The organism is Clostridium sp. CM038, from assembly GCF_055081105.1.
In genome coordinates, this window is sequence record NZ_CM143651.1 from 985,414 (window position 1) to 1,043,084 (window position 57,671).

The 57,671-nt window shown below is 31.4% G+C and carries 44 protein-coding genes, 2 pseudogenes and 2 riboswitches; of the genes and pseudogenes, 27 read left to right on the top strand and 19 right to left on the bottom strand.

The features are described 5' to 3' along the window. The first annotated feature begins 48 nt into the window (after positions 1-48). Positions 49-148, top strand: a riboswitch (purine riboswitch). 92 nt (positions 149-240) lie between these two features. Continuing rightward, complete coding sequence (add, locus tag ACWJKS_RS04445; RefSeq protein ID WP_216302904.1) at positions 241-1,233, top strand: adenosine deaminase; 993 nt, start codon at positions 241-243, stop codon at positions 1,231-1,233. Between the two features lie 520 nt (positions 1,234-1,753). Beyond that, the gene (locus tag ACWJKS_RS04450; protein ID WP_462960514.1) at positions 1,754-3,532 is read left to right on the top strand and encodes a peptidoglycan D,D-transpeptidase FtsI family protein; all 1,779 of its coding nucleotides are present in this window, start codon (positions 1,754-1,756) and stop codon (positions 3,530-3,532) included. Positions 3,533-3,639: 107 nt separating this feature from the next. Here the strand turns inward: ACWJKS_RS04450 and ACWJKS_RS04455 are convergent, their stop codons facing one another. Then, a complete protein-coding gene (locus tag ACWJKS_RS04455) occupies positions 3,640-5,133 on the bottom strand; it encodes a DUF1538 domain-containing protein (protein ID WP_165413132.1) in 1,494 nt (497 codons plus the stop codon). 50 nt (positions 5,134-5,183) lie between these two features. Next, on the bottom strand, positions 5,184-5,510 hold the full coding sequence (locus tag ACWJKS_RS04460) for a helix-turn-helix domain-containing protein (RefSeq protein ID WP_165413131.1): 327 nt from the start codon (positions 5,508-5,510) through the stop codon (positions 5,184-5,186). A 520-nt stretch (positions 5,511-6,030) separates the two neighbouring features. Between ACWJKS_RS04460 and ACWJKS_RS04465 the strand changes: the two genes are divergently transcribed. The 7 genes from ACWJKS_RS04465 to ACWJKS_RS04495 all read left to right on the top strand — a co-directional run bounded on the left by ACWJKS_RS04465 (position 6,031) and on the right by ACWJKS_RS04495 (position 14,527). After that, positions 6,031-6,192: a hypothetical protein gene (locus ACWJKS_RS04465; RefSeq protein ID WP_165413130.1), complete on the top strand. Its 162-nt coding sequence runs from the start codon at positions 6,031-6,033 to the stop codon at positions 6,190-6,192. Between the two features lie 115 nt (positions 6,193-6,307). After that, positions 6,308-8,905: an ATP-dependent chaperone ClpB gene (clpB, locus tag ACWJKS_RS04470; RefSeq protein ID WP_462960516.1), complete on the top strand. Its 2,598-nt coding sequence runs from the start codon at positions 6,308-6,310 to the stop codon at positions 8,903-8,905. A gap of 271 nt (positions 8,906-9,176) precedes the next feature. Beyond that, positions 9,177-9,977 carry a hypothetical protein gene (locus ACWJKS_RS04475; RefSeq protein WP_220286494.1) on the top strand — a complete coding sequence of 267 codons (801 nt, stop codon included), beginning with the start codon at positions 9,177-9,179 and terminating at the stop codon, positions 9,975-9,977. Between the two features lie 96 nt (positions 9,978-10,073). Further along, on the top strand, positions 10,074-10,484 hold the full coding sequence (gene mntA / locus ACWJKS_RS04480) for a type VII toxin-antitoxin system MntA family adenylyltransferase antitoxin (protein WP_220286493.1): 411 nt from the start codon (positions 10,074-10,076) through the stop codon (positions 10,482-10,484). Between the two features lie 218 nt (positions 10,485-10,702). Then, positions 10,703-11,308: a TetR/AcrR family transcriptional regulator gene (locus ACWJKS_RS04485; RefSeq protein WP_216302898.1), complete on the top strand. Its 606-nt coding sequence runs from the start codon at positions 10,703-10,705 to the stop codon at positions 11,306-11,308. 10 nt (positions 11,309-11,318) lie between these two features. Then, complete coding sequence (locus tag ACWJKS_RS04490) at positions 11,319-12,023, top strand: ABC transporter ATP-binding protein (protein ID WP_220286492.1); 705 nt, start codon at positions 11,319-11,321, stop codon at positions 12,021-12,023. Positions 12,024-12,025: 2 nt separating this feature from the next. Continuing rightward, a complete protein-coding gene (locus tag ACWJKS_RS04495; RefSeq protein ID WP_462960517.1) occupies positions 12,026-14,527 on the top strand; it encodes an ABC transporter permease in 2,502 nt (833 codons plus the stop codon). Between the two features lie 241 nt (positions 14,528-14,768). Here ACWJKS_RS04495 and ACWJKS_RS04500 read toward each other — a convergent pair whose 3' ends face one another. The 6 genes and pseudogenes from ACWJKS_RS04500 to ACWJKS_RS04525 form a co-directional block, all read right to left on the bottom strand. Beyond that, positions 14,769-15,866 carry an ABC transporter permease gene (locus ACWJKS_RS04500; protein ID WP_462960518.1) on the bottom strand — a complete coding sequence of 366 codons (1,098 nt, stop codon included), beginning with the start codon at positions 15,864-15,866 and terminating at the stop codon, positions 14,769-14,771. 2 nt (positions 15,867-15,868) lie between these two features. Continuing rightward, complete coding sequence (locus ACWJKS_RS04505) at positions 15,869-17,023, bottom strand: ABC transporter permease (protein ID WP_462960519.1); 1,155 nt, start codon at positions 17,021-17,023, stop codon at positions 15,869-15,871. Between the two features lie 11 nt (positions 17,024-17,034). Further along, positions 17,035-17,973 carry an ABC transporter ATP-binding protein gene (locus tag ACWJKS_RS04510; protein ID WP_462960520.1) on the bottom strand — a complete coding sequence of 313 codons (939 nt, stop codon included), beginning with the start codon at positions 17,971-17,973 and terminating at the stop codon, positions 17,035-17,037. Positions 17,974-18,101: 128 nt separating this feature from the next. After that, positions 18,102-18,758, bottom strand: a complete 657-nt coding sequence (locus ACWJKS_RS04515) for a response regulator transcription factor (protein WP_462960521.1) — start codon at positions 18,756-18,758, stop codon at positions 18,102-18,104. Further along, a complete protein-coding gene (locus ACWJKS_RS04520; protein ID WP_462960523.1) occupies positions 18,745-19,929 on the bottom strand; it encodes a sensor histidine kinase in 1,185 nt (394 codons plus the stop codon). Before ACWJKS_RS04520 ends, ACWJKS_RS04515 begins: the two co-directional genes overlap by 14 nt. 126 nt (positions 19,930-20,055) lie before the next feature. After that, positions 20,056-20,139 (bottom strand): annotated as a pseudogene (locus ACWJKS_RS04525) (IS200/IS605 family transposase); the annotation flags it as partial. A gap of 167 nt (positions 20,140-20,306) precedes the next feature. Here ACWJKS_RS04525 and ACWJKS_RS04530 point away from each other — a divergent pair. Both ACWJKS_RS04530 and ACWJKS_RS04535 read left to right on the top strand, forming a co-directional pair. Then, positions 20,307-21,212, top strand: coding sequence for a helix-turn-helix transcriptional regulator (locus ACWJKS_RS04530; RefSeq protein ID WP_462960524.1), 906 nt, complete (start codon positions 20,307-20,309; stop codon positions 21,210-21,212). Positions 21,213-21,278: 66 nt separating this feature from the next. Beyond that, positions 21,279-21,737 (top strand): GyrI-like domain-containing protein, encoded by a 459-nt coding sequence (locus tag ACWJKS_RS04535; protein ID WP_462960525.1) that lies wholly within the window; start codon positions 21,279-21,281, stop codon positions 21,735-21,737. 151 nt (positions 21,738-21,888) lie between these two features. Here ACWJKS_RS04535 and ACWJKS_RS04540 read toward each other — a convergent pair. The 3 genes and pseudogenes from ACWJKS_RS04540 to ACWJKS_RS04550 all read right to left on the bottom strand — a co-directional run bounded on the left by ACWJKS_RS04540 (position 21,889) and on the right by ACWJKS_RS04550 (position 25,980). Further along, positions 21,889-22,637: pseudogene (locus ACWJKS_RS04540) on the bottom strand (MurR/RpiR family transcriptional regulator). Between the two features lie 328 nt (positions 22,638-22,965). Continuing rightward, positions 22,966-24,291: a 6-phospho-alpha-glucosidase gene (locus tag ACWJKS_RS04545; RefSeq protein ID WP_462960526.1), complete on the bottom strand. Its 1,326-nt coding sequence runs from the start codon at positions 24,289-24,291 to the stop codon at positions 22,966-22,968. A gap of 111 nt (positions 24,292-24,402) precedes the next feature. Then, positions 24,403-25,980, bottom strand: a complete 1,578-nt coding sequence (locus tag ACWJKS_RS04550; RefSeq protein ID WP_462960527.1) for a PTS transporter subunit EIIC — start codon at positions 25,978-25,980, stop codon at positions 24,403-24,405. A 393-nt stretch (positions 25,981-26,373) separates the two neighbouring features. Here ACWJKS_RS04550 and ACWJKS_RS04555 point away from each other — a divergent pair, with 393 nt between their 5' ends. From ACWJKS_RS04555 to ACWJKS_RS04565, 3 genes are all read left to right on the top strand, one after another. Beyond that, a complete protein-coding gene (locus ACWJKS_RS04555) occupies positions 26,374-27,009 on the top strand; it encodes a phosphoribosyltransferase (RefSeq protein ID WP_462960528.1) in 636 nt (211 codons plus the stop codon). A gap of 186 nt (positions 27,010-27,195) precedes the next feature. After that, the gene (gene gndA / locus ACWJKS_RS04560) at positions 27,196-28,611 is read left to right on the top strand and encodes an NADP-dependent phosphogluconate dehydrogenase (protein WP_462960529.1); all 1,416 of its coding nucleotides are present in this window, start codon (positions 27,196-27,198) and stop codon (positions 28,609-28,611) included. A 361-nt stretch (positions 28,612-28,972) separates the two neighbouring features. Next, positions 28,973-29,188: a hypothetical protein gene (locus tag ACWJKS_RS04565; RefSeq protein ID WP_462960530.1), complete on the top strand. Its 216-nt coding sequence runs from the start codon at positions 28,973-28,975 to the stop codon at positions 29,186-29,188. A 155-nt stretch (positions 29,189-29,343) separates the two neighbouring features. Here the strand turns inward: ACWJKS_RS04565 and ACWJKS_RS04570 are convergent, their stop codons facing one another. Continuing rightward, the gene (locus ACWJKS_RS04570; protein ID WP_462959674.1) at positions 29,344-30,837 is read right to left on the bottom strand and encodes a hypothetical protein; all 1,494 of its coding nucleotides are present in this window, start codon (positions 30,835-30,837) and stop codon (positions 29,344-29,346) included. Between the two features lie 180 nt (positions 30,838-31,017). On the opposite strand from ACWJKS_RS04570, the gene ACWJKS_RS04575 reads away from it, so the two are divergent. The 3 genes from ACWJKS_RS04575 to ACWJKS_RS04585 all read left to right on the top strand — a co-directional run bounded on the left by ACWJKS_RS04575 (position 31,018) and on the right by ACWJKS_RS04585 (position 37,489). Further along, positions 31,018-33,213, top strand: a complete 2,196-nt coding sequence (locus ACWJKS_RS04575; RefSeq protein WP_462960531.1) for a glycosyl hydrolase family 18 protein — start codon at positions 31,018-31,020, stop codon at positions 33,211-33,213. 203 nt (positions 33,214-33,416) lie between these two features. After that, positions 33,417-35,408: a glycosyl hydrolase family 18 protein gene (locus tag ACWJKS_RS04580; protein ID WP_462960532.1), complete on the top strand. Its 1,992-nt coding sequence runs from the start codon at positions 33,417-33,419 to the stop codon at positions 35,406-35,408. Positions 35,409-35,578: 170 nt separating this feature from the next. After that, complete coding sequence (locus ACWJKS_RS04585) at positions 35,579-37,489, top strand: family 20 glycosylhydrolase (RefSeq protein WP_462960533.1); 1,911 nt, start codon at positions 35,579-35,581, stop codon at positions 37,487-37,489. Between the two features lie 103 nt (positions 37,490-37,592). Here ACWJKS_RS04585 and ACWJKS_RS04590 read toward each other — a convergent pair whose 3' ends face one another. The 7 genes from ACWJKS_RS04590 to ACWJKS_RS04620 form a co-directional block, all read right to left on the bottom strand. Further along, a complete protein-coding gene (locus tag ACWJKS_RS04590) occupies positions 37,593-38,363 on the bottom strand; it encodes an ABC transporter permease (protein ID WP_462960534.1) in 771 nt (256 codons plus the stop codon). Positions 38,364-38,365: 2 nt separating this feature from the next. Further along, positions 38,366-38,995, bottom strand: a complete 630-nt coding sequence (locus tag ACWJKS_RS04595) for an ABC transporter ATP-binding protein (RefSeq protein ID WP_462960535.1) — start codon at positions 38,993-38,995, stop codon at positions 38,366-38,368. An 87-nt stretch (positions 38,996-39,082) separates the two neighbouring features. Next, complete coding sequence (locus ACWJKS_RS04600) at positions 39,083-39,985, bottom strand: ATP-binding cassette domain-containing protein (RefSeq protein WP_462960536.1); 903 nt, start codon at positions 39,983-39,985, stop codon at positions 39,083-39,085. Positions 39,986-39,991: 6 nt separating this feature from the next. Next, complete coding sequence (locus tag ACWJKS_RS04605) at positions 39,992-41,002, bottom strand: ABC transporter ATP-binding protein (RefSeq protein WP_462960537.1); 1,011 nt, start codon at positions 41,000-41,002, stop codon at positions 39,992-39,994. Between the two features lie 75 nt (positions 41,003-41,077). Continuing rightward, positions 41,078-42,637: an ABC transporter substrate-binding protein gene (locus ACWJKS_RS04610; protein WP_462960538.1), complete on the bottom strand. Its 1,560-nt coding sequence runs from the start codon at positions 42,635-42,637 to the stop codon at positions 41,078-41,080. A 75-nt stretch (positions 42,638-42,712) separates the two neighbouring features. After that, a complete protein-coding gene (locus tag ACWJKS_RS04615) occupies positions 42,713-43,618 on the bottom strand; it encodes an ABC transporter permease (protein ID WP_462960539.1) in 906 nt (301 codons plus the stop codon). Next, positions 43,588-44,631: an ABC transporter permease gene (locus tag ACWJKS_RS04620; RefSeq protein ID WP_462961044.1), complete on the bottom strand. Its 1,044-nt coding sequence runs from the start codon at positions 44,629-44,631 to the stop codon at positions 43,588-43,590. Before ACWJKS_RS04620 ends, ACWJKS_RS04615 begins: the two co-directional genes overlap by 31 nt. Before the next feature lie 339 nt (positions 44,632-44,970). Here ACWJKS_RS04620 and ACWJKS_RS04625 point away from each other — a divergent pair, with 339 nt between their 5' ends. The 10 genes from ACWJKS_RS04625 to ACWJKS_RS04670 all read left to right on the top strand — a co-directional run bounded on the left by ACWJKS_RS04625 (position 44,971) and on the right by ACWJKS_RS04670 (position 57,450). Next, on the top strand, positions 44,971-45,990 hold the full coding sequence (locus ACWJKS_RS04625; RefSeq protein ID WP_216302881.1) for an ABC transporter substrate-binding protein: 1,020 nt from the start codon (positions 44,971-44,973) through the stop codon (positions 45,988-45,990). 94 nt (positions 45,991-46,084) lie between these two features. Beyond that, positions 46,085-47,194, top strand: a complete 1,110-nt coding sequence (locus tag ACWJKS_RS04630; RefSeq protein WP_216302880.1) for an ABC transporter ATP-binding protein — start codon at positions 46,085-46,087, stop codon at positions 47,192-47,194. Then, complete coding sequence (locus tag ACWJKS_RS04635; RefSeq protein ID WP_216302879.1) at positions 47,184-48,848, top strand: ABC transporter permease; 1,665 nt, start codon at positions 47,184-47,186, stop codon at positions 48,846-48,848. Before ACWJKS_RS04630 ends, ACWJKS_RS04635 begins: the two co-directional genes overlap by 11 nt. Before the next feature lie 23 nt (positions 48,849-48,871). Continuing rightward, positions 48,872-50,557 (top strand): sensor histidine kinase, encoded by a 1,686-nt coding sequence (locus ACWJKS_RS04640; RefSeq protein ID WP_462960540.1) that lies wholly within the window; start codon positions 48,872-48,874, stop codon positions 50,555-50,557. Positions 50,558-50,560: 3 nt separating this feature from the next. Next, the gene (locus ACWJKS_RS04645; RefSeq protein WP_216302877.1) at positions 50,561-51,379 is read left to right on the top strand and encodes a response regulator transcription factor; all 819 of its coding nucleotides are present in this window, start codon (positions 50,561-50,563) and stop codon (positions 51,377-51,379) included. After that, complete coding sequence (locus tag ACWJKS_RS04650; protein ID WP_462960541.1) at positions 51,366-52,184, top strand: Cof-type HAD-IIB family hydrolase; 819 nt, start codon at positions 51,366-51,368, stop codon at positions 52,182-52,184. The genes ACWJKS_RS04645 and ACWJKS_RS04650 overlap by 14 nt, the downstream gene beginning before the upstream one ends. Positions 52,185-52,352: 168 nt before the next feature. Continuing rightward, positions 52,353-53,459 carry an alanine racemase gene (locus ACWJKS_RS04655; RefSeq protein ID WP_462960542.1) on the top strand — a complete coding sequence of 369 codons (1,107 nt, stop codon included), beginning with the start codon at positions 52,353-52,355 and terminating at the stop codon, positions 53,457-53,459. 84 nt (positions 53,460-53,543) lie between these two features. Then, a riboswitch (NiCo riboswitch) is annotated at positions 53,544-53,639 on the top strand. Between the two features lie 80 nt (positions 53,640-53,719). Beyond that, positions 53,720-54,883: an AI-2E family transporter gene (locus tag ACWJKS_RS04660; RefSeq protein ID WP_165414484.1), complete on the top strand. Its 1,164-nt coding sequence runs from the start codon at positions 53,720-53,722 to the stop codon at positions 54,881-54,883. A 146-nt stretch (positions 54,884-55,029) separates the two neighbouring features. Next, a complete protein-coding gene (locus ACWJKS_RS04665) occupies positions 55,030-55,785 on the top strand; it encodes an NYN domain-containing protein (protein ID WP_165414485.1) in 756 nt (251 codons plus the stop codon). A gap of 246 nt (positions 55,786-56,031) precedes the next feature. Further along, positions 56,032-57,450, top strand: a complete 1,419-nt coding sequence (locus ACWJKS_RS04670) for an IS1182 family transposase (RefSeq protein ID WP_268064117.1) — start codon at positions 56,032-56,034, stop codon at positions 57,448-57,450. The last annotated feature ends 221 nt before the right edge of the window (positions 57,451-57,671 follow it).

A 57,671-nucleotide genomic window follows, 5' to 3' on the forward strand; every position in this document is an offset into this window, starting at 1 on the left:
GTACCGGGGAATTTACAGCTTGACAATTTTTTTCTTTATGATAAAATATAAAAAATACAAATTTTAAATCGTATAACCCCAATAATATGGTTTGGGGGTTTCTACCAGGAACCTATAATTCCTGATTACGAAGAAGATACAATTATGTTTATCTTCTTTGTGGTCAGGATTTTTTATTTTTTGCTAATTAAATCATCTCCTGTGGAGCTGAAATGTCATTAAAATTAAAAGGAGGACAATATGGAATTTAAAAATTTACCTAAAATTGATTTACATTGTCATTTGGATGGAAGTGTAAGACCGGGAACAATAATTGATATAGCAAAAGAAGAGGGTATAAGTATTCCCTACTATGATATTGAAAATATTAGAAAAGAAGTTACAGCCCCAGCAGAATGTAAATCTCTTGATGAGTATTTAAAAAGGTTTGAAATTCCGAATTTAGTAATGCAATCAAAGGAGAGTTTAAGAAGAATTACATTTGAACTTCTTTGCGATTGTGCAAAAGAAAATGTAAAATATATTGAAGTTAGATTTGCACCACTACTTCATATAACAAAGGGTTTAAGTGTAGAAGACGTAATAGAGAGTGTAATATCTGGGATCAAATATGCAGAAGAGAAATATGATATAAAAGGAAATGTAATACTTTGCTGCATGAGATTTATGTCTATTGATAAAGCCTTTGAGGTTGTAAAAGCTGGCAGAAAGTACCTCTTGAAAGGTGTAGTTGCAATAGATTTATGTGGATCTGAAGGAGAAGGCTTTTGTGAAAAATTTATAGAACCTATATCCTTAGCTAAAGAATATGGATATAGAGTAACTATCCATGCAGGTGAAACGGGAATAGGAAAAAATGTCCTTGAAGCAGTGGAACTTTTGGGGGCAGAAAGGATAGGTCATGGAGTATTTATTAAAGACTGCATTGAAGCCTATAACATTGTAAAAGATAAAGGAATTACTCTTGAAATGTGTCCAACAAGTAACATCCAGACTAAAGCAATTGATACTTTTGAAAAACACCCAATTTATGATTTTTTTAATGATGGAATAAGGGTGAGCGTCAATACTGATAATAGAACTGTATCTGACACAAATATGACTAAGGAATGCGATGTATTATTAAGAGAATTTAACATTACGTTTGAGGAATATAAACAAATTTATCTTAATAGTGTTGATGCAGCATTTGCTGATTTAGAAACAAAGGAATGGTTAAGGAAATATATCTAAGTGATTAATACCCTAGTATATTAATCAAAAATTTGGTAGAATAATATTATTATAAGTGATATTATTTAAATAAGGTTAAATACATACCAAGTGATAATCTAAATTTAGTAGAACTTAATATATGGGCGGGCAATTTGATGTGTGGAACACTAGGATATGTCAATCCTATAGATTTATTAAAAAAAGAAATGAGCGAAATAGAAGACTAGATTACAAATTAAGTTTTTTAAATAAAGAGCAGATTTCATCCCATATTTAGGGATGAAATCTACTCTTTGTTTTTAAATAAGTTTCGAATATTAATTAACTTTCACACGTGTTAGAATTATTTTACATTTATTTTTATCCCTTAATTGTATATTATACAAAATATAATACTTGGGTATTTTCTATATACTTATGTTAAACTAAAATTCACGCGAATAAATGTTAGAATAAATTCTAATATATTGGTAACTTACAAAGAGGAGGGAAGTGCGTAAACGTCGGAAGAAATTATTTAAATAGGTTGGTGAGCAAATTGAAAAGAAAAAGGGTGAGAAGTAAAAGGATTTTTTTTGCAGGTATGTTATTTTCCATAGCATTTATGGGTCTTGTGAGTAGAATGGTTTATTTAATGGTTATTAATGGGCCAGATTATAAACAGCTGGCATTAAACAATTGGACAAAAACTATAAAAATAGCTCCCCAAAGGGGGGAGATTCTGAGCAGAAACGGTTCAAAATTGGCATTAAGTGCAGATGTTTACAGGGTTGATGTTGATTTAAATGTATTTAAAAGATACTTAGAAGTTAAAAAAATACCTGAAGAACAAGCCATTGAACAATTGTCGCAGAAACTGGATGTTAAAAAGAGCGAATTTGAAAAAATATTAGATAGCAAAGATGGCAATGGCAAGTTACTTAAATTTGTATCATTGAAGAGAAAGGTTGATAAGAAGGCTGTAGATGCGATTAAAGATTTGAAATATAATGGCATAATAATTTCAAACGATGTAGAGAGAATGTATCCAAATGATAGCGTTTTATCCCAGGTTATCGGACATACCAATTTGGAGGGAAATGGAATAAGTGGAGTAGAACAGAGTTATAATAATGAATTAGCAGGTATTCCCGGGGTAAAAGTGACAGAAGTGGATAGGAATAATAATGAATTGCCCTATAAAGAAGCAACCACGGTTCAACCTGTAAATGGAAAGGATTTAACATTAACTATAGATGAACAAATTCAAAATTTAGCTGAAAAAGTAGCAAAAGAAACATTGGATGAAAATAGTGCAAAGTCTGTAAGCATAATAATTATGAATCCGCAAAATGGTGAAATTTTGGCTATGGTTAATACACCGGGATATAATCTAAATAAGCCTTATGTAGAAGGGAAAACAGATAGTGAAGTACAGGAAATATGGAAGAATAGAGCTATCAGTAATGTGTTTGAGCCAGGATCAATTTTCAAGGTTATAACAGCTGCTGCTGCACTTGAAAATAACGTGGTGACGGACCAGGACCGATTTGTAAGTAATGGAAGCATTAAGGTTGGAAGTACAACATTGTATAATGATAATAAAGAAAATCATGGGGTTGAGACTTTTTCAGATATAATTAAAAATTCCGATAATGTTGGATTTGTTAAGCTGGGACAAAAAATTGGAGAGGAAAAATTTTATGAATTTTTAAAGGCGGCTAACTTTGGACAGAAAACCGGTATAGATTTGCCAGGTGAAAGTACTGGCTTAATAAAGGATTTAAATAGTATTAAACCTATTGATCTTGCTACAATGGCCTATGGGCAAGGTGTAGCGGTTAGCCAAGTGCAGTATATCGCTGCCTTCAATGCAATAGCTAATGGAGGTACATGGATAAGACCCCATGTTATGAAAGAGATATCACACATGGTGGAAGATAAAAAAGTTGTGGATAAAAAATATGATAATCTTGGTGAAAAGGTTATAACCAGCAAAGAAAAAGCAGCTGAATTAAGAATGTATTTGGAAAGAGCTGTTAAGGAGGGAACTGGAAAGGATACCTATATGGAGGGGTACCGCATAGCTGGAAAGACAGGAACTGCAAATAAGGTTAACAGTACCGCAGGGGGTTACGGTTCTGGTAAATATGTAGCATCCTTTGCAGGTATGGCTCCTGCTAATAATCCAGAGGTAACATTGATAGTTACAATAGAAGAGCCAAACCCGGAAAAATATTATGCTGCCCAGACAGCAGTACCGGCAGCACGTAAGTTATTTTCAGGGTTGTTTAGAATACTTAACATGTCTACGGAAAATGTGAGTGATACAAATTAATACTAAATGAAAATAAAGAGCAGATCTCATCCCATATTAGGGATGAGATCTGCTCTTTGTCTTTTGAATAAGTATCGAATATTAATTAACATTCACAGGTGTTAGAATTATTTTGCATTTATTTTTATTCCTTCTTTTTTAGCCTTATGCTGAAAGATCAAACCTAAAATTTGCAAAGCAATTAATGGAGTTAAAGCAACCATGGCAATTACGCCAAATCCATCGATTAATACATTCGCTCCTTCAATGGCCTCAGCGGCACCTTGTGCAAAGGCTAAAATAAAAGTTGCTGCCATTGGACCAGAAGCTACACCGCCAGAGTCAAATGCTATTCCTACGAATAGTTTCGGCACAAAATATGACATAATAATTGAAATTGCGTATCCTGGTAAAAGAAAATGCCACAACTGAATCCCGGGTACAACTATTCTTAACATTGATAATGCTACTGCAAAGGCAACTCCGATAGAAAGAGTAAAAATTACTGCCTTCTTTTTTATATATCCATGAGTAACAATTTCTATCTGATCTGTAAGTACATGCACAGCCGGCTCAGCTAATATTACCACTAATCCAAGTATGAACCCAACAATGACAAGAATCCAACTACTATGTAGGGAAGCAATACTGTGTCCGACTACAGTTCCAATCTCTATAAAACCAGCATTTACTCCTGTTAAAAATAATATCAGTCCAATAAAAGAATATAGAATACCTCTCAATATCTTTGAAAATTCCTTTTTTGAAAGCTTAAATGATATTTTATTGAATATAAAAAATAATAATAATAATGGAAGCAAGGTGAAAAAAACTTCACTTATCATAGTTGGAAATTTTTCAATAAATGGATTTATAATTGAGGTTGAGCTGACAGTACTAGTGCTTAGGTCGCCAACAATTTTATCAGACTTTGATATAAGGCTCATAATAATAACGGATAAAATAGCGCCTGTGGATGCTACTGCTACTAGTCCGAAACTATCTTCTTCCGAGGATATTCCATCTTTTTTTAGTGAAGACACTCCTAACGCAAGTGCTAATATAAATGGAACGGTCATTGCGCCCGTAGTAGCACCAGAAGCATCAAATGATATTGCTAAAAATTCAGAAGATGTAAATAAAGATAGAACAAAAATAACCAAATATATTGCAGTTAACATTTTCTTTAATGATTTATTATAAATTATTCTTAATAAACCTATAGATAGCATAATTGCAATACCAATAGATACAACAACTAAAATCGAAAGTTTAGTTATTGATCCTGATGTTACAGTACTAACTTGAGAAGCAAGAATTTGCAAATCTGGTTCAGCAATTGTAATAAAAAAACCGAGTATTAATCCCGAAAAAACTAAGACCAATACTTTACTGTTTTTAGCAAGAGAACTTCCCATTAAAGTACCAATAGGGGTAACTCCAGTGTCCACACCAAGTAAAAATATAGACAGTCCAAATATTATGAAAATTGCGCCTATTAAAAATCTAAGTATTAGATGTGTTTCAAGAGGGATGATTGTAAAATTCAATAGTAATACTATTAAAGTAATTGGGAGTACAGAAAATAAAACTTCTTTAAATTTTTTAATAATGATATTCAAATATAAGACACCTCCATTTAAAGTCTAAAAATTAGGATATATATTGTTATTTATTTGCGTTTAATATGTAAAAATTCAATGAAATTGTTCACTTGCTCGAGTTCTTGGTCGGTTAGATCATCAGTGCCAGTAAGGTGTACAGTGGTAATAGGAGAATGGGTGCTATCCATATATCCTGCCGCCTTCATAATATCATCGTAGGGCATCTCAAGAGCTCTTGCTATGCATTTTAATACCAGTGGTGATGGATTCTTTCTTTCTCCATTTTCAAGTCGATGTATCTCCGTATGACTTATGTCTGCAAGTGAAGCTAGCTTACGACTAGATAAATTTCTTGAAGTTCTATGTTCAAAAATAAATTTCCCAATATCGCTCACGATAATACCTCCATTAAAATAATATATTGTAAGTATAACATATTTGTAACCTAAAAGCAACAATATCATGCATTTCGGTTCTCATAGGTTCCGTAATTATTGAAGAATAGAGGGAATAAATGTTGAAATGGAAGGAAATAAATCATGAAGGATGTGGTTAATTATATATCCTTACTAACAAAGCACTGATTTACAATAAATTGGTGATTTGTTAGTGGTTTTCCAAAAAAAAACAGCGATTTGTATACGGATTGCTGTTTTTTTTATATAAAATATGGTATAATAGAAAGTGATTGGAAATTAAGCGTGGATGAAAAAACATACAAAAAACTTGTATTTTGTATGTTTCGTGGATGATTAAGAAGGAAGGAAAAGAAAGATGATAATGCTTCAGAAAATATATAATCTTTGTGAATGTTTTGAAAAGCAAGATAGAAAAGCATGTATTGTTAAATTAATAGATAAGGGCTACAGCGAAGGGTCTGCAACAATATATTATAACATTTGGAGGAGGCATTACATGGATTCGAGTAGTAAAGATTTAATGCTTTCAGGTATTTATATAGAAACTCATAGAGTAAGAAAACTTTTAGAAGAGTGTACTTTTATGGAACGTCAAAGGTATCTTGAAGCTTTAAGTAAAGAGCAACTTGTTAGAATAGCACAGGCAGTACTCAAATAAAATTACAAAACAAATTTGTTAAATAAAAGTAATTTATTTAAAGAGTTATGGGTGTTTTTTAGTTATAATTAAATAGTGGGTAATAATTTAAAAAACTAAAGGGAGGGTTATTTACATGGATGTAGAAAAATTAACGGTAAAGGTTCAACAATCCTTAAATGAGGCTCAATTATTAGCTGTAAAAAATAATCATCAACAGGTAGATACTGTGCATTTATTTGCAGCACTTATAGCTCAAGAGGACGGTCTTATTCCTAATATATTTAGTAAAATGGGAGTGAATACAGCAAAGCTTAATGAGGAGATTAACAAAGAAATAAATAGTATGCCAAAAGTTACAGGAAGTGGTGCAGATAGTGGATCAGTTTATGCTACTAGAAGGTTTGAAGAAGTTTTTGCACGGGCCGAAGATGAAGCTAAAAAGTTTAAAGATTCTTTTATAAGTGTAGAACATGTAATGCTTGGACTTATAGATGTGAATTCTAAAGACATTCGAGATATTTTAAAGAAATTTAATATAACTAAAGAAGCTTTTTTAAATGTGTTATCGACCGTTAGGGGAAATCAGAGAGTGGAAAATGCTGATCCAGAGGGCACTTATGAGGCATTAGTGAAATATGGAACAAACCTTGTGGAACAAGCTAAAAAACATAAACTAGATCCAGTGATAGGAAGAGATGAGGAAATAAGGCGGGTTATAAGAATACTTTCTAGAAGAACTAAAAATAATCCAGTGCTTATAGGAGAACCAGGAGTAGGTAAAACTGCTATAGTAGAAGGGCTAGCCCAAAGAATTGTAAAGGGAGACGTACCAGAAGGGCTTAAAAATAAAATAATATTTTCTTTAGATATGGGAGCACTTATTGCGGGGGCCAAATTTAAAGGTGAGTTTGAAGAAAGACTTAAAGCAGTGCTTAAAGAAGTAGAAAATAGTGAAGGTAGAATAATTTTATTTATAGATGAAATTCATAATATAGTGGGAGCAGGGAAATCAGAGGGTTCTATGGATGCTGGAAACATGATAAAGCCACTGCTAGCCAGAGGAAGCCTTCATTGCATTGGGGCGACCACTTTTGATGAGTATAGGAAATATTTGGAGAAGGATAAAGCCTTAGAGCGAAGGTTCCAACCAGTAACTGTCGAAGAACCTACAGTTGAAGATTCTGTGTCAATACTTAGAGGTCTTAAAGAAAAATTTGAAATATATCATGGTATAAGGATTCATGATTCAGCCATTATTGCTGCAGCAAAGCTTTCGAATAGATATATAACGGCGCGATTTCTTCCAGATAAGGCAATAGATCTTATAGATGAAGCTTGTGCTATGATAAGGACTGATATAGATAGTATGCCTACAGATATGGACATGGCTAAACGTAAGATATTTCAGTTAGAAATTGAAAAGAAGGCTTTATCTAAAGAAAAGGATGAGGCTTCAAAGAAAAGGCTCATAATACTCGAAAAAGAGCTAAGTAATTTAAAAGATAAAGATAATGAGATGACAGCAAAATATGAGAAAGAAAAGTCTAAGATAGTTGAAATTAGAAATTTGAAAGCAGAGCTCGATGCTTCAAGGGGGGACATAGAAAAATCAGAAAGAGAATATGATTTAAATAAAGTGGCAGAGCTTAAATATGGAGTAATTCCTAAGCTAGAAGCTCAGATAAAAGAAAAAGAAAAAGAAATTCATAAAAATAATGAAACAGCCATGCTTAAAGAAGAAGTAACCGAAAATGAAATTTCACAGATAGTATCAAAGTGGACTGGTATACCTGTAACAAATCTCCAAGAAAGCGAGAGGAAGAAGCTCCTAAGACTTGAAGATGAATTATCTGAGCGGGTAATTGGTCAAAAAGAAGCAGTAACTGCAGTGTCAAATGCAGTAATAAGGGCGAGGGCCGGTATGAAGGATCCAAGAAGACCTATTGGTTCATTTATATTCCTTGGGCCTACTGGTGTCGGAAAAACTGAACTTGCTAAAACTTTAGCTAAAATTTTATTTGAGAGTGGTGAAAACATAATAAGGATAGATATGTCGGAATATATGGATAAATATTCTGTGTCAAGACTTATAGGGGCACCACCAGGATATGTAGGTTATGAAGAGGGCGGTCAGCTTACAGAAGCTGTTAGGCGGAAACCTTATAGCGTAGTATTATTTGATGAAATAGAAAAAGCTCACGAGGATGTGTTTAACATATTTCTTCAAATACTAGACGAGGGACGCCTAACTGATAATCAGGGCAAGATTGTGAATTTCAAAAACTGCATAATAGTTATGACTTCAAATATCGGAAGCAACTACCTCTTGGAAAACAAAGAAAGTGGAGGCATAGAACAGCATATCCGTGATAGAGTTATGGGCGAGCTAAAATCCAAATTTAAACCGGAATTTTTAAATAGATTAGATGATATTATATTATTTAAACCATTAGAAACAAAAGAAATAGAAGGAATAGTTGATATATTCCTAGTAGATATTCAAAATAGGCTTAAAGATAAAAACATATCAATGAAAGTAACTACGGATGCTAAAGAACTTATGGCAGAAGAAGGCTACGATCCAATCTACGGTGCACGTCCGTTAAAGAGATATATTGAAAATGTTTTAGAAACATCTATTGCAAAGAAAATTATTAGGGGAGATATAAATGATGGTTCTATCATCGGTGTAGATGCAAAGGATAATCAAATTATAATAGAAAAAATTTAACTTAATAGAGCTATTAAAAGTCACTTTTCATTGAGGTGGATTTTGACAGATAACGGTAAAAGCAAGATAATCTAAAAGATAATAATAAAAGCACTTACTTAGGTAGGTGCTTTTATTATTATTTTTATATAAAATCACTAAATATTAGGTGTCATGGCTAACAAGTGGCGGTGATAACATCTAGCATTGAAAGTTTAGTTAGTGATATAATATAACTAAAGAAGCTGATTTGTATGGTGTAGATTGAGCCAAGATTTGTGAGGGTGATTAAATGAATTTCTTAGTAAACTTAATAATAAAGACATCGGTAGATACATTATATTTGACAGGGATGATAATTCTTGTAGGATTCATCCTTGGCTTTTTAAGGGAGCATTCAATAGAAAATTTGCAAAGGAGTTTTGGGTGGAAGGCAGTTGCTATTACCGCTATTGTAGGTGTTCCCATACATGAAATTTCTCATGCTATTTTTTGTTTTCTCTTTGGGCACAAAATTACAAAAGTGGTACTAATACAAAAGAGAGACGAAAATGGTGTACTTGGGTATGTAAAGCATGCCTATAATCCTAATAGTGTATATCAACAGATAGGTAATTTTTTCATAGGCACTGCACCTATATTCGGAGGAATCGCGTCTATAATAGCTTTAATGTACGTCATAATTCCTAAGACATATAATGAATTTATAACTATATCTATTAATAATTTAAATGTAACTAAATTAAACGGTATAGCTCTGAATGGAATAATGACTTCTTATGTTAATTTAATAAAAATAATCTTTTCAATTAAGAATTTTACTAATCCCTATTTTATATTGTTTTTATTTTTAGCTATATGTATTTCATCTCATATATCGTTAAGCTCTGCGGATATTAAAGGGGCCTCTAAGGGATTATTTATAATATTCCTAATAATATTAGGTCTCAATACCCTTGGCATTTCGAGATTTGTTATGGCTGAAGATATATTGAAATATAACATTGTATTAATAGGATTTCTCATAGTATCATTGATTTTTTCAAGTATAACTTACATTGTAAGTTTACTAATATCATTAATAAAAATATAATGAAATGAAAGCACTGTTTGTTATTTAGCTAGAGCCTAGTATATTAATTAAAAATTTGATACAATAAATATAATTGTTATAAAGGATGTGAAGGTTTTGGAACTAGAGGATAAAGATAAGGATATTATAAAAGAAGTTTTAATAAAAAAAATAAAACCATTTCTTATATATATATTTGGATCATATGCAAAAGGAACTTCACGCGCAAATAGTGATATAGACATAGCATTTTTAGGTGATGAAGCTTTTAGTGAATATGAAATATTTATGATTTCACAAGAGATTGCAAGTTTACTTAATAGAGAAATAGATCTTGTAGATTTAAGAAAATCATCTACAGTATTTAAATCACAAGTAGTAGGAACAGGTAAAACGATTTATTGTAATAATGATACGAGAAGAATGTATTTTGAAATGTATACATTTAAGGAATACGCTTTATTAAATGAAGAAAGAGCAGCTATATTGGAAAACATAAAGAAGAGAGGCAATGTGTATGGGGAATGATAGTGTAGGATGTATTTAAATGAAAATATAACCATAAAAATTCAAGAGAAAAAGGTAACAACAATGATTAAATTCATTGTTGTTACCTTTTTTCTTCTTAGTTATTTGTTTATAATTTTTGATTCACTGTATAAGAAAGATGCGACACCTTTGAATAACACAACAGTTGAGTTTTTTTAAAAATAGAGTATACTATAAAAGAGAACGGAGGTTTTCTAATGCAATATTTGAAGGAAGAGGTAAGAAATAATATAGTAGAAGAATCTCTAAAGGAATTTAAACAAAGGGGATACAAAGGCACATCAATAAGGGGGATAGCTAAGAACTCTGAAACATCAGTGGGGAATTTTTATAAATATTTTCATAGTAAAGATGATTTGTATGAAAAATTAATTGGACCTGTATATGATAGACTAATGGATTACATTAATCAGTTTAATGAAGTAGAAATAAACGAAGAAGCAGATGATATTTTTTATAAATTAATGGAAAAGATAATGGAGATATTTAAAGAAAATAGCATAGAAATTACAATATTACTTAATAAAAGCGAAGGATCGAAATATGGAAATTGTAAAAAGACCTTCGTTGAGTTCGTAACTAGAATAGTTTCAGAGAAAATGAAATATGAGCTGTCACTCCAGGGGAAAAGACTTAAAAATAATTTTATTATTTATCTTATATCATATAACCTTGTGGAGAGTATTTCTATCATTTTAAGAGAGAAAGACGACGGAGCTCAGGTGAGAAAACTTATTATTGATATAATAGATATATTTTATAAAAATATTATGAGCAAGTTAGATTGTGAAAATATAAGTTAGGAGATAAAAAATGAAGAATTTTATAGAACTAAAAAATGTGAAAAAAACTTATACCATGGGAGAAGTTATCATCAAAGCAGTAGATGATGTTTCATTTTCTATAGAAAAGGGTGAACTTGTTGTAGTTATTGGTGCTAGTGGTGCAGGTAAAACAACAATACTTAACCTTTTGGGAGGTATGGACCAGGTTACTACTGGAAATATTATAGTGGATGGCAATGATATAAGTGAATACAATAAAAAAATGCTCACAAAATATAGGCGTGACGAAATAGGATTTGTATTTCAGTTCTATAATTTAGTACAAAATTTAAATGCAATTGAGAATGTAGAGCTTGCAGTTGAAATTTGTAAAAACCCAATGAATCCTGAAGAAGTACTTAAAAATGTAGGCCTTGAAAATAGAATGCGGAATTTCCCGTCGCAGCTTTCGGGAGGAGAACAGCAAAGAGTTTCCATAGCGAGGGCCCTTGCAAAAAATCCTAAGTTACTTCTTTGTGATGAGCCTACAGGAGCACTGGATTATAATACTGGTAAGTCGATACTTAAGTTACTATCTGATACTTCAAAAAAGCATGGCATGACTGTCATAGTCATTACACATAATTCCGCTATAACCCCTATTGCTGACAAGATAATAACAGTTAAAAGTGGTAAAGTTGAAAGCGTAATGAAAAATGATAATCCAATGTCTATCGAAAGCTTGGAGTGGTAGAAGTGAAGAAAACATTTTTTAAAAATTTATTTAGAGACATAAAAAAGACACTTTCAAGGTTTTTATCTATAGTAATAATCATTGCAATGGGAGTAGCTTTTTATGCTGGAGTTCGAGCTACTAGTCCAGATATGAAAAAATCAGCGGATTTTTATTTTAATCAAACTGAGTTTATGGATTTTAAACTTATATCTACACTTGGACTTACAAAGGATGACTTAGCTGAGGTCCAAAAACTAAAAGGTGTAAAAAAGGCTGAGGGTTCATTTTCAATAGACGCAGTAGTTGAAAAAGATAAACATTCCCTGGTGATTAATGTTAATTCAATTCCTCCTGAAAGTGGCATAAATAAGATAAAAATCGTCACAGGAAGAATAGCAAAAGCTAACAATGAAGTTGTAGTGGAAGAAGGATTTTTAAAAGAAAATAAACTTAAAATAGGGGATGTTATAGAACTTAAATCAGGAAAAGATGCTTTAATAGATAATGACCTAAAAAATAGCAGATTTAAAATAGTAGGAACAGCGCTGTCACCTTTATACTTATCAGCTCAAAGACAGCTAAGTTCAGTTGGTAATGGAACTGTTCGGGGATTTATTTATATACTACCTGATGTATTTAAAAGCGATGTTTATACAGAAATATATGTAAAAGATGATAGTGAAGAATCAAAAGATAGTCTTATATTAAGTGAAGATTATAAAAAAACTTCTAACAATATGAAGCAAGATCTTAAGGACATTGGAGTTATAAGAAGTAAAGTAAGGTATTCGCAAATATTGAAAGCTACGCAAGGTAAAATAAACATAGCAGAAAATAATGATATTAAAAAACCAGAATGGTATGTTCTTGGAAGAGATGCTAATCTGGGATATGAAACATATAGACAAGATAGTGAAAGAATAGATAACATAGGCAAGGCCTTCCCACTTATATTTTTCTTAGTGGCAGCTTTAGTTAGCCTAACAACTATGACGAGAATGGTTCAAGAAAATAGAATTGAAATAGGAACTTTAAAAGCTTTAGGATATTCAAGAATGGCCATAACTACTCACTATTTAATATATGCACTTTTAGCTAGTATAACAGGTAGCATAGTAGGTGTGTCTTTCGGATTTAGACTTTTTCCTCCACTTATAATGAATGCTTATAGCTCGCTTTATTCTATTCCAAGTTCTTTAACTCCTTTTAACCCTAGTTTAGCGCTTCAATCTTCATTAATCGCTATACTATTTACAACTCTTGCAGCGGGAGCGGCGACACTTGAGGAATTAAGAGAAGCACCAGCATCTTTGATGAGACCAAAACCGCCAAAGGCTGGAAAGACTATATTACTCGAAAAAATAACTTTTATATGGAAAAAGTTGAGTTTTACAAGTAAAGTTACTGCAAGAAATATATTTAGATATAAACAAAGGTTTTTCATGACCGTAATAGGCATCGCGGTGTGTACAGGACTTATGATAACAGGATTTGGACTTAAATCAGGAATAATGGGTGCTGTGGAAAGTCAGTTTACAAATATATATAGATATGATATGCAGTCAACACTTAGGAAAGACATAGACGATAATCAAAAAGATATCACACAAAATAAAATAATGAAAGATGATAACGTAAAATCAGTTTTATTTTCATATACAAAAAATGGAACGGTGGATCTTTATAAATCTGGTAGAGAAGATGCATATTTAGTGGTTACAGAAGATAAGAAGGAACTTAATAAGTATATTAATCTTACAATGAAAGGTACAGATCTAAGCCTTAAAGAAGATGGTGTAATTATTACTGAAAAATTATCGAAACTTATGAATAAAAAAATTGGAGACATATTTGAGATAACCATAAATGATAAAGTGGTAAAAGCTAGAATCTCAGGCATAACAGAGCATTATCTGCAACATTATATTTACATAAGCTCTGATTATTATAAAAAAATAACTGGGGAAAATCTTAAATTTAACGGGTTTTATGGACTTTTAAAATCCACATCAGATAGTGCAGAAGATAACACCACAAAGGTACTAACACGGACTCAAAATATAGGATCTATAAATTACAAAAACAAAGCACATTTTGATTTTAATAAAACCACGAAGAGTATAAATTCAGTGGTGCTCGTTCTAATAGTATCCGCAGGAGTCCTTGCTTTTGTTGTAATATATAACCTTACAAATATAAATGTAAATGAAAGAAAAAGAGAGTTGTCTACAATAAAACTTTTAGGATTTTATGATAGTGAACTTGCACTATATATATACCGTGAAAATATTATATTAACGGTAATAGGAAGCCTAACTGGAATAGCTGTGGGAATACTCCTATGTGGGTTTGTAATTAACACTTCAGAGACTAATGTAATGATGTTTATGAGGAAAATTGACCCTATTTATTTTCTATATTCAGTGTTACTTACAATTTCATTTTCTATAATTGTAAATTTAGTTATGTACAGAGAATTTGGTAATATAGATATGATAGAATCACTTAAAAGTGCAGAATAACACTACTAATTCAAGTAAATGCGTTGTACTTTAGAGATATTGATATTATGAATGACATAGAAAATAATAGCTTTCTTTGTCATGGGAGGATCTGCAAATTATATTATAAAAGCTGTGAAATTAATTTCATAGCTTTTATAGATTTAGACTTCTACTGAAGTTTTATTTTTGCTAGGTCAGTTATCCTACCACTTGTAGAAGTGGGGGACTTTCCTTCTTAAATGTCGTTAAAGCTATAATGTTATTCCTTAGCAAAATTTGAGTACCGGATACTTCCAGCACTATAGAAGGTTAATGCTATTAGTATTAATACAAAAACATTAGGAAACAATACTGATTTTTCTATACTTCCAAGTGACCAATAAAATGGAGTAAACTTGCTTAATGTTACAATTATTTTTGGAACCTTAGTTGAAGTTTCTCCAAAAGTTGCTGCCATATATATGAAAAACATTGTCATTGATATTAAAGTTATAACTAAAGATCCAGCCCCTGGATTTTTAAAAATCCTATTGACCATTATGGCGAGGCTTATGGATACCATACTCATTAAAGAGATATTTAATAGTAAGATCCCAAAATTTACAAAACTAATTTTAAATAATAACTTCATTACCATAAAGGATGCTGTATACATTATAGTTTGTGTAATAATCATAGAAAGATAAATACTTCCTATTATTGCATAACCTTTATTAGCAGTAGATAAAAATCTTTCTAATATTCTTCCTTGCCTAAGTTTTAACAAATCTGTACTTATAATACTTGAAAATGAAACTAAAAAAAACATCATCATAACAATGGGCATAAACTCATCTGCTGAAACTATCTTTTTTTCCATATTATATTTAAGCTTTACAATATTTTTATTTAACTCCTTGTCATCATTTATAATATTACTATTTTTTAGTATTTGAACCTTAAATAATTCATTTACCTTCTGTTCTATCTGTATTTCAAATATTTGAGTACTATTTCCTTCTTCTAGTTTATAGGAGTTTATTGTTGGTTTTTTATTATCATTTATTTGCTTAGCAAAGTCTCTCGGTATTTCATATAGTGCAATTACCTTATAGTTTTTTAATGACTCTAAGGCCTCTTCCTTATTATCATAAACACTAGGTGGTTTTATTTTTCCAACTAAATCCTTTCCTAAATCTCCTTTATCTAAATTAACCACCGCTACTTTTAAATTCAAATTCTGACTGCTAGGTTCGGAACCAAACAAACTACTTGAAAAAAGAACAACTGCAATAGGGAGTATAAACATAAAAATAATACTTTTATAATCCTTAAAATGCTTTTTACAATTAACTAATACCACATACAAAAACTTCATACTTATACCTCCCATCTTGTTTTTACTTTTAATATACTTATGCAATATGCAATTATAGATATCAATAGCATAATAATTAAAGACTTGCTAATAGTGGTAAAGGAATTGAAAAGCATACAATTTGTATAGGATTCTGAAATGATATTTCCTGGTGAAAACTTTGAAATACTTACAAATATCTTACTATTTACTTCTTTTAATGGAACAAAGCCGCCGCCAAATAAAATATGAGTATACATTAATACTATAACTACAGCATTAGCAGCATTTTTACCGAAAAACGCTATTATAATTCCCGCTACACTTGTTATTAAGAGACTTTGACATATTAATATTGCTATTATATTTAATGGATTTACTCCTTTAAAAGCTAGTCCTGTTATTCTAAAGGATATAATATATAATACTCCATAAACTGAACTCATTAAAAAGAAGGCCAATAAATCCAAATTAAAAAAATCACATTTTGTCATAGGAGTAGACATAAGTCTTCTATTACTTCCATTTGATTTATCCATATTAAATCCTGAAATACAACTCATAATCATTGTAAATACCATAAATGTCATCATTGTTGCAGCTTGATTTTCAAAGGATGATAAAACACTTTCTCCTTTAATTATATTTTGCTTCAAGGTAGCAATGTCTGAATTTTTATTTATATTAGTAATAACCTCATTAAATAATTTTTCTTTATCCATTATACTCATGCTATTAATTTTATTAGAAATTACCACAGTTTCTGTTAAGCTTTTTCCGTACTCTTCTATAACACTTTTTATAATTAATTCATTTATACTTGAAACTCTTTTCTTCTCGTTAGCTGATATAGTGGTTTCCTTTAGACTAATTATATTTTTCTCATAGCCCTTTGGCACCGTTACTTCATATTCAGCTTTATCTGTAACATTAAAAATTTCTTTTAACTCTTTTGTTTCAAATAACTCTTTAAAGTTTTTAGATGTTTTACTATTATCCTTATCTATAATGTTAATATTGATCTTATCCTGGCTTACCGATGGCTTAAACATATCCTTTTGAATAGTACCCATAAGCCCAGCAATTACTAAAGGGAAAATAGAAAACATTAATACTAATATTTTCCATTGGGCTAATATCCCCTTAAGAATAACTTTTATTGTAGCTTTTATTCTCATTTTCATTCCCCCTAATCCCTTAATTTTTTTCCTGTAAGTAAGAGAAATACTTCCTCTAAGGAGGCTTCTTCCACGTTAAATTTCTTAATTTTTCTATGCTCCCTAGTTAATAACATTAGTAGCTCTTCAAAATTAAAGCTCTCCTCATTTACATAAATTGAAACCTCTTCATCATTAATAAAGCAGTCCTTAACTCCTTGTAATTTCTTTATCTTAAGTAAAAATTCATCATCATTGTAATCCAAAGTAAATTTAATAGTACCATGAATATTTGCCATAGACTTAATCATTGATTTTGATCCAAAAGCAATTTCTGATCCTTCGTCTAAAATAAATATATTGTTACACAGCTGTTCAACTTCCTCCATATAGTGAGAAGTATATATTACGGTTGTATTGTTCTCCTTATTTATCTTCTTAATAAACTCGAAGATATAGTTTCTAGATTGAGGATCTACTCCCACTGTTGGCTCATCTAATATAAGAATTTTAGGTCTATGCATTATTGCTACTGCTAAATTTAATCTTCTCTTCATTCCTCCTGAGAATTTTTTAACCTTTACTTTTTTCTTTTCACGTAACCCAGTTACTATTAGTGCCTCTTCAATTCTTTCCTTTAAAAGCTTTCCGCAAAGGCCATAGAAAGCTCCAAAATACTCAAGATTATCATAAGCAGTTAGTTGTTCTATTAAAGCTAGTTCTTGTGGCACAAGTCCTATAAGTTCTTTTGCTTTTATTGGCTCCTTTGATATGGAGTGCCCTCCCATAATAACGTCTCCACCATTTCCTTTAATGAGTCCTGTGATAATATTTATTAATGTGAATTTACCTGCTCCATTAGGTCCTATTAATCCAAATATATCTCCCTCTTTTATTTCAAAAGATATATTATCTAAAACTAATTTATCATCAAATCTTTTTGTTACATTTTTTACAATTATATTATTCATAAAAACTTACCCCCTTAATCTCTCTATTTATATTCTAGAGGAATCAAGGGGGTATTACCAGTACCAGGAGTAACTGTAAAAGTTACTCAAGTCACTTTTTAGCTATTATATTGTTTTTTGATTGTTTTTCAATCTGCTATGCTGTTTTTAAATGCAAATATGGTAAGTTGAGTTCTATCCCTAAGGGAAAGTTTTTGTAATATACTACTTATGTTATTTTTTATGGTCCCTTCTGATAAAAATAAATTTTCCGCAATTTCCTTATTTGCTAAGCCATTAGCCACTTCTCGAATTATATTTAGTTCTTTATCAATTAAATCATTACTGATTTTTATCTGTTCTAAATTGCTTTTCTTATTATAATTTATATTTTCATTAAGGATTTTATATACCACCTCTGGATTTATAACCACATTTCCCTTAAAACACCCTTTTATTCCCTCATAAATCAAATCATAATCACTATCCTTTAAAAGATATCCTGATGCACCATATTTTAATGCTTCATGAATATATTCCAAATCATTAAAGGTAGTTAAAATCAAAATTTTGATGTTTTCAAACTCCTTTTTAATTAGTTTTGTTCCAAGTACCCCATCACACTTAGGCATTCTAACGTCCATAAGCACAACATCTGGCTTACTTTTTCTGCATTCAATTAAAGCTTCTTCACCATTTGCTGCAGTACTTATAACTTCAATATCTTCATAAGTATTAAGTATCATGTTCATACCTGTTCTAATAAGTTTTTCATCATCCACCAGCATTACCTTAATCTTGTCCATGATTTTCCTCCTGTGAATGAATTTTAAGCTTCTCCACCTTATCTAACTCTATTTTTACTAAAAACCCATCTCCACGCTTTGTTGCATACTCAAAAATACCGCCTATTTCCGTTACCCTTTCTCTCATACCCTTAAGCCCGATTCCTTCTACTAAGTTGTCCATTCCTATGCCATTGTCTTTTAATGTAACTACCAATTTATAATCATTAAATGCCATGAAAATTTCAATCAATGTAGCTTTACCATTCCATACACTGTTAGCTAAAAACTCCTGAATTATCCTGTAAATTACAAAGGCTTGATCTGGGTTTAAAGACCACTTTTTTTTTGTAAAAGCAAGTCTAACCGCAACTCCCGTCAGTTTTTTGAAATTTTTTATAAGCTCCTCAATTATTAAAATACCCTCATAGTTCTCAAATTCTTTAGGTTTTATTTCCCTTACAGCCATTCTAACCTCATTTAAGCTACTTTGAGTAAATTTTCTAAGCTCTTTTGTTACTTGTTTTGCAGTTTGTTGGTTTATTTCTATTGTTCTTTCAATAGCTCCTAGTTGTATTATTATTACTGATAATGCATGTCCTACACTATCATGTATTTCTCTTGAAAGCCTGTTCCGCTCTCTTAGCAGCGTTAATTCCTCTATAGAACTAGCATAAACTTCTAAATCCCTGTTAGCACTCTTAAGTTTTTCTTCTGAAATTCTAAGCTTATCATAAAGCATCTGTGCTTCAATCTTTCTATCACTCTCATCTTTTATTAAGTATAATATAGCAACAACAACTATTAATAAAGCTACATTTATAAATTTAAATTCCAGGTTTTCATCTAAAGAAAGTACAACCCCCTGTAAAATTATAGCTAAATTAAAAATATGCTTGACTGGTTTTTCAAAAAGTATATTACTATCAAGAGCTAGTAATATAAGATAAGTAATAAGGTATCCACCAATCCATTTATAAGGAACAACTATGAATATAAACTCGATTACAAATGATACTATTTTATAAAAAGTTTTATTTAATGAAAAAAATCTTATCTGATTATTTATTAAAAATACAAATATAAATATTATCATTGATGTAGTTAAATTTATTCCATTTACAACTATTCCTAATAACATTATCAATATCAAAAAATACCTTATAAAAACAAGCAAACTTTTATTCCACATAACTCCTCCTGAATATAATCGCATTAATTTCTCTAATATATTATTTTACCCCGTAAACTACTTACCTCATTTCATTCCTTGATCCTCTATGTATTTTCTAACTATATCTATAGGAGCACCACTAGTTATTACTTCAAGCCTATACTTTATAACCAATACTAAATGATAATTCAACAAGAATACTGAATGATTATTTGTATCTAAAATCATTATGTTTACCCATTTCATAACTTTACTACTGATTCTATAGTACATTACTAATAGCAACTCGTCAAAAAGTTATTATTTTGGGTATCGAACCTAAAATAATTGGATACGCTGAAAACATGATATGAAGTTGTCATATAATTTTGATATAATATATTTGGGTGATTATAATGCAAATTAATAGGTTATTTGAAATTGTATATATGCTATTAAAGAGAAAAAAAATTACCGCAAGGGAACTAGCGGAACATTTTGAAGTTTCACAGCGGACTATTTATCGTGATATTGATACCCTTTGTATAGCTGGAATACCGATCTATACAACTAAGGGTAAAGGTGGTGGCATTAGCATAGTACCAGAGTTTGTCTTAAATAAGTCTGTGCTCTCAGACACAGAGCAAAATGAAATATTATCAGCATTACAAAGTTTAAATGCATTAAATGTTCCTAATATAGATCCTGTTTTAAATAAGATTGCAATCTTGTTTAACAAGGATAATACAAGCTGGATTGATGTGGATTTTTCTCATTGGGGTAGCGATGATAACGAAAGAGAAAAATTTATGGTTTTAAAGAATGCTATTTTAGGGAAAAAGGTCATTAAGTTTGATTATTACAATTTATATGGGGAGAAGTCAACAAGGCTTGTAGAACCGCTGAAGCTTGTTTTTAAAGGACAAAGTTGGTATTTTTATGGTTACTGCAGGTTGAAAAATGATTATAGAATCTTCAAAATAACACGTATAAAAAACCTTTTATCTTTAAATGAGAGTATTAATAGAGATACCCCGCAGGACATTTGGAGCGATTCGGATAAATCATACAAAAGTAAAATGGTTACATTAGTTTTAAAAATTGATAGTAACATGGCATATCGATTGTTTGACGAGTTTCGCATAGAAGATATTCAAAAGAACCTTGACGGAAGCTTTATTATAAGCACTACTATTCCCCAAAATGATTGGATTTATGGATATATAATGTCATACGGAGAATATGCAGAGGTTTTAGAACCAGAATACATTAAGGATACTATCACACGTAAATATGAAAAAGCATTAAAAAAATATTTATAATATGACATAATGTTGTCAGTTTATGAATGTTATACTAATTTTATTAAAGGAAAAGGGGTGTGCATAATGAATTATGAAACAGTAGAAATAAATGAAAAAACGGTAGTAGGATTAACCATTCGAACAAGTAACAATGATGAAAATATGACACAAGCTATTGGGGGACTATGGCAGCATTTTTTTGCCGATGGAGTATACCAGTCTATATTAAACAAGAAAAACGGTTGTAGTATTGGATTGTACTCTAACTATGAAAATAACGTAAGTGGATTGTATGATGTAACTGTTTGCTGTGAAATTAGCAAGTGTGAAAAACCACCAATTGAAGTTTTAGTAAAAACAATTCCTGCAGGAAAATATCTAAAGTTCGTAGTGAATGGACATATGCAAACAGCCGTCACTGAATTTTGGACAAAACTATGGTCAATGGATTTAAATAGGAAATATAGTTGTGATTTTGAAGAATATCAAAGTGGTGGTGATATGGAAAATTGTGAAATACATATGTATATTTCTATTAATTAATTATGGAAGTATTCTCTTGAAGTGTGAATACAATTTGTTTTTAAAATTTCACGGACATTGGACTCATATTGACAAGCTAGAATAAAGAATACCAAGACAAAAGACTATATAAATTTTAAAATTCATATGGACCTTTGTCTTGGTATTAAGCTCAATTTTCTTGGCTTTTTTCTAAATATATACCTATTAAAAATTCAAATAAAATTAAAATATTAGAATAGAAGGAAGTTGCTAATTTATTACGATCATCCATAGTATTCATATCATATAATTTAAAGTTTATATCTGATATTTTAGCTAATGTATTATCTACATCTCCTGTAAAGGAAACTATTTTTATCCCGTTTTTTTTAGCCGATTCAGAAACTTTTACTAAAAAGTCCGTTTCTCCTGACTTTGATACACTTATAAATAGCTTTGCTTTAATGGCATTTACATCATAGCTTTCATAAGATTCAGAAAAAATACAATTAAAACCAAGAACTAATAATTTTCTAGTAATATATTTTGCAATAGATTCTGAAAATCCTTGTCCACAGGTATATATGATTTGACCTTTATTTTCCATTAATAAATCTATAAAGTCACTTATTTTTTTAGATTCTATCAATGATAACAATTCTTCTAAGTCCACGCCATAGTATTTATTATTTTTTTGCCCTGAAAAATGCGATTTTTTATCTTTCAATGTAAAATTCAAATTATAATACATATCTAAAAATCCGGAATAACCTATTTTTTTTGCTAGATTCATAATAGTAGTAGTAGATGTATAATTTTCCTTTGCTATACCCCTATTTCTTTAACATTCTCTATATTATTTATAATATAAATTAATATGTTTTCATCTGTACCACTTAACTGATATTTATCCACCATTTTGCTAATATCTAAGTTCATGCGTTTTTCACCTACTATAAATATTATATAATTTGTTTAATAAATGTTGTATTATTCACTACTATATTATACCTTATATTCCGCACAATAAATTAAGAAATTTCTACATTTAATTTTATAGATTTTTTTACTTGTATATTTAATAATTAAACAAAGTTAAATATCCCCACAACATGCCAACGGGAGACTTTCTGTAGTAAATGTAGTTGAATTCTAATTATCTCACAAAATAATTAAAAATAAAAAAGAGACTGCCCAAAATAGATCTAAAATCTATTTTTAAGACAGTCCCAACTTTTAAAACACTAAATTATATTCACTTCAACAACTATTTTAATTCAGGCCAATATTCTTTGTTTACTTTAATTAAATCATCTAAAATATTCTTAGCAACACTTGCACTAGGTACAGTTTTAGAAAGTGTAATAGCTTGCCACAATTTTAGATAGGATTTCTCTATCCAAGCTTCAACTACTAATTTTTCTACAGAAACTTGTTGCTGCATTAATCCCTTCTGGAATTGAGGGATTTTTCCTACTACTAATGGTTCTGGTCCATTGCTTCCAACCATACAAGGTATTTCAACCATAGCTGTTGGATCAAAGTTTTCGATAGCACCATTATTCTCTACAATTAATAGCATTCTTTCCTGTGAATTATATGCTATAGCTGTTGCTAGATCAACTATATATGATGCATGATCATCCACATGCAATTCACATCCTTGTGTAGATTGTTGTTGAATAATTTTTCTACACTCACCAAATACAAACTTTTCTCTTCCATCCATTACTTCATTAGCTCTTGTATATTCTTTATTTGAATGTTTAACAACATAATCCTGAAATAAATAATATTTTAAATAAGTATTAGGCAACGTATTTGGGTCTAATGCATATACATCTTTTGCTTTTGCAAAGGTATCGTACCAACTTGTCTCAGTTTCTTGAGTACCTCCTTCACCAATTATATAACCATATTTAGCAACATGTTCTTTTATTTTTGGCATTAAGTCATTTCCAGCAGTATCGCGTATGTCTGTCCACCAACCAAAATGATTAAGACCATAATAGCGAACTTTCATATCTTTTCTAGATTTTAGTCCTAAAATTTCAGCCATGCGTACTTCTGTACCTATTGGCATATCACATATGTTTAATATCTTCGAATTAGGCCTTAATTTTCTGGTTGCTTCTGCAACTATTGCTGCGGGGTTGGAGTAGTTTAACATCCATGCATTTGGTGAATATTTCTCCATATAGTCAAGTATTTCAATAACTCCACCAATGGATCTCATTCCATAAGAAATACCTCCTGGACCACAAGTTTCTTGTCCAAGTACATCATACTTCAATGGAATTTTCTCATCTAATTCACGCATTGCATATTTACCTACTCTTATATGGGCCATAACAAAGTCTGTGTCTGTAAATGCTTCTTTTGGATCTGTTGTTACACTAAATTCAATTTCTGGTGCTTTTTCCTTCAAAACAACAGCACATGCTCCAGCCACTATTGCCTGTCTTTCCTTATCGTTGTCATATAATGTTAGTTTTCTTATAGGAAACTTATCTAAGTTGTCTAAAAGCATTAATATTATTCCAGGTGTAAATGTACTTCCACCACCAGCTATTGTTACTGAAAATTTACTCATTTTTATTCCTTCTTTCTAATTTTATATATAATCTATAAATAGGTGAATTATATTCCGTTTATTTACCTATCCACAGTATTTAACTCCATGATTATTTACAGAAAAATTTTTTTAAACACTAAGATATTTATCAATGTCACTTCTTACTCCACTTACTTTAGGTCCATATATAACTTGAATGTTACTACCATGTTTTATTACACCTAAAGCTCCTGTGGATTTCAAAACTACTTCATCAACTTTATCGGCCTCTGTTATTTTTATCCTTAAACGAGAAAAGCAATTATCCACAGTTTCTATATTTTTCTTTCCTCCAAGAGCTCCCACTATTACTGATGATAAATCAGCACCTTGGGTTTTAACTTCTGCTTCATGCAATGAACTAGTACTAACCTTATCTTTATAATCTTTTTTAGTATATAATTTCACTTCACTATCTTCTCTACCTGGAGTTTTTAGATTAAACTTGATAATTAAAAAATTAAATAAAAAGTAAAATGCGATTAGTTCAACTAAACCTACGCCTATAGCTATAGGCCATCTAGTCCTACTAATTCCGGCTGGTAAATTATATGTTAAGAAATCTATAATACCACCTGCTGAATAAGTTCTAACTCCGAGTGCTACTACAATAGTTTGAAATATACCATCAAATACAGAGTAAGCTACCCATAAAGCTGGTGCTATAAATAAAAATGTAAATTCTAAAGGTTCTGTAATACCAACCAAAACTGATGTTGCTACTGCTGGTATTAAAATAGCCTTTAATTTAACCTTATTCTCTGGTTTAGCTGTTTTGTAAAATGCTAAAGCTGCTCCTACTAAACCAAACATTTTAACAATACCATACTGTAAATATTTTGCAGAAGGATCAAAAACTTTTATTGATGGATCTGTTAACTGTGCTAAAAAAATATTATAAGCTCCAAAAACTGTTTTCCCACCGATTTCTAATGTTCCACCAATATTAGAGTAAGAAAATGGAGTCCATATCAAGTGATGTAATCCGGTTGGAATTAACACTCTATTTAAAAATCCATATAAGAATACACCAACATAACCTGATACATTTATAAAACCTGTTAGACCACTGATACCGATTGCAATAACGGGCCAAACATAGCTAAATGCTATCCCAAGGATTAGTAAAATAGGTACTAAAACTAAAAGAACTAATTTTGTGTTTCCATAAAACGCAAATGCACCTGGAAATTCTTTATTACTAAATTTATTATGAGTAAGTGCTACTACTACACCAAGAATTATTCCTAAGAAAACACCCATATCTATTACTTGAAATCCCAAAATTATAGTTTGACCTGTCCCATATAAATCTGAAGCGGTTTTGTAATTTACTAATTTTCCTGTTAAAGTAAGCCACTCATTATTAGCTCCTAAAAATATTAAAAATGAAAGTAATGCCACAAGAGCCGCTTCTGCTTTTTTGTCTTTTGCCATACCCATAGAAATACCAACGCAGAAGAGGATGCCTAAATTATTCATAATAGGCCAAAGACCACTTGCAATATATTTTCCAACATTTATTAGAGAACTACCATTTCCAACAATTGTCGGGTTACTTAATATAGAGGACAATGCAATAATTATACCAACAATAGGTAAAAACAATACTGGAACTACTATAGCTCTTGCAAAAACTTGCATTCCACTTACTATTTTTTCTTTCATTTGAAAATTCTCCTTTTCAATTTTATTGAAAGCTTTTGAATGTAATCATTTACTTCTTGTATATGTCGTCTTTTGTAACGATTTGTTATTACTTACATTTTAACAAATTTTTGTATGAGTTTAAACAGGCAAGCCCTATTAAAAAACAGGTTAAGTCAATTGATAACCTGTTTTTTATACAAATATAAAAATATGCCCGGGAAATAATTTGTGATTTTCCATGGGCCTTTTTTCTTTGCGTTAAATTATATTTTGAGTTACCTTCAATTTAAAAAAGCTTGATCTGCAGCAGGGATAATTTATCTCAATGTTTGGAAGTATATATAGGAAAATCTAAAAAAAACGGTAGAGACTTATAAATAAAAATTAAGTTAAAAGGTGTGGTGCATTAGAATGATGTTTTTAGACAGAAAAGATGCAGGGGAAAAGCTAACTGATAGTCTTGAAAAATTTAAAGATGAAGATGTAATTGTACTTGCGGTGCCAAGAGGTGGACTCGAAATAGCTTATGATACAGTAAAAAGGTTTGGGTTTAAATGGGATTTGATTATTCCAAGAAAAATAGGGGCACCACATAACAAGGAGTTTGCAATAGGTGCAGTGTCTGTGGATGGTAGTTATTTTATAAATAATCATTACGTGAAAATGATTGGTATATCACAAGAGTATATCGAGAAGGAAGTTTTAGAGCAAACAAAAGAAATTAAAAGAAGAATGAAAGAGTACCGTGGAAAGGATACATTTCCTGAGGTTAAAGATAAAACAGTTATAATTATTGATGATGGGATTGCTACGGGATTTACTATCCTGGCTGTAATAAAATCTGTTAAAAAGCAAGGAGCTAAAAAAATCATTCTAGCTATTCCTGTAGGTCCTATGGAAGTTATTGAAGAATTCAAAGAACTTGTAGATGAGGTAATATGCCTATATATACCAGATGAATTTTATGCAGTAGGTTCATATTATATGGATTTTAAGCAAGTTATAGATGAAGAAGTATTTAAAATCATGAATGAATTGAGGGGATAAATTAGGGAGTATAAGCTTGTTGCGATAGATTGTGACGTTTAAGGGTAGTCATGACTAATATAAATAAACGCATTATGCTTCAAAATGTACAATAGCGTTTTTGCTTATGCAATTGAATAATATATAGTATAATATAAACTATATATTATTCAACGAGAGAAACTTTTTTAAGGGGGAATTTATCTTATGAATAAACAACAATTTGGAGTTATAGGCGTTGGTGTTATGGGTAAAAATTTAGCAATAAACGTTGAAAGCAGGGGAATATCCGTTTCGGTTTATGATCGAAGTAAAATTGCCACAGATAAGTTATTAATAGAGGTGAAAGAAAAAAATATTGTGGGAACATACTCTATAGAAGAGTTTGTGAACTCTATTGAAATTCCGAGAAAAATATTGATTATGATTAAAGCAGGAAAGCCTGTGGATGAAGCAATAGAAGAATTAATACCATATATATCAAAGGGTGACATAATAATTGATGGCGGCAATTCATTTTTTATGGATACAATACGTAGAAGTAAGAAACTTGAAGATTTGGGTTTTAAATTTATAGGGGCAGGAGTTTCAGGAGGAGAAAAAGGAGCTTTAAAGGGCCCAGCGATTATGCCAGGAGGCCAAATTGATGCTTATAAAATAGTAGAACCAATTTTAACAGCTATATCTGCAAAAGTAGATGGAGAATCATGCTGTACTTATATTGGATCAAATGGGGCAGGACATTATGTAAAGATGGTTCATAATGGTATTGAGTATGCAGACATGCAGCTTATTTGTGAAGCTTATGCACTTTTAAAAGGAGCTCTTGGACTTTCTAATGATAAAATTCATGATGTGTTTGTGCAGTGGAATAAAGGTGAGCTGAATGGTTATTTAATGGAAATAACTAGTGAAATATTTGCACAAAAAGATAATGAGTCCGGAAAGCACATGGTTGATATTATTTTAGATAAAGCAAGCCAAAAGGGAACCGGGAAATGGACGAGTCAAAGCGCTCTAGATTTAGCGCTGCCAATACCTACAATAACAGAGGCTGTTTTTGCACGTTGCATTTCGAAAGTAAAAGATGAACGAGTGTTGGCAAGTGATATACTAAAAGGGCCAGATGAATTATTTGAAGGGGATATAAATGAGTTTATAGAATCAGTAAGAAGAACTCTTTATACAAGTAAAATATGTTCATATGCACAGGGATTCGCGCTTATGAAAGCTGCAGCAGTAGAATATAACTGGGACCTTAAATATGGCGAAATTGCTAAAATATTTAGAGGTGGGTGTATTATTCGCGCTCAGTTCCTTAACAAGATTAACGTTGCCTATGAAAATGATGCTAATATTAAAAATCTAATGTTAGATTCTTATTTCAAAAATATCCTTAGTAGTTATCAAAAGGATTGGCGATTTGTAGTATCCACAGCTGTAAATTTAGGTGTGCCAGTTCCAGGGTTTTCTAGTGCAATAATGTATTATGATAGTTATAGAAGCGCAAATCTCCCAGCAAATTTACTTCAGGCACAGAGAGATTATTTTGGTGCCCATACATTTGAAAGAGTTGATAAAGAAGGGACATTCCATCATGAATGGGTAAGTGAAACTAAATAATAAATATCAAAACCTGTAGTTTATATTTTAGACTGCAGGTTTGTTTTGTTAAAACGATATAATGCCTAGCACTTTATATGTACCGTAAAAATATTATATTAACGGTAATAGGAGGTTTAATTGAAGGACTGCCTTAAAAACAATAGAAAAGGCAGTCCATTTTTCTGTTGTTTTTATGAATATGCTCAAAAACATTCCGCATGCCAGTATATTACATTTTACAAGAAATTTCAACTAAATTCTCAAAGAACTACTTATAAATTGGTAGATATAAGACTTTGGGATAGGAATTTAAAGTAATTATATTGACAAAGCTATCCAAATATGTAAAAATGAATATGGAAGTTTACAAAATAAGAATATGGAGGATAAAAATGTCGAAAAAAGTTTTAAAAACTTTTTAGCAAAATTAGTTATTTTAACTTTTGAGATCATTTTATTTCCAACAATAATAACATTTGCTGCAAATTCTGAAATACCGGGAATTTCAACCTTATCCGCAAATCAAGGGGGCGCAGATGTTGATGGCAAGTATGATATTTTCATAAATTTGTGGTATGGCAATCTTATTGAGTAGTCACGGAAACTAATATGTAAAACTTAATTATGTATAGAGTCATTATAGTGCTATAAATTTTATGTTCAGAGAGCAGTTAGGAATAAAAATAGGTATAGCAAACAAGCCTACACGATGCAGGAATTTTCAGAAAAAAGTACTTAATTGTCAAACAGCTACTCTAATAAATTTAAAATACTAAAACCTGAAACTTTAAGTCTTGCATCTAGATGAATATTAATTCCAGCAATCATAGTCATAAATGAATAACGTTTTTTACCATGTATTCGTAAAGTATGAATTTTATAATCATTTAGAATACGATTGTTTATACGTTCTGAGCAGGTTCTAGTTTTATAAATAGTTTTCCATTGTTTTGAGCCGCGAGGCACAGGAGTAAACAACCGCAAATCCCATGATGGTTTAGTGTAGATTACTCGCCCATAAGGTGAAGGTGAGCACTGTTCACAGCAAGAGCAACTAGCAACCTTTTTTAAAACTAAAGGGCAACGCCATTTAAGGCGTGAACGACTTTTTTCATAACCGTTATAGACCATTTCATGGCCACCAATACAGATAGGAAATCCTTTTTCATTAATATCTAGAGTAACTGGATATTTTGAATTTCCTTTGTTTTTGGAGTTCAGATCAATAAAGGGATTAATGTTCCATTTAGAACATAATTCATATGTAGGGTAGTTATCATTAGCTGAGTCAAGAACATAATTTGATATAGTGAACTGCGGTAACAGTTCTCTAAATTCAGCTAATGCTACTATTCCAGTGACACTGTCGTGTCTGCTTGCCTCTACAAATCGTAGATAAATAGGTAGATCTATCTTATATTTTTTATTATAGACAGATAAAGCATAGAGAGTGTAGCCATAAAACCAACGATTTTCATGGCTGTCCCAACCCCAATTAGCATTTATGTCAGAAAGTCTACGAGGGCATTTGCAATCGTAAATTCCATTTTCACGGCAGTCACAAACTTTAGAACCATAGTAAGAAGACTTACAGTGAACACAAGTACCATCGCCGCCAACTGTAAGGTTATCTTTTTCTATTAAGTTAAGATTAAAAGAGGGTTCTACAGCAACTAATGAGAATATTTTTTGAAGCAGCCTTTCGGCTCTTAGGGAAAATGAGCGACCAGCTTCAAAAAAATCTGAAATTCTCTTAACAACACCAGTTTTTTTATTAGGAAGCTTTTTATTTTTCCCGGGTGCCTTAATTTTAGAGGGTTTCTTCTTATACGAATATATTTTTTTTAGGTTTACCCTGTCGGTAGACAGATTTGAAAGCCATAATCTAGAGATAAAATCATAATGAGCACCAAGTGATGGGACATTATTTTTAGTGCAGCCTATACAGGTTGCAAGTAACTCACAGGCATGAATCTTTTTAACCCAGTTGGTAATGCTTGTTTCCTTTTGAAAAAGCATTAAAGAAAATGAACGAAATATCTCAGGTTGAAGAGTTGCAGGTCTACCAATATTAGAATAATAAGGTTTTAATATCTCTCTAAGAATATCTAAGTCTAAGCAATACAACTTAGAGATAGAAGGTTCAAGTTCTATAATTTTTTTAGGAAAAGCTTTGTAGAAACATGAGAGATTTAAAATAATAAATTGCTGATAATCAGCATGAGAGCTCCAATTTTTAAGCATAAAATAATCCTCCTATTAAAACATGTCTTTAAGAGGAGGACCGCAAAATTTTACAGGCTTGTCAAGTGTTTTATGCAAAAAAAGTGGGGGAATCAACAAAAATTAATGATACTAAAAATGAGTAATCACAGGAGCTAAGGAGTTTCCGTGAAAGCTCTTATTATACGAGGGGGATTATTAATGAAAGGAACTAAAATTATTTCATGTATAACTATGGCAGCACTGATGGTCATAGCTGTAGGGATAACAACAAATGTGAAAGCTGAAACGATTAAAGAAATTAAGCCGGTAACAGAAATGGCTCACAAGAATGTAGTTACATATTTCCCTAATTGGGCAATGTACAACTCTGCTCATCAATCAATGGAACCGAAGGATATACCATGGACAAAAGTTAATGTAATTAATCATTCATTTTTCTCAATAAATAAAGATTTTAAAATCACTTCAATAGATACTTATGCGGACTATGAGAAGACAATGGAGCATTCAGGAGGGTGGGATTCTCCACTAAAAGGATGTTTAGGAGAGTATAAGTATTATAAAGGCATATATCCAGATAAGAAGATACTTATTTCTGTTGGTGGTTGGACACGAGGAGAAAATTTTCATGCAATGGCTATGACGGCAGAAACTAGAAAAGTATTTACAGATAGTGTTGTTGAATTTTTAAAGCAGTATCCATTTATAGATGGTATCGATATAGATTGGGAATATCCAGGTGTAGATAGAAAGGCAGAACCAAATGATCAATACGATAAAGGATGTCCAGGTGGGCCAGAGGATAAAGTCAACTATACATTACTATTGAAAGATATAAGGGATGCATACAATGCAAATGGATTATCAGGTAAAATGTTAACTGTAGCAGCTGGAGCAGGTTATGATAAGATGGCATTAGTAGAACCATCTAAATATGAACAATATCTTGATTACATGAATGTTATGACTTATGACATTCATGGTGCATGGGAACTAACTACGAATCATCAGGCAGCATTATATGTTAACCCTGAGGATCCATCAGGTACAACCCCAACAGATTTGAAGAATAAATATAATTCAGATTATGCAATGAAGGCTTATAGAGATATTTATAAAATTTCTCCATCAAAGCTTAATATGGGATCACCATTATATTCAAGAGGTTGGAAAGGTGTTAAACCAGGACCAAACGGAGATGGGTTATATCAAAGTGCAACTGGAGCTTCTGCGGGATCTTTAGATAATGCATCCTCACCAGGTGGACAAGAACCATGGTTTATATTAAAGCAACTAGAAACTACCCCAGGTTGGAATAAATACTATGATACTAAAGCAAATGCAGTATATTTATATAATGCATCAAAGGGTGAATTTTTAACTTATGAAGATGAAAAGACATTAAGTGATAGATGTGATTATGTAAATGCCAATGGCTATGGTGGAGTATTTATTTGGGATGCTTCTGATGATGATTTATCAAAAGGATCTCCAATGACAACCATAGCATGGAATAAAATGAGTACCCCCGTAGTAAATAAACTACAAGCAGCAACTTTAACAGCAGGAGCGGTAAGCAATGGAGCATATAAACTAACAGCAATAGTCCCAGCTAATAATACAGCAACTTCATATACTATAATGGAAGGTGCGAAGACTATAACAAATGGTACATTAGTAGCAGGACAAACTACAACACAAACAATAGTATATGATAGCACAGGTAAGGAACCAGGAACGTATGATTACATAGTAGAACTTTCTGATGGAACAAAAAGCATTACATCAAATCAAGTAACTGTAATAGTGCTACCACCAGTAGTAAATAAACTACAAGCAGCAACTTTAACAGCAGGAGCGGTAAGCAATGGAGCATATAAACTAACAGCAACAGTCCCAATTAATAATACAGCAACTTCATATGCTGTAATGGAAGGTACGAAGCAATTAACAACGGGTAAATTAGTAGTAGGACAAACTACAACACAAGCAATAGTATATGATAGTACAGATAAGGCACCAGGTACTTATGATTATACAGTAGTAGTAACCGATGGAACATCATCACTTATATCAAATAAAGTATCAGTAACCGTTCCAAAAGTAGTGGGCAAATTGCCAGCTAAACCAAGCTTAACTCAAGATAACTGGGATAGTAGTTCAGATTATAAAATAATTATGAACATGTGGTGGGGAGAAAATGGTACTTCTTGGAGGCTATATGAGAATGGAGTACTAATTTCAACTAAACCATTAGTAGCAAGTGTCTTAAATGCCCAAACAGATTCCGTATCATTTAAAGGGAAAGCAAGAGGAACTTATGTGTATAAGGCAGAACTTGTTAATGATGCAGGTATTACAGTATCTGATGAATTCAACTATACTGTAAGATAGTAAATAGTCAATCTAGGTTATTCCTTAAAATTAGCAGTTATATCATAAAGTACAGTAGCGGATTTATGACAACAAAAACAGCATAATTATTAAAGGGACTGCCTTAAAAACAATAGAAAAGGCAGTCCCTTTTCTATTAACAAGCGGGTCGAATTGAATCCAACTAAGACAACTAGTTACAAAATATGTTAGGAGGATTATTAATGAAAGGAACTAAAATTATTTCATGTATAACTATGGCAGCTCTAATGGTGATCATAGCTGTAGGGATAACATCAAATGTAGAGGCTAAAACGATTAAAGAAATTAAGTCAGTAATAGTGCCTGTAGTAAAACCGATCTCTGGTTCAAAACTACTTGTAGGGTATTGGCATAACTTTGATAATGGAACAGGGATAGTTAAACTTAGAGATGTTTCAACTAAATGGGATGTTTTAAATATATCTTTTGGTGAAACAAATGTAGATCGGGCTGTAGTTGAGTTTTCGCCTTGCTATGGCACAGAGGCAGAATTTAAGTCTGACATCGCATATTTGCAAAGCAAGGGAAAGAAGGTTGTGCTTTCAATAGGTGGACAAAATGGTGTAGTGCTAGTACCAGATGCTACTGCAAAACAAAAATTTATTAATTCTGTGGAGGCCGTAATAGATAAATATGGTTTTGATGGAGTTGATGTTGATCTAGAGTCAGGCATTTCGATGAATGCTGGAGATACTGACTTTAAAAATCCAAGCACACCACAAATTGTAAATCTTATTACGGGATTAAGAACTATTTCAGATTATTATGGTCCTAATTTTATATTAAGTATGGCGCCTGAAACTGCATACGTTCAAGGTGGTTATAGTTCTTATGGAAACATATGGGGTGCTTACTTGCCAATTATTTATGGTGTAAAAGATAAATTAACTTATATTCATGTGCAACATTACAATGCTGGTAGTGGAGCTGGAATGGATGGTTTAAATTATAAGCAAGGTACAGCTGACTATGAAGTAGCTATGGCAGATATGTTACTTCACGGATTTCCAATAGGAGGGAATTCTAGTAATGTATTTCCAGCATTAAGAGAAGAACAAGTGATGATAGGATTGCCAGCATGCTCATTAGCAGCCCCGAGCGGTGGATACATAAATCCTACAGAAATGAAAAAGGCATTAGATTATATAATGAAAGGAATTCCTTTTGGGGGTAAATATAAAATTTCAAACGCAAAGGGCTATCCAGGATTTCGAGGTTTAATGTCTTGGTCAGTCAATTGGGATGCTAAAAGTAATTATGAGTTTTCAACTAATTATCGTGCATATTTTGACGAAATAGTTAACCCAGTTTATTCATTAAAGGAAGCAATTATTTCATCAAGTGCAGTAGCTAATGGTAGCTTTACATTGATGGCTGAAGTACCAGGATATAATACTGCTAGTTCTTATAAATTTATAGATAATATAGGAGTAATTACAAGTGGTAAAATAACGCCTCAAACTTCAGAAGTAACATTAACTCAGCAAGTTGCTAATAAAAAACCCGGAACGTATGATTACACAATAGAACTTTCTGATGGAACAAAAACAATTACATCAAATCAAGTAACTGTAATAGTGCTGCCGGAAGTAGTAAATAAACTACAAGCAGCAACTTTAACAGCAGGAGCGGTAAGCGATGGAGCATATAAACTAACAGCAATAGTTCCAACTAATAATACCGCAACTTCATATGCTGTAATGGAAGGTACGAAGCAATTAACAACGGGTAAATTAGTAGCAGGACAAACTACAACACAAACAATAGTATATGATAGTACAGATAAGTCACCAGGTACTTATGATTATACAGTAGTAGTAACCTATGGAACATCATCACTTATATCAAATAAAGTATCAGTAACCGTTCCAAAAGTAGTGGGCAAATTGCCAGGTGTACCAACCTTAAGTCAAGATAACTGGGACGGTAGTTCTGAGTATAAAATTATTATGAACATGTGGTGGGGAGAGAATGGTACTTCTTGGAGGCTATATGAGAATGGAGTTCTAATTTCAACGAAACCATTGGTGATAAATGGTTCAAATGCCCAAATGGATTCCGTATCATTTAAAGGGAAAGCGAGAGGAACTTATGTGTATAAGGCAGAACTTGTTAATGATGCAGGTGCTACAGTATCTGATGAATTCAACTATACTGTATCAAATCCTAAATAGTCACAACCTCCCTCTATAATCATTGATTTAGGGGAGAGGTTCACAAATATAATACATGTTCGTAATCATCACATTAAAGTTATATATGTATATAATAGTATATATATATATTTTTTTATATTTTAATAATTTGAATACAAAAGATTATAATATAAGAAGGGGGAATCGGCATGTATTTGATCCCATTGCCACGCAAAGTCATAGAACGCGAAGGAATATTTTTGATAGGTCACAATACTGCCATTGTGTTAGATGTGGCATTGGATGATAACGATTTGGAAACGGCGAAGATGTTACAGCAGGAAATTAAAAAGGTTATCGCAATTACGCTTCCTATTAAAAAAGTGTTGCGGAGTGCAGGGGATCTTTATGAAAACTGCATTTGCTTTCAATATGACAATATAGACACAAGAAAAGAAGCTTATTTGCTGAGTGTGAGATCAAATAAAATTACAATTACCGCCTGTTCAAGCCGCGGATTCCTGTATGGAGTAGCTACGCTAATTCAGCTATGCAAGATATCACGTGCGGAAATTGGATGCACAGATATTGAAGATGAACCATCTTATTCAAACAGAGGATATATGCTTGATGTTAGCCGCGGAAGGGTGCCTACTATGAACAGTCTGAAAGTGCTGGTTGATCGGTTGTCCTTGTATAAAATCAATCAACTTCAACTGTATATGGAAAACTGTTTACGACTAGATGGATTTGAGGAAATTTGGTCGCAGACTGATCCTTTTACTCCGGAAGAAATTTTGGAACTAGATTCTTACTGCAATAAAAGAGGCATTGAACTGGTACCTTGCATAGCATCATTTGGACATTTGTATGATTTACTCCGTTCAGAGAGCTTTGGTAAATACAGAGAAATGAATACCGGTCAGGGTGAGGCATTTACTTGGTATAACCGTATGAGATACCATATCATTAATGTGTCTGACCCCGATAGTTTTGCTCTTATCACAGGAATTCTTGACCAATACATGCCATTGTTTCGCAGTGATAAAATAAACATTTGTTGCGATGAAACATTTGATTTGGGTAAGGGGAAGAGTGCTCCTATGGCAAAGGGAATGGTTTACGGAGAGATGTATCTTTCTTATGTGAATAGGTTAGTGGAATATCTTCAAAGTAAGGGAAAAAAGGTAATGATTTGGGGTGATATTCTGCAGAATCATCACGAACAGATGGGTAAACTTAATTCGCAAGTTACTTGCCTTAACTGGTATTACAATTATGGTGCTAAGGAAGAAGTTGTTAAAATTTTTGCAGATATCGGTTTGAAGCAATATGTATGTCCTAGTGTATCAGGTTACAGTAGGTTGGTGAATGCATATGACATGAGTTTTACTAATATAAGAGAGATGGCAAAGTTAGGTAATCAGTATCATGCGGTGGGATTTTTGAATACAGACTGGGGAGATTGTGGACATATTAATATGCCGGCGCTTGCCATTCCCTGCATGATTTATGGCGCAGCACAGGGTTGGAACGTTGAGGACGACAGGGATTTTAGCACCATAGACAAGGCTATTTCACTGGTTGAATATGAAGATCGCGGGAAAAATCTGGTAGGGCTGTTACGTGAACTTTCTCGTCAAGATATAATTACTTTTAACGATATGGCATTTTTCAGGGATTATAAGGTGTACAACCAGACCTACAATGATCGTGGAACCTCGCTATATGAAAAAGCTAAAAATGAAATGATGTTGGTTTCAGAGAATCAGCTTAAGGGTGCAGTTACCAAATGCAGCGAAATCATAAATTTCCTTAAACAAAATGATAGTGGTTCATATGCAGAACGCCAAGAAGAAATGCTAGAGTATTATCTTGCTGCTCGTGGTGTAGCACTTATGCAGGAGTTGACGCTGATAATTAAAAAGCGTGAGTATGCTCAGGATGTACAGCCACTGGATACTCCTTATGAATTGGCTAGTAAGCTAGAATATTGGCTGATGGATTACTGTACGGAGTGGAGGACTGTCAGCCGCGAGAGTGAATTGTATCGAATAAAAGAATTTGTTTGGCAAATCTGCTCCATCCTGCGAAAATACGATACAAAGTTACACAGTTGATGATAGATTCAAACAGAGCGATGATTCTCCAAAAATCATATAATAAAAGCTGTGAAATTAATTTCACAGCTTTTATTATATAATCATCTTCTGAAATGTCATTCTATAAGAACTGTTTCCTATTATTGTATAAAGACTTATAACCTAAGTTTAGGGATAAAAAAACTGTTATACAAACAGAAGTACAAACTGCAATCATAATGGCTATTTGGTACATAATCGCTGTGGTAGGTAGTGTACCTGACAACATCTGTCCTGTCATCATTCCCGGTAAAAAAATTATTCCCATTCCTAGCATGGAATTCATTGTAGGAATTAAGGCGGTTTCTAAAGCATTATTAGCAAAAGGCTTTAAAATATCTCTAGGCTCCACTCCTAAATTGAGTAAAGTATTAATTTTATTTTTTTCTTTGCTTATATCATCCATAAAGGTTTTTATTGCAATGTTTACTCCCGTCATAGAGTTACCAATAATCATACCAGCTAAAGGTATAGTGTATTGAGGGTTGAATATGGATTTACCAACAACTACAGTTACAAAAAAGACTAGAATAAAAAGGCCCGAAAATGTTAAAGAAGCTCCTATTGCAATTTTGAAATTGTGATTTAAGTCTTTTTTACTTTTAATTACTCTATCAATAGAAAATACTATCATAATTACTAAAAAAATTATAGTAAATATAGGCTTTGGATTACTAAAGACATATTGAAGTATATAACCCACAATTACAAGTTGAACTGTCATTCTTAAACTTGCAACTATAAGAAGTTTTGTTTGATTAACCTTTGATTTTTTCATAATTATGAGCACTATAATTAGAAGTAAATAAATAAGTGAAAATTGGAAAATACTTAGCTGTACTGCTCCTTTCATATTTATGCCTCCTTAACTATTTCAACTTTATTTTCACAAAACTCATCAACAATAGTTTTATTGTGGCTTACAATTACAATTTCAATGTTTTTTGCTTTGCAGAAATTTATTATATTTATCATCATTTCATGACTGTTTTTTTCATCTAATGCTGAAGTTGGCTCGTCGAGTAATATAATCTCAGGACATAATGATAAAAAAATTGATATATAAACTCTTTGACGTTCTCCACCAGAAAGGGTAGATGTATTTTGGTCAAGTGGAACATTTACGCAGCAAAGATCGGTAATGTAGGTAATATATTCTAAGCTAGGCATAGTTTTTTGTCTTAGTGAATAAAAGGTTTTAAAATTGTCTATTATGTTTTCATCAAAAAGGAAAACATCTTGAGAAACTAGGCTTACTTCACGTCTTAGAGCAATAGGGTCATATGCACCAATTGGTGTACCTTTATATAATAATCCACCAGATATTGGGGTTATAGATTGGTTTAACAGTTTTAAAAAAGTGCTTTTGCCACATCCACTTTCCCCAACGATAAAATTAATCATTCCCTTTTGAACTTTTACGTCATTATAAGTTAAATTGGATTTGTAAATAAGATTGCTTGCTTGAAATAATAATTCATTCATTAAAAATGACCTCCAAAAAAATAATATCTAAAATAGATATACAAATTCGATAACAAGTTTATCAATTAAGAATATCACTGGATAAAATTAAATGCAACAATATACAAAGTGACCTTCTGATACTTCTACCAACTGACCTTTTTCTTCTAAATGAACATCTATAATCGGATTATACTTGATACGGGTTCTATTTTCTGCACAAGCTGGATCAGGGACAAGTATTGATGAAAACAGTGCCTTAGTATAAGGATGAATTGGATTGCGATATAATTCGCAAGTTTCAGCGAGTTCAACAATTTTTCCATGATACATAACCCCTACTCGGTTGCAGACATACCTTACCATTGATAAGTCATGTGAAATAAATAAACACGTCATACCATTTTCTCTTTGAAGCTTTTTAAATAAATTGATAATTTGAGCTTGAATTGAAACATCTAAAGATGCAATTGGTTCATCAGCAATGATGAATTCCGGATCAAGACTAAGCGCTCGTGCAATTCCTACACGTTGTCTCTGTCCGCCTGAGCATTCAAATGGATAATAGTCTTTATAGATTTTATCAAGGCCTACCAAGTTCATAAGCTTATAAACTTTATCCATGCGTTCTTCTTTCTCCTTATACACTTTTTGGATTATAAGAGGTTCCTCAATAATTTCTTTTATAGTCATCCGTGAATTTAGAGATGATGTTGAATCTTGAAATATAATTTGCATATTTCTATTTATAAGTCTCTTTTGAGCTCTGTAAATTTTAGGATCTGATATAAGATTTCCCCTATAATAGATTTCTCCCTCTGTTGGCTTATGGATATTAATAATGCTTCTGCCAGTAGTTGATTTACCGGAACCGGATTCACCCACCAAGCCAAATATTTCTCCTTTATAAATTTCAAAAGATATATCATCAACTGCTTTAATTAAAGTATTTTTGTCTAATTTGAAATATTGCTTTAAATTTCTCACTTCCAATATTTTTTCGGTTTTCATTTCATATCACTTCACATTTCTCAAATTTAATGGGGAATTTATTTTTGGCGCATCTTTGTGTAAAAGCCAAGTTGCAGCACTATGTGTATCACTGATTTTAAACATTGGTGATTCAGCTAGATAATCCATCTTCAAAGCATATTTGTTTCTCACCGCAAAAGCATCACCCTTTGGCAGGTTCAGTAAATTAGGTGGCATTCCTGGTATGAAATTCAAAAATTCCTCATCAGAATCAATTTTAGGTAAAGAGGACATTAATCCCCAAGTATAGGGATGCCTTGGATCATAAAAAATATCTTTAGCTGTGCCAATCTCAACAAATTTACCTGCATACATAATTGCAATTCTTTGGGCAATATTTGCAACAACACCTAAATCATGCGTGATAAATATGATTGATATACCAGTTTTTACTTGTAACTCTTGAATAAGATCTAATATTTGTGCTTGGATAGTTACATCTAAAGCAGTGGTTGGTTCATCAGCAATTAATACCTCAGGGCTACAGGCCAGTGCTATTGCAATAACACTTCGTTGTATCATTCCCCCAGAGAAATGATACGGATACTGATTAAATCTTTTTTCTGCATGACCTATCCCAACAAGTTCCATCAATTCTATGCTTTTCCTTTTCGCTTCCCTTTTGCTAATTTTTTGATGAATGAGTACCGCTTCCATGATCTGTTTGCCAATAGACATAGTGGGATTTAAAGAAGTCGTAGAATCTTGAAATACCATAGATATGTCCTTGCCTCTCACCTTATTCATAGATTTTTCCGATAAATTTGTTATGTTCTCTCCATTAAGAATAACTTCTCCACTTTTTATACAGCCATTTTCGGGAAGTATGCGTAAAATGCTTTTACATAATACTGATTTTCCAGATCCTGATTCTCCAAGTATCGCTAAAACTTCTCCTTTTTTCAGAGAAAAAGAAACATCTCTAACCACCTTCACTTCACCCGCTTTAGTTGAAAAGCTTACGACTAAATTATTTACTTCTAACAAATTGTCCATATTCGCTCCTATTCATTAATAACCACAAAACAACATTATGGCGCCTTTGTAGTTTCTCTTTATTTTTTTAATTTTCTACTGAATTGTCCAGTCTGTAATATTCCGGAATATTCCGACGCCATGGTGGCCTAATACTGTTTCTGGGGTAATCCCTTTTATATTAGGTTTTGCAACATATAAGGCATCGATGTATGTGATAAATGTATATGGCATATCTTTAGCTAATTCAATTTGGAATTCTTTGTAATATTTTAATCTTTCAGCTTCGACATCAGTTTCTCTTGCTTTCTGTAATAACTCATCAACTTTGGCATTTGAATAGCTGTTGAAATTACTACCTTTACCTGTTACAAACACTTTATAAGTATGATCGTCCGGATCAAATGGACTTCCCCAGCCAATCAGGAATGCGTCTTGATTCTCCCAATCGATTTTTGGCTGCAGCGCAACCTTCATATCAACCCCAATTGCTTTAAACTGTTGAGCACAAACGTTCGCCATATCAACTCTAACCTGGTCTCCTTCATTGCAGTTGACAGTAAATGATATTTTCTTATTGTTCTTTTCATATATTTTGTCCTTGCCAAGCTTCCAGCCCGCTTTTTCAAGCTCTTGCTTCGCTTTTTTAGGATTATAATTAAATTCTTCCATATCAGGATTGTTATATTCTCCGGCCTGAAGGGGTGAATATGCTACTTTACCCTGTCCTAATAGAACACTGTCCAAAATAGCTAATCGATCAATAGCGTAACTTAAGGCATTGGGCAGTTCTGGATTTAACTTAAATAAGGGACTATTAAAATTATACATAATTCCTCTGTAGTCTGATGTTTTCATATCATAGACAACAAGATCCTTATTACTTTGAAGTTGACCCGCATCATGTGGTGTAACCTGCGCTAAATCCAATTCTCCGGATTTTAATTGCAGGGCTCTTGCCTTTGTATCCTCTATAATTTTAAAGACCACTTTATCAATTTGTGGTTCTTTTACATAGAAATCTTTATTTTTTACAAGAGTAATACTTTGTCCTTTATCCCAGCTCTCCATTTTAAATGGACCAGTTCCGATTGGAAATTGATTAAATTTATCTGTTGCAATATCTTTTCCTTCTAAGAGGTGCTTAGGTAAAATACCAATTGTCAAATAATCCAGCATCGCAATATTTGGTGCCTTTAAAGTTATTTTTACCGTAGTCTTGTCTACCACTTTAATATTGGTAATATCTTCATAGTTGGAGGCTATTTCTGAAGCATTTTTAGGATCCATAATTGTATCTAAAGTAAATTTCACATCCTCTGCCGAAAAAGGTTCATTGTCATGCCATTTAACATCATTTCTTAATGTAAAGGTATATGTTTTTGCAGTTTTATCATATTCCCAAATTTTTGCAAGTCCTGGAACAATCTTATTGTTTTTGTCATGAGTCGTAAGTCCACTAAAAATCAGGGAATTAATTTCTCCATGTTCATATAATGCGGGATTAATACTTGAATAATCACCACTTCCATAAACTAAAACCTTTTCATTCGATGCTGTTTTCTTATCAGCACCACTATCACCGCCACAGCCTACCAATAAAACCATGCTCATAATCAGCGCCACTCCTAAAATCATCTGTTTTTTTAATTGCATAATTTTTCTCCTTAATATTTATTGTTTTATATAAAGCATCAATATTTATATTAGAAATATTGATGCTTTATATCTTTATAAATTACTAAATTCTTTATTGTTTTCCTTCCTTACATAGTTGCCTATATTCGTTATGCAAACCAATGTAACCACTAAAAATATACCCGGAATCAAGATAATCCACCAATAATTTGATAACAATGCCTTTTCCGAAAGGGAGAGCATACTACCCCATGAAATAATTTCAAGTGGAAGTCCAATCCCTAAAAAACTCAAAGTTGATTCTATTGCAATGGCACTTCCAATATTAATAACCACCATAAACATTATTGATGAAATGAAATTTGGTAGCAGATGCTTTTTTAAAATATAAAAAAATTTACCTCCAGCACATTTCGTTGCTAAAATATAACCACTATTTCTAATTTGCCTTACTTCACTTCGTACAATCTTAGAAATGTTCATCCAACTAGTAAGCCCAATTACAATGGAGAGGGATACTGGATTTGCTTGTCCTATCATTGCTTGAATGAAAATCATGGCCAAAATCGATGGTATACTAAGTGCGATTTCAGTAAAACGCATCATAATATCATCTACTAATTCAGATGCAACACCACTGAGGCTTCCAACTACAATTGCGATTGTAGTTGATATGATCGTAGCTAATACCCCGATAAACAAAGAGATTCTACCACCATACCAAATCATAGTAAAAATATTTCTTCCTAAAGAATCTGTGCCGAAATAAAAGTTGCTGTTAGGAGCTACATTAATATTACCTAGGTGCATATAAGAAGGATCAACTTTCGTTATTATCCCGTAAAAAATACATCCAAGGATGATTGTAAGTAACATTCCTATTGAGATATAAGGTCTTTCGTTTATGTGTTTTTTAAAGCTTTTTCTTTTAGCTACTTTTATCGTTTCTGGAACATAATTTTCTCCAACTATTTTAAAGTCCCTATATTGTCTTTCCAACAATTCTCACCCCGATCATGTTTCATTCTTGGATCTATTTTATCATTAATTACTTGTGCTAACATATTTACGAAAACCACCAATATCCCTGTTATTAAGCAAAGTACCATCAGCATATTATAATCATGATATTTAGCGCTCTCAAAGGATAAAGAGCCAAGTCCAGGATAAGAAAAAACTTTTTCTACCACATAAGTTCCTCCTAAAATATGAGAAACGGATATTGACATAATACTAATACAAGATGGCATAATATTTTTTAAACAATGTTTATATACAATTTTCTTTTTACTTAAACCCTTAACTTTGCATAATAACACATAATCTTGTCTGGTTTCTTCTACTAATTTATTTCTAATCATGTATGTGTAATACCAAAGGTGACTCAATATCAGAACAATTAAAGGAAGTAGAAGATGCTCTACTCGACTTCCAATGTTGCTGGATTGCCCCAGCCCATAGGCACCACTTGAAGGTAATATCTCTAAATTAATACTAAAAATTAAAATCAGTATAAGAGATACCCAAAACGATGGAATACAAGTGGTTATAACACCTATTTTGCAAATAACTTTATCTATGAGCTTGTCCTCATGTAAGGTGCAAAAAATTCCTAAAAGTAGAGCAAATAAAAAGGTTAATATATAAGCAAGCCCCCCTAGTATAATTGTATTTATATAAACATCTTTAATTACTGTCGTAACGTTCTGCTTATATTTGTAAGATATACCATATTCACCATGAGCCGCATTTGCTAACCAGCTAATATATTGCCTATATATAGGGTCGTTTAATCCGAGCTTTTTCATTGCATCCAGTTTTTGTGTAGTATTCATCCTTTCAACGCCTTCGCCATAATAAGACATTAAAGGATCTCCAGGTGATAACCTTGCCATATAAAAGACAATGATAGACAGCAGAAATATAACAAAGATGAACTGTACTATTTTTTTTTCTATGTAAATCACATTATTCATAACATTCGATCCTTTCCTAAATAACATAAATAACATAAGAACCACGAAAATTCAGCTCCTTCTTCAAAAAAGAAAAGAGTCGAAACCTTCGTGGTTTAATTTTAATAGTTATTAAATTTTAGAAATAAATTTTTACTATAAAAAATTATTCTTCTAAATAAAGAGGCAAGATTCGTCTTGCATATTTAGTCTATATTATATTTCTAATTTAGTCAAATAAAATCATTTTATATATTATATTGAAATGAATATATAAAATTACGTGTTCATTTTTAAGTATATTATTCCTGTTTTTAGGTATTGTTGACAAGTAGATGTTATGATAACATTTAATCAATAACAAAACGTTTACATGAAGAAATGGGGGATTAATTAATGAAAAAAGCAGTATCAATTTTATTGGCATCTTTTATGATGTTATCTTTAAGCGCATGTGGATCAAAAAATGAGACAACAGCCCCAAAAGCATCGGATAAATTAACTGTTTATTCACCACATCCAATAGAATTTATCGACCCAGTAGTTAATGAATTTGAAAACCGGACAGGAATTAAGGTTGAGGTTGTAGCAGCAGGAACAGGAGAACTCTTAAAGAGAGTGGAAGCAGAAGGAGAAAACCCATTAGGCGATATTCTATGGGGAGGCTCATTGTCTACTCTAGAACCAAAGAAGGATTTATTTGAAAAATATCAATCTATAAATGAAAAAGATGTTTATGATGATTATAAAAATAAAGATGGTCAAATAACAAGATTTACTGCTATACCAAGTGTAATTATGATCAATAAAAACCTTATAGGAAAGATAAAGGTAGAAGGTTTCCAAGATCTATTAAATCCTGAGTTAAAAGGAAAAATAGCTAATGCAGATCCATCGAAATCTTCTTCAGCTTTTGAACAGGTAATAAATCATTTATATGCTATGGGAAATGGAGATCCAGAAAAGGGTTGGGATTATGAAAAAGCATTAACAAAAAATTTAGATGGTAAACTATTAAGTGGTTCTTCAGCCGTTTATAAAGGTGTAGGTGATGGAGAATATACTGTAGGATTAACATTTGAAGAAGCTGCTGCAAAGTATGTAAAAGATGGAGCGCCAGTTGAAATAGTTTACCCTAAAGAGGGTACTATTGCTAAAGCAGATGGTGTCGTTATTATAAAAGGTGCTAAAAACATGGGAAATGCTAAGAAATTCATTGATTATGTAACTAGTAAGGAAGGACAGACTTTAGTAGCTAATAAATTAAATAGACGTTCAGTTAGAAAAGATGCTCCAGCGGCTGAAGGGCTTAAACCATTAGATAAAATTAAGGTAATAAAGGATGACGAAGCATGGCTTAAAGAAAATAAACAGATGATTTTAGATAAATATAAAGATATATTTACAAGCAACTAAAAAAGATGGGCCCCTAGGACTTTTAAATATTATATTATTAAAAAGCCCTAGGTTTTTTTTATAAAAAAATTTGTATTAGAAAGGAAATTAAAATATGAGTACATCCATTGAATTCACAAATATAGTAAAAAGATATGATGATAATACAGTAATTCCAAAGCTTTCACTTAAAATTAAGGAGGGTGAATTTTTCACATTGCTAGGACCTTCAGGTTGTGGTAAAACAACTCTTTTAAGAATGGTAGCAGGATTTAATACAATTGAAGAAGGAGAGATTAAGTTTAACTCAAAGGTAATTAATGATATTCCCGCACATAAAAGAAATATAGGTATGGTGTTTCAGAATTATGCTATATTCCCTCATATGACAGTATCAGAAAATGTTGAATATGGGTTAAAGCTAAGAAAATTTAGCAAAGAAGAATCAAATAAAAAACTTGAGGAAATTTTAAAAGTTGTAAAGATATATGAGTATAAGGATAGATCACCAGACAAACTTTCAGGAGGACAGCAGCAACGCGTTGCACTAGCGAGGGCTATTGTAATTCATCCAACAGTATTGCTTATGGATGAGCCTCTTTCAAATTTAGATGCAAAACTTAGAATAGAAATGAGAAGTGCTATAAGAGAAATACAAAAGAAAGTAGGAATAACCACAGTATATGTAACTCATGATCAAGAAGAAGCACTTGCTATATCAGATAGAATTGCAATTATGAACAAAGGTGTTATTCAGCAAATAGATACACCACAAAGAATTTATTTAAGACCTTCAAATGTCTTTGTTGCTACATTTATTGGTCACTCTAATATATTTAATGGAAAAATATTAGTAGAAGAGGAAAAGCAATACGTTGTATTTGAGAATGGATATAAAGTGTCTATGAATAATTTGAATAGCGGAGCGGAAAACGGAAAAGAAATTAAAATATCCGTAAGGCCAGAGGAATTTATAATAAGCAATAACAATTATGGGATTAGAGGTGTAGTTCACTTTAATACATTCCTCGGGAAATATATAAATTATGAAGTAAAACTTGATAATGGGGAAATAATTGAACTAACACAAGATACTAGTACTAATGATACTTTCCATGAAATTGGACAAGAGCTATATCTGCAAGTATACAATAAAAAAATTAATGTTTTTAACAAGGATGGGGATATAAGTCTTATTACTGGAGTGGGAAAATATGAAGAATAAAAAAGTTAAAAAGATAAAATTTGATTTTTGGACAATAATAATTCTTATTTCATTTTTAATATTCTCAGTATTTCTAATTTATCCACTAGGTTCATTGTTTTTAACTAGTTTTCAAGATGTGGAGACCGGAAAATACACTTTAGACAATTTCGCTAAGTTTTTCACTAAAAAGTATTATTATGGAACACTTATAAATAGTTTTACTGTAAGTATTATAGTAACCTTACTAGCTATTTTAATTGGTGCTCCCTTAGCTTATATCATGACTACAGTAAAAATTAAATTTAAATCAATCGTAGAGGTACTTATTATAATATCTGTATTATCTCCACCTTTTATAGGAGCATATTCATGGATATTACTACTTGGAAGAAACGGAGTTATTACAAATTTCTTCTTGAAAACCTTAGGAATACATCTTCCTAGTATTTATGGGTTTAAAGGGATTTTACTAGTGTTTACCTTGAAATTATTTCCGTTTATATATTTGTATGTTTCAGGAGCACTAAAGAAAATAGACGTTTCACTAAGTGAAGCAGCAGAAAGTTTAGGCTGTAGTGGAGTTAAAAAAGTATTTACTATTATATTACCACTGATGCTTCCTACAATAATGGCAGCGTCATTATTGGTATTCATGAATTGTCTTGCTGATTTTGGAACTCCAATGCTTATAGGTGAAGGGTTTAGAGTTATGCCAGTTTTAATTTACTCAGAGTTTGTATCTGAGGTAGGCGGTCAAGCAAATTTTGCCGCTGCACTAAGTACAATAATGGTAATTATAACAGCGGTTATTTTTTTAGGACAAAAATATGTAGTTAATAGAAAGTCATATGTTATGAACTCATTAAAGCCTATATCTGCTAAAAAGGTTAAGGGATGCAAGAACCTTTTAGCACATTTATATGTTTATATTGTTGTAGCACTAGCTGCAATTCCTCAGGTAACAGTAATATATACCTCGTTCTTAAAAACAAGTGGCTCAATGTTTGTTAAAGGGTTTTCACTAAATAGCTATAAAACAGTGCTTTCAAAACTGGGTAATTCAATTCTGAATACCTATGTATATGGTATAATAGCTATAATAATAATAATATTATTGGGAATGCTTATATCTTACGTATCTGTACGAAGAAAAAGTGCCTTAACCTCCTTCCTAGATACATTAACTATGTTCCCATATATTATTCCAGGATCTGTTTTAGGTATTACATTATTATTAGCATTCAACAAGAAACCAATGGTGCTAAGTGGTACTTTCATTATAATGATAATTGCATTTGTTATAAGAAAACTACCTTATACCATTAGATCCAGTGCAGCAATACTATTGCAACTTAGTCCAAGTCTTGAAGAAGCATCAATTAGTTTAGGTTATTCTGAAATGAAAACATTCTTTAAGGTTACTGCAATTATGATGATACCAGGGGTATTTGCAGGAGCAATATTAAGCTGGATAACAGTAATAAATGAATTAAGTTCTTCAATTATTCTATATACAGGAACTACAAGAACATTATCAGTTGCAATATACACAGACGTTATAAGGGCAAGTTATGGTACAGCAGCTGCTTTATCATCTATATTAACGGCTACAACTATCATATCACTAATAGTTTTCTTTAAATTCACAGGTAAGAAAGAAATAAGTTTATAAAAACCTAATAGGGGGATTTGCGTATGAAAAATATAAAAAGAAAATTTTTCAAGGAAGAAATAAGAAAAACTTTTATATTATATGCACTGACTCCTATTATAATTTTGTCCTTTATTTTTTATAATTTATTATTTTTGTATAGCAGTAAAGCCGTCGAGAGAAGTAATAAAAAATATAACAATAGTATATCAAATATTATAAGTAATGAGTTTGTAAGTTACAAAGTGGAAGTAGAGCATTTAGTAAAATGGGATGAAATAAAAAAGGCTTTTTATAATCAACATGACGAAGCAATGGTATATGAAAGGCTTTATAATACCGTTAATAATCATAATATAAGAAGTGTTTTTTATGTTTTTAATGAAAAAGGAGAGTCTATAATAACAAATGCTAAAGGGGACCCTCAATACGCTAAAAGTGATGATTTATTTATGGGTGGAGTTTTTAAGAAAATGAAAGACAATCCTAATAAATCTGTTATGATGCTTAATAGGGCTCAACTCGATGTGAATACAAGAACTGTATATTCTATAGGAGAAGCTATTACTGATGACAATAACCACGTTGTAGGGTTTATTGTTTTCGATATTTTAGAAAATGAGATGAACAAAATAGTTTACAGTAGTAGCAATCATCATGCTGTAATAACTGATAGATATAACAATAATATAGTTTCAACTAATAATGCACTTCTAGATGGTATAGGTAAATTGAAGCCATTTTTGGATAAAGATAATAACTATGTATTTAATAATTCTATAATAGAAGGTAATGTTTATATTCATACAATTACATATGTGGGCTTTATAAAAAACATCTATTTAATAGGTGAAATATTTTTAATCTTAGTGTTTTTAATTTTAGTGTTTTCTATGTTATTCATTGCTAAGAAAATATCTATAAGTAAGACAAAGTCAATTGATAAATTATTGTCTGCTATTAACAGTGTTCAAGAGGGCAATTTGAACACTGTTGTCAGTATAAACTCTAATGATGAGTTTGAAGTTATAGGTCAGTATTGCAATAAAATGATAATAAGAATAAACGAGCTTGTAGAAAGAAACAAAGAAGAGGCAAGAAGAAATGCATTATCAGAGCTTAAGCAGCTAGAAGCACAATTTAACCCTCACTTCTTATTTAACACACTTGAAATGCTTAAATACATGATAAAAACAGATGAGAAGAGTGCCTCAAAGATCATTGTTTCAATGGCTAACTTGTTAAGATACAGCATAAATAAAAATTTTAATAAGGTAAAGCTTAATGATGACGTTAAATACATAGAGGATTATCTAATAATACAAAAATTTAGATTTGATGATAATTTTGATTACATTTTTAATTTAAATAAAGAAGTAGGAGAATGCTTGATACCAAAACTTATAATACAACCTATTATTGAAAATAGTATAAAATATGGATTTGAAACAAAACAATATTTAAAAATAAATATAGACTGTAGGGTTGAAAATGATAATTTAGTAATATCAATTGTGGATAACGGAGAAGGAATGAGTTATGAAAAATTATCTGGGATACTAAAACTCATTAACAAAAGTAAAAACGATACAAACCATATAGGACTTTATAATGTTCAAAAGAGAATCAATCTTATGTATGGTATGGAATACGGTATAAATATATATAGTAAACTATATGAAGGTACTAAAATAGTTATTAACCTTCCAGTACATAAAAGTGAGGAGTAGATTATGATTAAAGTGCTTATTGTAGAAGATGAAAATTTTATAAGAAAAGGATTAATCAACACTATCGACTGGCTGAGTATGGATTGTATTATTTCAGGGGAAGCTGCAAACGGCGAAGAAGGACTAAAAACGATTATAGAAATCAAGCCCGATTTAGTCATTACAGATATTAAAATGCCAATAATGAACGGCGTGGATATGTTGGAGAAAGCTAGTGAAATTTATGATTTTGAAAAGATTATCTTAACTAGCTACGGAGAATTTCCATATGCAAAAAGAGCTATAGATCTGAAAGTCTTTGATTATGTACTAAAACCAATTGATGAAGATAAATTTAAAGAGATAATCGGAAAGGTTAAGAATAAAATTGATGAGAAAAAAATATATAATGAATTTAAAAATAGTATTAAGGGTTACAAAAATATTGATGTTCTAAATTTGGAGTACTATTTAAAATCTGATAAAAAAAAATCTCAATATACTGAATCAGTAATTAACTATGTAAAAGACAATTACGCAAAAAAGATTAGTATTGAGGATATTGCAGAAAAGTTAGCAGTAAGCTCAAGCTACCTCAGTAGAAATTTAAAGGAACAGACAAATCAAACATTTCATGACTTTTTAAATAGATATAGAGTACAAAAGTCAATTGAATTACTTATGAGGGGGGAGTATAGGGTTTATGAGATATCTTCTATGGTAGGTTTTACTGATTATAAACACTATTCTACTGTATTTAAAAAATATATAAAAGCTTCACCATTAGAGTTTGCTAAAGCTAATTTATACATCAAGGGGGATAATGAAAATGATGAAGAGTAAAAATATTTCATTAGTAATTACAGATATGGATAAAACATTATTAGATAATGATAGCAAAATATCAGGAAAGAACCTGTCCTTTATTAAAAAACTTAAAAGAAATAATATTAAGTTTGCTGTTGCTACTGGAAGGTCAAGAAGCTCTCTGTGTAAATTTCTAGGGAGATATCAATTGATAGATGAAGTGGATTATATTATAAGCATGAATGGAGTAAGTATTTTCGATACTAAATCTAGGGAAACCTACGATTTCGGGTATGTAGATGAGGAAATTATTAATGAAGTTTATAATGCTTATAAAGATTATGATGTCTCATTTGCAGTCCATGAGGGTAATTGTTTGATTTGTAATAAAAAAACTACTTATACAGATATCGAATGTGAAGTAAATGGATATGGTGTAAGTGAGATAAGCGATTTTAGTAGAGCAATAAATAAAAAATATGCAAAGCTAATGATAATTGGAGAAAAATGCATAGTAGATGATATACATAGTAAGTTAGCAGAAATCGATTCTAAAAAATTTAATTTTTTTAAAAGCCATGATTATTTTTTGGAAATTGTTAAAACAGGCGTTTCGAAGGGCAATGCTCTAGTAAAACTTTGTAAATTAAAGGACATAGATATATCCAATGTAATGGCGATAGGGGATAACCTTAATGATTTAGATATGATAAAAAACTCTGGATTTGGTGTAGCAGTAGAAAATGCTCATGAGGAGTTGAAAAAGTATGCTAGTTTTATAACAAAATCAAACGATGAGAATGGATTTGCATATGCTTGTGATGAGTTAATCCATCTTTAAAATAATTGCCCAGTTGAGATGATGTATATTCATTTTGACTGGCTTATTTAAATTATTCCTATTATGGTTTATACTAGTTGCAAGTTAAGATAATTAAGTTCATATAAAAAACTTATTTAAAACCTAGTAAATATATTCTAAACATAAAATATTTTAGGGGGAATTGGCATGAAACAAAAAACTTATCCAAGTATTAAATATCCAATATTAGAAATTAACTTAAAAAATGTACGCGAAAATATTGAATACATGGTAGATTTATGTAGATCTCAGGGGATAAGCATTGCTGGAGTAGTTAAGGGGTTTAATGCAATACCAGAGGCCGTAGAACAGTTTGCACATGCAGGGTGTACATATATAGCAAGTTCAAGAATGGACCAAATAATTAAACTAAAGGAATATGGAATAGAGAAACCTTTTATGATGATTAGAATTCCAATGTTTAGTGAAATAAAAGACTTGGTACAATATGCTGATATTAGTCTAAATTCTGAAATGGAAACATTGAATATGATTGAAAATGAATGTGAATTACAAGGTAAAAAACATAAGGTCATTTTAATGCTTGACCTTGGAGATTTAAGGGAAGGCGTCTTTTATGAAAACGAATTCATAAATTTAGCGGAATATGTGGAAAATCATCTTGAAAATATAGAGTTATATGGAGTAGGAACAAATTTAGGTTGTTATGGAGCAATAATGCCTACAGAAGAGAATTTAGGAAGGCTTTGTAATATTGCTGAAATAATTGAGGGTAAAATAAACAGGAGACTAGAAATGATTTCAGGGGGAGCTACAAGTTCACTGCCTTTAGTAATAGATGGGAAAATGCCTAAAAGAGTAAATAATTTAAGAATAGGCGAGGGAGTACTATTAGCACAAGATTTAGATGAGTACTGGGGATATGATATGAGACATATGCATAAGGATACTTTTGTGCTAAAAGCGCAGGTTGTGGAAATAAAAGATAAGCCTACACATCCTGTTGGGAAAGTGTTTATTGATGCTTTTGGCAATAAACCAACCTATGAGGATAAAGGAATAAGAAAAAAGGCGTTACTTGCAGTGGGAAAACAGGATTTTGGGTTACACGACAAGCTAATACCGCAAAAACAAGGTGTTAAAATTATAGGAAGTAGTTCAGATCACTTAATTGTAGATATTGAAGAGTGTGATAGTGAAATTAAATTAGGGGACATACTTGATTTTCAAATGTACTACCCGCCAATGATGTGTTTAAGTGGATATTCAGGTATATCAAAGGTTTTAATATAAGCCATGTACAAAAAATAAAAATATTGACATATAATAGCCTTGTATGATAAATTTAAGGGAATCTCTTTGTATTGTATATAAATAACAGTACAAACTGATCAGGTGATGAACTTGTAAAAAAGTTCGTGAAGTTGGGCCTAAATGGCAATAGGATTAAAATTATACACCTGTGGGACAGTTTATAGTTCTACGGGCTTTTTTATTTGTATCAATAAATATGACAAATGCAAAGATAATTAATTACTAAGGAGGATATAATCATGAAAAACAGATTAGACAGAAAGTATCTTAAGTATGTACTATATGTTGCCCTCACGGCAACCTTGATTTTTATAAGCTATAATGTAGTATTTAATTTCAAAGAGGTTTTTAGTAATATTACTAGTACAATCAATTCTTTATTTTCAATGATTTCTCCACTCATTATTGGTTGTATAATTGCTTATCTATTATATCCATTATCAAAGATTATAAATGCTTTTCTTGTTAAGCACTTAAAACTTAAATATAAGCCCCATTTAATCAGCATTATACTAACATACTTAGTAGTGATTTTATTATTTATTATACTTATTTATAGCATCTATGCGATGATTGGTGGACAAATTAGTCACAATGAAACCTTATCAGTTATGTTCGAAACTATTAGTGATTATATAAAACGCTATAATGAGCTCTATGATTATATTAACAGAAAAATCACGCAAAGTGGTCTCTCTCTCGATATAAAGGGGTATTTATCACAAGCTATACAGCAGATATACTCATATTTATCACTTTCTATAAATAGTACAATCAAAATATTTGCAGGTATAAGCAACAGTATTATAAATAGTTTTATTGGTTTGTTTATTTCCTTCTATTTATTAAAGGATTATGAATTTTTTAAAAAGATATATTTAAATTATGTGAGTCTTATAATGAAGGAAAGTAAATTTAAGAGCCTTAATAAAACCCTTCTTGAAATTAATTATATTGTATCTAGGTTCATAAGAGGACAGCTCCTTGATGGTTTAATAGTTGGATTAATTAGCAGTATTGGCCTGTCTTTTGTAGGCATTGATTTTGCTATTCTTATTGGATTTACTGCAGGTATTGCAAATATTATACCCTATGTTGGTCCACTAATTGGTTGTATTCCAGCAATTATTGTGGGTATTCTTAGTCCGAACCCTATGCAGGCTTTATGGGCAGTACTTCTACTTCTTGCGGTTCAACAACTTGATGGTGCCGTTATATCACCAAAAATTGTAGGAGATAGCATGGGTCTACATCCGATTTTCATAATCATGGCAATAACTATAGGGGGAAGTTTAGCAGGTATAATTGGAATGCTTTTATCTGTACCTATTGCTGGCATAATTAAACTATTTTTAATAAAAATTATAAGAAAGCGAACAGATGAAACGAGTAGCGAAGTTTAAAACCAGGATAATAGTTAATTATTGAAATATAGAAGGAATATTTGCAATTTTGTAGAATGTTATAATTAGTATGTTATTTTAAAGTAATGAGTTAATAGATTTATTATAAAATAATTTAAAGACATTAAGGTGTAAAGGAGATAAAGATGGAAAAGGATATGAAAATTGCAGTTTTGATTGATGCTGACAATGTGTCTGATAAATATATAAGGTATATAATTGACGAAATTTCAAATCATGGAACACCTACATATAAAAGAATTTATGGGGATTGGACCAAGCCTCAACTAGCTTCATGGAAGAATGTATTGCTTAATTATTCTATTAGTCCAATACAACAATATAGTTATACTACAGGCAAAAATTCTACGGATGCAGCCCTAATAATAGATGCTATGGATATACTCTATTCAAGCAATGTTGATGGATTTTGCATTGTATCGAGTGATAGTGATTTTACTAAACTAGCAGCTCGACTTCGCGAAGCCGGTATGTATGTAATTGGTATGGGAGAAAAGAAAACTCCAAAACCTTTCATTTCAGCTTGTGAGAAATTTAAATATCTTGAAGTATTAGCTTCAATGGCGCCAAGACATACTGAAATAGCGACCGTTAAAGGAGCACAAATACAAGAAGAATCAAAAGGTGGTATGATAAGTCCCGGTAAATTAGTAGAGGCTATAAAAACTATTATAACTGAGATTTCAGATGAAGATGGTTGGGCATTTTTAGGAGAACTAGGTAGCACTCTTAATAAGAGGTATCCTGATTTTGACACTAGAAACTATGGTTATGCAAAGCTTACACCTTTTGTAGCCTCTTTAAAATATTTTGAGATTAGATCAACAAAAACTAGCAATCCAAGTATAAGTCTTAAATATATTAGAAATAAAGAGTGCTAACCCAAGGAGGAATGGGTTTGAAGAATTTCATATCCAGTAATTGTATGTAATGTTATAATCAAAATAATAATAAAAGCTGTGAAGTTTAACTTCACAGCTTTTATTATTTCAGACCGTTGACAAACATAAAATGTAAAACACTCTAATTTAAAATTGGAGTGTTTTTTTTCATATTCAAAAAGGATTTTAGGACATCAATGTCGAATATATATAGTATACAAACTTTATAATTCGGAGGGCATTATTATGATTAATGAAAAGAACTTCACACAACAAAAACTAGAAATGGTGTATTTAGAAGATTTAGTTCCTAAAGACCATATTCTGAGAAATATAGATAAATACATGGATTTCTCTTTTATAAGAGAACTGACTAAAAAATATTACTGCTTAGATAATGGAAGACCTGGCGTAGATCCTATTATACTTTTTAAAATGCTGTTTATTGGGTACTTATTTGGAATAAAATCTGAACGACAACTTGTAAAGGACATTGAAGTAAATGTGGCTTATAGATGGTTTCTAGGACTAAGTCTTACTGATCCTATTCCAGATCATTCAACAATTAGCCAAAATAGACGTAGACGGTTTAAAGGTACAGATGTGTTTCAAAAAATATTTGACGAAGTAGTATTTAAGGCTATAAATCTTAAGATGGTAACCGGTAAAATACTTTACACAGACTCTACACACCTAAAAGCAAATGCTAATAAGCGAAAGCTTGTGAAAATTGAAGTTGAAAAAACGCCGAAAGAATATGTAGCTGAACTTAATAAAGCAGTGGAAGAAGATAGAATAAACCATGGTAAAAAACCTTTAAAGGAAAAAGAACCTGTTACCAAAATAAAAGAAACTAAAGTTAGCACAACCGACCCCGACAGTGGATATATGATGAGAGATGGCAAGCCGGAAGGCTTCTCATATTTAGATCACAGAACTGTCGATAGCAGACATAATATAATTACTGATGTGTATGTTACTCCTGGAAACATAAATGATGTTGATCCTTATATCGATAGATTAGATGTGCAAATAAAAAAGTTTAATTTTAATACAAAATATGTTGGTGCAGATGCTGGTTATGCTACAAATCTTATATGTAAAGAACTATATGAGAGGGAATTAAAATCTGTAATGGGATACCGTAGGTCTCCACATACAAAAGGAATGTACACAAAAAATAAATTCCAATATGTTAAAGAGCAGGACATTTACGTATGCCCTGACTTAAGGGCTTTACATTATAAAACGACAACAAGAGAAGGATATAAAGAATATGTTGGTAATGCAAAATATTGCGAGATATGTCCAAATAGAGCTCAATGCTTTTCTGCAAAAAGCAAGTTTAAAACTATTAGAAGACATGTTTGGGAAACGTATAAAGAAGATGTTGTAAAGTTCACCAGAACAGATAAAGGCAGAAATATATATAGAAGAAGAAAAGAAACTATAGAGCGAAGCTTCGCAGATTCAAAACAACTGCATGGGCTTCGCTATTGCCATATGCGTGGATTAGAAAATGTGCAAGAGCAGTGTCTGCTTACAGCAGCAGTGCAGAATATGAAAAAGATAGCTAGCCTGCTATCTTTACTGTTTTTTGATTTTCTAACTAAGAAGATAGTTGTTATTTTAAATTTATCCATAACTCAAAATGCTATCGCATAATTGCATGTAAAAAACCCAGTATAATAAAAAAATTATACTGGGTTTGTAAACAACCTGTAATAATAAAAGCTGTGAAGTTTAACTTCACAGCTTTTATTATTTAAAAAAAATAGATTATGTGTCATAAAAATGTCGAAAATCAGGTGACATTTTGTAAAAAACGAGTATAATTAATTCAATACTAAATTACCATTAATTCATAGTACAGGAAACAGGGCGAT

Coding starts and splice junctions, on each gene's coding strand:
- add (WP_216302904.1), top strand. CDS start 241: ATGGAATTTAAAAATTTACCTAAAATTGATTTACATTGTCATTTGGAT.
- ACWJKS_RS04465 (WP_165413130.1), top strand. CDS start 6,031: ATGGATTCGAGTAGTAAAGATTTAATGCTTTCAGGTATTTATATAGAA.
- clpB (WP_462960516.1), top strand. CDS start 6,308: ATGGATGTAGAAAAATTAACGGTAAAGGTTCAACAATCCTTAAATGAG.
- ACWJKS_RS04475 (WP_220286494.1), top strand. CDS start 9,177: ATGAATTTCTTAGTAAACTTAATAATAAAGACATCGGTAGATACATTA.
- ACWJKS_RS04485 (WP_216302898.1), top strand. CDS start 10,703: ATGCAATATTTGAAGGAAGAGGTAAGAAATAATATAGTAGAAGAATCT.
- ACWJKS_RS04490 (WP_220286492.1), top strand. CDS start 11,319: ATGAAGAATTTTATAGAACTAAAAAATGTGAAAAAAACTTATACCATG.
- ACWJKS_RS04500 (WP_462960518.1), bottom strand. CDS start 15,866: ATGAAGTTTTTGTATGTGGTATTAGTTAATTGTAAAAAGCATTTTAAG.
- ACWJKS_RS04505 (WP_462960519.1), bottom strand. CDS start 17,023: ATGAGAATAAAAGCTACAATAAAAGTTATTCTTAAGGGGATATTAGCC.
- ACWJKS_RS04510 (WP_462960520.1), bottom strand. CDS start 17,973: ATGAATAATATAATTGTAAAAAATGTAACAAAAAGATTTGATGATAAA.
- ACWJKS_RS04515 (WP_462960521.1), bottom strand. CDS start 18,758: ATGGACAAGATTAAGGTAATGCTGGTGGATGATGAAAAACTTATTAGA.
- ACWJKS_RS04520 (WP_462960523.1), bottom strand. CDS start 19,929: ATGTGGAATAAAAGTTTGCTTGTTTTTATAAGGTATTTTTTGATATTG.
- ACWJKS_RS04530 (WP_462960524.1), top strand. CDS start 20,307: ATGCAAATTAATAGGTTATTTGAAATTGTATATATGCTATTAAAGAGA.
- ACWJKS_RS04535 (WP_462960525.1), top strand. CDS start 21,279: ATGAATTATGAAACAGTAGAAATAAATGAAAAAACGGTAGTAGGATTA.
- ACWJKS_RS04545 (WP_462960526.1), bottom strand. CDS start 24,291: ATGAGTAAATTTTCAGTAACAATAGCTGGTGGTGGAAGTACATTTACA.
- ACWJKS_RS04550 (WP_462960527.1), bottom strand. CDS start 25,980: ATGAAAGAAAAAATAGTAAGTGGAATGCAAGTTTTTGCAAGAGCTATA.
- ACWJKS_RS04555 (WP_462960528.1), top strand. CDS start 26,374: ATGATGTTTTTAGACAGAAAAGATGCAGGGGAAAAGCTAACTGATAGT.
- gndA (WP_462960529.1), top strand. CDS start 27,196: ATGAATAAACAACAATTTGGAGTTATAGGCGTTGGTGTTATGGGTAAA.
- ACWJKS_RS04565 (WP_462960530.1), top strand. CDS start 28,973: ATGGAGGATAAAAATGTCGAAAAAAGTTTTAAAAACTTTTTAGCAAAA.
- ACWJKS_RS04570 (WP_462959674.1), bottom strand. CDS start 30,837: ATGCTTAAAAATTGGAGCTCTCATGCTGATTATCAGCAATTTATTATT.
- ACWJKS_RS04575 (WP_462960531.1), top strand. CDS start 31,018: ATGAAAGGAACTAAAATTATTTCATGTATAACTATGGCAGCACTGATG.
- ACWJKS_RS04580 (WP_462960532.1), top strand. CDS start 33,417: ATGAAAGGAACTAAAATTATTTCATGTATAACTATGGCAGCTCTAATG.
- ACWJKS_RS04585 (WP_462960533.1), top strand. CDS start 35,579: ATGTATTTGATCCCATTGCCACGCAAAGTCATAGAACGCGAAGGAATA.
- ACWJKS_RS04590 (WP_462960534.1), bottom strand. CDS start 38,363: ATGAAAGGAGCAGTACAGCTAAGTATTTTCCAATTTTCACTTATTTAT.
- ACWJKS_RS04595 (WP_462960535.1), bottom strand. CDS start 38,995: ATGAATGAATTATTATTTCAAGCAAGCAATCTTATTTACAAATCCAAT.
- ACWJKS_RS04600 (WP_462960536.1), bottom strand. CDS start 39,985: ATGAAAACCGAAAAAATATTGGAAGTGAGAAATTTAAAGCAATATTTC.
- ACWJKS_RS04605 (WP_462960537.1), bottom strand. CDS start 41,002: ATGGACAATTTGTTAGAAGTAAATAATTTAGTCGTAAGCTTTTCAACT.
- ACWJKS_RS04610 (WP_462960538.1), bottom strand. CDS start 42,637: ATGCAATTAAAAAAACAGATGATTTTAGGAGTGGCGCTGATTATGAGC.
- ACWJKS_RS04620 (WP_462961044.1), bottom strand. CDS start 44,631: ATGTTATTTATGTTATTTAGGAAAGGATCGAATGTTATGAATAATGTG.
- ACWJKS_RS04625 (WP_216302881.1), top strand. CDS start 44,971: ATGAAAAAAGCAGTATCAATTTTATTGGCATCTTTTATGATGTTATCT.
- ACWJKS_RS04630 (WP_216302880.1), top strand. CDS start 46,085: ATGAGTACATCCATTGAATTCACAAATATAGTAAAAAGATATGATGAT.
- ACWJKS_RS04635 (WP_216302879.1), top strand. CDS start 47,184: ATGAAGAATAAAAAAGTTAAAAAGATAAAATTTGATTTTTGGACAATA.
- ACWJKS_RS04640 (WP_462960540.1), top strand. CDS start 48,872: ATGAAAAATATAAAAAGAAAATTTTTCAAGGAAGAAATAAGAAAAACT.
- ACWJKS_RS04645 (WP_216302877.1), top strand. CDS start 50,561: ATGATTAAAGTGCTTATTGTAGAAGATGAAAATTTTATAAGAAAAGGA.
- ACWJKS_RS04650 (WP_462960541.1), top strand. CDS start 51,366: ATGATGAAGAGTAAAAATATTTCATTAGTAATTACAGATATGGATAAA.
- ACWJKS_RS04655 (WP_462960542.1), top strand. CDS start 52,353: ATGAAACAAAAAACTTATCCAAGTATTAAATATCCAATATTAGAAATT.
- ACWJKS_RS04660 (WP_165414484.1), top strand. CDS start 53,720: ATGAAAAACAGATTAGACAGAAAGTATCTTAAGTATGTACTATATGTT.
- ACWJKS_RS04665 (WP_165414485.1), top strand. CDS start 55,030: ATGGAAAAGGATATGAAAATTGCAGTTTTGATTGATGCTGACAATGTG.
- ACWJKS_RS04670 (WP_268064117.1), top strand. CDS start 56,032: ATGATTAATGAAAAGAACTTCACACAACAAAAACTAGAAATGGTGTAT.